The following is a 46963-nucleotide window of genomic DNA, read 5'->3' on the forward strand; positions in this document are numbered from 1 at the left end:
TGAAAAGATCAAACGCATGCAACGCGTGGCCACCCGGTATGACAAAACCGATGTTTCATTCATGGCTTTTGTCCTTCTTGCCATCTGCACTTTATCCCTCAGAAACCAATTTTAAAACACGCCCTAAGAGTTAAGAGTTAAGAGTTAAGCGTTACGGGTTATGACTTATTACATCTCATAACTTCTAACTCATAACCTCCACCCCTCAGCCTCCCTTCACCCAACGCTCCATCCACTTCAGCGTCTTCTCCCACATCTCCGGCAGATACACGTGACCGACGCCGGGGTAGATGCTGTTCTCGAAGCTCGGCTTCGCTTCATCGCCGTGCAGCGCATAGATTTGCTCCACGATCTGCCCGAGGTGCTTCACCCCGTCGATGGGTGAGCCACCATCTTGATCGCCGGTCATGAAGAGCATCGGGCGTGGCGCGGCAAGGGCGATCACGGCCTCGGTGTCGAAGTGTTTGAGCATGCCGGGCACGAAGTAGTAAATGCCGTGCGCTTTGAGCATCCCGGCGCGGATGAGCTCCTCATAGTGCGTCATGCACGCGACGCACACGGCGGCACGCGGACGATCATCCAGCGCCATGATCCACCAGCTCCGCGTGGAGCCCATGCTGATGCCGGTGACGCCGATGCGCTGCGCATCCACCTCCGGACGCGAGCAGAGGTAATCGAGCGCGGTGAGGTCATCCCGAATGATCATGCCCCAGAGCGTGCGGCCGGCCCAGAGGTGGAACTTCGCGGCCGTCATCTCCCCTGCCCCGCCTTTTTGTTGCGGACCATCCGGCCCCTTGCCGTTGCGCTCGCCAAAACACGACGCGTCGATGCCGAGCACAACGTAACCCGCCTCCGCCAGCGCCGGACCTGCGGCCACCGGCGTCGCGTTTGTCTGCAACAGCTCGCTTTTGCCGATGTCATACTGCCCGCCATGCCAGTGACAGTAGAGGATCGCCGGTGCCTTGCTCTGCGGTGTCGCTGACTTCGGCAGAAACAGGTAGCCCTTCACGATTTCGCCCGCGCCATTGTCGAACTGCAGGGTTTCCTGCGTGTAAGAGCCTTTGTCCTCCTTGGCGATGATTTGAAAAGCCGAAACCGGCGGACGCGGCGGCAGATCGCCGAGCAGTTCGTTCAGTTGCGTGCGAATTGCAGCGCGCTGCTTTTGCCACGCGGCCAGATCGGTGGGAACCTTCAGCGGCGGGGCGATTTTGAGATGGGAGAGCCAGTTTTCGGCCTGGGGTTCGGCGGCGTGCATGGAAGTGAGCAGGAGGGTGAGCCCAAGTGCGGTCGTGCGCATGCGCCGGTTTTACCAGAACGCGAATTTGGACGCAACATGGATGCTGGCGCGCCGTTCTCACCGCCCCATGAAACACTCTAGCCTTTTTCTTCTCGCCTTCGGTCTCGCAGTCGCCGTTCAGGCTGATGACAAGCCGCTCCTGGCCATCCCCGGCAAGGTCATTTATGAAAACAACCTCGGCGACGGTGCCACGGCTCCGTGGAAGGCTGCCAAAGGTGAATGGAAGGCCGCTGATGGCGTCTTGCGCGGCTCCGAACTCGAAGCAGACAAGCACGGCGCGGTGCTGCGCCTGCCGAACAAGCTGAAGGATTTCGTCATCGAGTATGAGTTCAAGTTTGCCGGCGCACGAAGCACGAGCCTTTCCATCAACGCCATCAAAGACCACATGGCGCGGATCATGATCACGCCAAAATCCGTCGCCATCCAGAAGGACGACAACGATCATGAAGGCCCGGACAAGGCTGTCGTCTTCGCCCGTTTCCCCACCGAACTTTCGGATGGCTGGCACAAGGTGCGCATCGAGATGGTCGGCGACAATATGCTCGGAAAGGTTGATGACCTCGTCGCCTGGGGGGCGGATGCTTTGTTCCTGCAAGACAAGGCATCCCCCGGCTTCACCGTCGGCGGCCAGTCGGTCGAGTTTCGCAATTTTGCCATGCACGAAGCCACACTGAATCCCGCCTGGGATGAGGTGAAGGCCACCCTGCCGAAGCCGGGCGAGAAAGTCGCTCCCGCCGCCACACCGAAGGGGAAAGGCGCGGCGAAGAAGAAGGCGGCGACGGCGAAATGAGGAATGAAAAGTCCGCAGGCTTCAGACTTGGACATTGATTCGTCATTCGGAATTCTGATTTCGTCATTCTTTGACTCCTTCGTATCACTTCGCTAAAAGAAGCCATGTCCTTCCCCATTCGTTCCCCCCGTGACATGGTCGGTGGCGTTTACGTCTTCGGCCGCATCCTCGACAAGATCCGTGTTTTCGCCAAGGAAGGCAAGCTGCCGGATGGCTACCACCTCGGCTACCTCGCCGGGAGCCGCACCTTCGACGAACGGGTGTGCAAATTCCTCGGCGTGGACTTTAACGCGCTGACGAAACGCACGCTCGAAGGCGGCACGGACGAGGAAATCTTCGAGTGGTGCTGTCAGAACGGTCACCGGCCATCTCCCGAGCAGATTGAAATCTGGAACGGCTTCATGTCGAAACGCGGCTGGCGCGACGCAGCCTCGAAAGGTCTCGTGGAACAGCGTGCGGAAGCCGGTCTGGGGCATCGCGAAGACATCTTGACCTTCTTCGACCTGATGGATGCCGAAGAAGGCCGCGCAGCCTGATCAAAAGCCGCGCGGGGCCATCGAGTAGAGGCCCATCGTGACATCGTAGGCATCCAGCAAGGCCATGCGTTTCAGTTCATGGCCCGCGCCCCAGGAGTCGGTGAATAGAACTTGGTTTTTGGCGAGGTTGTAGCCGATGATCATGCGCATGTGGCCGCCGCGGGTCTGGCGTGAGAGCGGCGGGTCCTCCGGTTTTTCGCCGAGGATGAGGCCCCAGAGCAGCGGGACGCCTTTTTCGACGTTTTCTTTGATGAGGGAAAGGAACTCCTTGTCGGAAACACGGCGCTTGCCGTTGCCGGAGTAATACAGCTCAGGATTGATCAGCGGCTTGAAGGTGACTTTGAACGCGCCGTCGATCTTCGCGAGGCTCTTCTGCATCGTCATCATGTTCGCGCCGCTTTCGGCATCGACGTTGACGAGCTTGGCCATCTCATGCTGGTCGCAGGGAATGCGCATGTATTCGAAAAGGCGCTGGCAGCTCGCCGCCACACAGTAACCCTTCTGGCCCTGATCCACCATCGGCACGCCGGAGATGTAGACATCACCCTCGGGAGTTTTCGTGACGCGCTTGAGCAATTCCATGCGCTGCACGCCCACGGCGAGCTTCCCCATGCTCCAGTCAGCCTGGTTCGGAGCGGCGAGTTTCAAGCGCAGGAACTCGGGCTTCGTCGCCCTGCCAGGCGTGTTGTACTCGTTGTGCTCGAGCAGCGCGATACCCGTGGGGGAGTTCCACATCCAGCTCGTCACCGGCAGCGCGGCATTGGCCGACATGATCTGCCGCTTCGGCGCCACCTTCATCACCTGGCCGAGGTTTTGGCCGATCGTTTTGAACATGCGGTCAAATTCCGCGACCTCGATGTCGCCCGAGTCACCACGATTGTAGAACGAGATCGTGGCACGCGCCGCCTTGCCATTCACAAACTCCAAAACAGCCTCTTCGACCTTCACCGAGCCGCCAAACATCGTCAAATTCGTCTCAACGTTACTGAACATGTGGCGCGAGAACCGGGCGCGATCCTTCGTGCTGCTCACCCACTCAAACTGCGGTGCCTTCTGCTGCTTTTCCTGGTCTTCGAGCTTCAGCACATAGTTTTTCTCAAAGTCCTCCGAAGACCACTTCCACAGCTCGCCGAAGTTCAGCAGCGCGTCGAGATTGGCGGATAGCTCGGGAAGCCTCCGCTCCTGGGCGATGATGGTAGAAACAGCAAGCAGGGCGGCCAAAGGCAAAACAATGTGACGCATGGTAGCTTTTTAACTGGACGCGACCATTGAAGTCAAACCTTTCACCGTGAAAGCCCATGCTCTCATTTTGCTCGTGATTTTCACAAAACAGGCATTCAAAGCAATGATTCCAAGAATGGATGGGATGATTGGCGGCGGTTCCAATTTGGCCTCAACGCTCAACACTGAGTCCGGTCCAACACACCTGCCCTCCGTATTTCGCGCTCACCTAACCCCATTATTCTCATGAGAACCTGCGCCTCCTGCCATCACGCCTCTCCTGACCAAGCATCGTTCTGTCCCGCATGCGGCACGGTTTTCGCGAAACCAGCCGGACCCAAACAGGAGTCCACTTTCCTGAAATGGCTGCGCAAGCTCGGCATCTATCGTTCCGGCGCGACCGCCGCCGTCTATCACAATGCCATCGAGCGTCCGGCAGAGTTCCAGATGGAGGGAGTCTTTGATGCTTCGAAAGACTTGGTGACCAAGGAGGACTTTCAAAAGTCACCACCGCCTTTGCCGGACAAGAGACCGTGAATGCAACCCGCTTGGGCAGCACCTGAACGATCACTTCGTCGCTACCGCCGCAGGAGCGGGAGCCAGAACCTTTTGCAGCGGCTTGGGATACACACCCAGGACAATGATGATGACCGCAAGGACTCCGGCGACAGCTTTAGTGGCGGCTGAGAAGGTCAGCGCGGGAGTGTCGGCACCTTCGGTGGTGTACATCGCGAGGATGGTCTTGAAGTAGTAGTAGAAGCCGGCGGCAGCGGCGATGACTGCGCAGGTCAGGGCACCCCAGTAGCCGTGGTCGGCGAGGCCGAGGAAGACGAAGAGCTTACCGATGAATCCGGCGGTGAGCGGCAGACCAGCGAGCGAGGCGAAGGAGATGGTCATCAACAGCGCAAGCAGCGGATTGCGTTTGGCGAGGCCAGTGAAGTCCTTGATGTCCTCGCCAAGGCCGTTCGCGCGCATGAGACCGAGCCCGAGGAAGCCGAGGACGGTCATGGGCAGGTAGGTGGCAAGGTAGAAGGCGACGATGCCGCCGGAGGAGAGATCAAAACGGGCGCTTTCACGGCAGGCGAGCGCGAGAATGAGATAACCCGCGTGCGAAATGCTCGAATAGGCGAGCAGGCGCTTCACGCTGGTTTGGAACATGGCGGGCAGACTGCCTAGCAGCACAGTAAGAGCACCGGTGACGAGGAGAAGTGTCTGAACTTCCGTGGCGATGATGGAGCCATCTGACAGGAAGGCATCGAGAGTTCGCGTGAGGACAATAAAGCCGGCGGCTTTCGATCCGACGGAGAGGAAGGCGGTGACGGGAGTTGGCGCGCCTTGATAAACATCAGGCACCCACATGTGAAAAGGAGCGGCGGCGACTTTGAAGCCGAGGCCGGCGAGAATCATCGCCGCGCCGAACAAGGCGGCGGTTTTGCTGGTGGCGGGGTTGGCAAGCGCCTTGGCGATGGCATCGAAGCTCATCGAGCCTGTGGCTCCGTAAACCCATGCGATGCCATAGACGAGCACACCGGTGGAGAGAGCGCCGAGGATGAGGTATTTGACGCCTGCTTCGAGGCTGAAGGCGCTTTTGCGGGCAAAGGCGACGAGCACGTAGAAGCTGACGGTGACGAGCTCGAGCGCAACGAAGACGGTGACAAGGTCGCGGGCGGAGGCCATCCACATCATGCCGGCGCAGACGATGAGCGGCAGGCTGAACATCTCGGCGAGTTTTCCATCGAGCGTGAAGCGCGTGAGGTAGGGCGAGCAGACGAGAGTAAGCCAGAGGACAAGCAGCGTGATGACAAGCGCAAAGCCCTTGTAGAAAAACGCGAGCGTGTCGAGCTGATGCCAGGGCTGCATGAAGCCGGGCAGGGTCATCCCGCAGAAAGGCAGAAGCACGAGCGCGAGCGCGGTGCCGGCGATGGCGGTCATGCCTAACGTGGTGCGGGAGATGTCGGGCTTGAAGGCCTCGATCATCAGCAGAACGAGTCCAAGGAGTGCGAGACCGGCTTCGAGAGTGAAAACGCTCATGGCAGTGGGCTTACAGCGCGGATTTCATGAGGTTGAGCAGCAGCCAGGGGCAGCAGCCGGTGACGAGCAGCGTGGTGGCGAGCAGGATGAACGGCACGCGCTGCGAGAAGGCGGGGTCGATCATGAACAGACCGGTGTTGGTGCCGCCATGGAAGATGCCACGGTATGCACGCAACATGTAAACAGCGCTCATCACCACGCCCCAGAGCGCGAGGATGACCGTCCAGTGCAGGTTAGTAAGCGTGCCTTTGAATCCAGCGAAGCTGCCCGCGAAAATCATGAGTTCACCGGCGAAGTTGGTCAGGCCCGGCAGGCCGATGCTAGCGAAGGTGCCAAAGGCGAAGAGGACGGTGAAGGCCGGCGCATGCGAGGCGAGGCCGCCGAGCTTGGCGTATTCGAGCGTGCCGAGCTGGTTGCGCATGCGGCCGCAGAGGCCGAAAAGCAGGGCGATGGACACACCGTGCGCGAACATGAGCAGCACCGCGCCTTTGAGAGCGATCTCGCTTCCTGCGGCGAACGCCAGGAAGATGTAGCCCATGTGCATGACGCTGGAGTTTGCCAGGGTTTCATCGAGACGGCTCGCATGGATGGTGACAAGCCCCATGACGAGGATGTTGCCGAGCAGCATGAGCAGGAGCGCGTTCTGCACCCACACGACCTGCGACCCTTGCGGCAACAGCGGCATGGCGATGCGCAAAAGGCCGTAGAGCCCAAATTTTTTCAGCACACCGGAATGTAGCATCGCCACCGGCGTTGGTGCCGTTGCATAAGCGGGCGCGGCCCAGCTATGAAACGGGAAAAGACTGACGAGCGTTCCGAAACCAAGCAGCAGGACGAAGAAGATCTGCCCCTGCTTTTCGACCGGCAGCGGGGTCAGCTTCGCCTGATTGCGCAGGGCCTCGAGGTCGAAGGTGAGTTTCGCGCCGCCGCTGAACTCGAGCACTGCCCAGGCAAGACCGGCCAGCAACACAAGACTGCCGGCGCCGAGATAAATCGTTGTCTTCCACGCCACGGCTTTTTTCTGCGCCGCATCGGCACGTCCGTGGAGCGCGATCATGAGGAAGGTCGGGATCAGCGCGAGCTCATGGAACGCGTAGATGAAGAAGACATCCGTGGTGAGGAAGGCACCGAGCGCTCCACTGCCGATGAGCAGCGAGGCGATGTAGAAGATGTTCGGCCTGTCCTCGATCTGCCACACAGCAGCCAGCATGACCAGCGCGGTAAGCAACGCGAGGATCAGCGAGACGCCATCCGCGCCGACGGCGAAGCTCATCGCGGGGTTTTCGAGAATAGGACGCGAGTTCGTGAAGGCGAGGCCGCTTTTGCCCGCGTAACGCGTCAACGCGACAAGAACGAGCACGAGATTGATGAACGTCGCCCCGAGGGAGGCGGCACGAGCAGGCGCACCGAACCAGACCGCCAGCGCGGCGATCAACGGGATTGCGATGATGATTTCAAGGATGCTCATTCAGTTGCTCCATCAATGACCCAGGCGGGGCAGCACAAAAACGACGAGATAGACCACGGCAATGACGCCGCCTCCCAGCAGGAAGGTGTAGCCTTGCAGGTGGCCGCCTTGCAGCATTCGGGTCGCGGCTCCGAGGCGAGCGATGATCGCCGCAGGCAGGCGTGCGATGATGCCATCGACAAAAATACGCTCCAAGGCAGTGACGACCCAAGCCAAGCGGTCCTGGCAGACACGGACGATGACTGCGTAGATCTCGTCGAAGTAGAACTTGTTGGCGAAGAGCTTGATGCTGACGGGATCGCTGTCCTTACCGCGGTAAAGACGGATCGCTGCTCCAGCGCCCAGGAGAAGGGCGATGATCGAAGCCACCAGCACTGTGTCATGGCCTTCGACATGCGGCGGCTTCATGGCCTGGAGCGGCGTGGAAAGGATGTCGAAGGCGGAGAAGATCGAAAAGACCGCCAGAACGGCGAGCGGCAGGATCATGACCATCGGCGCCTCGGTGGCATGATGCGCGGAGTCCGAGCGCGGCTTGCCGAGGAAGGCCACAATGAGCAGACGCGTCATGTAAAACGCGGTGAGCGCGGCGGTGGCGGCCCCGGCGTAGAAAAGCACCCTGCAGCCGCTGTCAAAGGCCGCGCCGAGAACGGCTTCCTTGCTCCAAAAGCCGCTCGTGATCCATGGAAAACCCATCAAGGCAGCGGTGCCGATGGCAAAAGTGTAGAAAGTGACGGGCATGTGCTTGCGCAGGCCGCCCATCTTCCAGATGTCCTGCTCGTGATGGCAGGCATAGATCACGGCGCCGGAGCCGAGGAAGAGCATCGCCTTGAAGAAGGCGTGTGTGTAGAGGTGGAACATCGCGGGATGGCCGGGGTCGGCGGCGTGCGCACCTTGGTGCCCGTGCTGCGCGGCCATCGCGACGGCACCTACGGCCATGACCATGTATCCTAGCTGCGAGAGCGTGGAGTAAGCGAGCACGCGCTTGATGTCGTTCTGCTGCGTGGCCATCAGCGCGGCCATCAGCGCGGTGAAACAGCCGATGCCGGCGATGATCTCAGCGGCCAGCGGCGACGCTGTGACGATGAAACTCATGCGCACCATCATGTACACACCGGCGGCGACCATCGTGGCAGCGTGGATGAGGGCGGAAACAGGCGTGGGGCCCTCCATCGCGTCCGGCAGCCACACATGCAGCGGGAACTGGGCGGATTTACCAACAGCGCCCATGAAGATGCACAGCGCCGCGGCGGTGATGAGGCCGGGATGCGCTTTTTGCGCGTCGAAGAGCGCGCCGCCCTGCACAAAGGCGGTTTCGAGATTGTCGAAGGCGACATCTCCATTGTTCAGGCCGAACAGGATCAAAATCCCGATCATGAAACCGAAGTCGCCGATGCGGTTCGTCAGAAACGCCTTCTTGCAGGCCTCGGCGGCGCTGGCCTTCTCATACCAGTGGCCGATGAGCAGGTAGGAGCTTAGACCGACGAGCTCCCAGAAGATGAACATCATGAAAAGGTTCCCGGCAAGCACGATGCCGGTCATCGAGAACATGAACAGCGACAGCGCGCCGAAAAAGCGCGGGCGGGCCTCGTCGTGCTTCATGTAGCCGAGCGAGAAGATGTGCACCAGCATGCCGATGAAGGTGACGATAAACATCATCCCCTGGCTCTGCTTGTCGCTCACGATGTCGATGCCGGCGCGAAGTCCTTCGACATCGATGAACGGCAGGAACATCTTTGTGCCCTCGTTATCCTCCGCCGCCAAAAAGGCGAGGCTGGCGAGGAAGGCGATGATGGAGGAGCCGACGGAGATCAGGACGGCCGCCCCTTTGAGCTGGCGGTGGCCCAGAAGGATGAGGAGCGCCGAGAAAAAGGGCAGCAGGAGCAGGATGCTGGCGTTCATGGCGGCGCGTTATCCTTGGAGTTTGGTGACGGACCCGGCATCGACACTCTGCTTTGAGCGGAAGAGCGCCACGATGATGGCGAGGCCCACGGCCACCTCGGCGGCGGCCACGGTGATGGTGAAGAACACGAGCGACTGCGCGGTGTAGTCCGGAAGTCCGTTGACGAGATGGAAACGCGAGAAGCCGACCAGCGCAAGGTTCGCGGCGCTAAGCATCATTTCCAGGCACATGTAAACAATGAGGATGTTGCGGCGGGCGATCACGCCAGCGAGGCCGAGCGCGAAGAGCATGCCGCTGACGATGAGGTAATGGCTCAGTGAGATCACGACGCGCCTCCTTTCTCACGCTTGCTCAGCACAACGACGCCGATGGTGCCGACGAGCAGCAGCAGGCCGACGACTTGGAGATGGAAACCGTATTGGTCGAAGAGTGTGAAGCCGATGAGCTTCACATCCGGCAGGGTGCCCTCCTGCAGATCCTTCGTGATGGTTGGCAGCGCGGCCTTGCCGAGCTTCGCGGAGGCGTCCGCAAGCGCGAGCGGTGTGTTTTGCGCGTTTTTCGACGCAATCCCTGTGCTGGTGACCACGGCAGCGATCTGGATAGCCAGCAAGACCGCCACCAGAACACCGGAGACAATGGGGGCGATGTTCAGCGACTTGCCTTCCTCCGCCTTGATGTCCAAAAGCATGATGATGAAGAGGAAGAGCACCATCACCGCGCCGGCATAGACAAGAATCTGGATGATGCCGATGAAATAGGCGTCGAGGCTCAGGAACAAGGCCGCGAGGCCGGTGAAGCTGGCCGCGAGGGACAGCGCGCAGGTCACCGGGTTGCGGCCCGTGACCACCAGGAAGCCAAAGCCCAAGGTGATCAATGCGAGCAAGTAAAACAGCAGCGGGGGCATCACTTCAATTCATTCCACTTGTTCACCAGCCCCACGCGCTGGCCGCCGATTTCATAAAGGCGCTTCTTGTTGTGGACCATCTCCTGGCGTGAGAGACCGGTGATGGCGTAGTCTTTGCGCAGGTAGATGGCCTGCTCGGGGCACACTTCCTCGCACATGCCGCAGTAAATGCAGCGGATCATGTCGATGTCGAACTCCTTGGGCCGCTTCTCGACCTTGGCCCACGGATCATCGCTGGGAATTTCTCCGGGGATGATCTTGATGGCCTTCGGCGGGCAGATGAACTCGCAGAGCTGGCAGCTCACACAACGCTCACGGCCATGCTCGTCGGTCACAAGGGCCGGGGCGCCGCGATAGTAATCCGGCAACTGCTCGTCCCACTTCTGCTCCGGGTATTCCATCGTGACCTTTGGCTTTTTACCGGCGATTTGCAGGAAGGTCCGGATGCCGTGACCGACTGTGATTTTGAGCCCTTTTATGAGCGTGGAAATGAACCAGCGTTCATGCCAGGCGAGCTTGGGGCGTTGTACGATGATGGTGGCCATTGCGCGGGAGCCGCAGAGAAAGGGGTGCCGCGATTATTCCGGGGGTCCCGCAGAGCGGCAACCGCTATTTGTGAAAAATTTCACAAGGCGAGGTCCGCCGCCCCCCAAAACCGCTGCAAAAATCTTCACGGCTCGACAGCCCCCTGCCAGAAATCACATTTCGCCTGTTATTTCGCGTCCTTGCTCTCTTTTTTCTTTGGAGCCGCCTTCTTCTTGGCTGGAGCCTTCTTCTTCTCGGTTTCCCCCTCGGGTTTTGCCTCCTCTTTCTTGTCCGGGAAGCCGGCTTTCGCATGCGCGACCATCTCGGCAAAGGTGGTATCGCCGACGCCCTCGACTTTCATCACACCGGTCACATCGGCGAAAGGGCGCGCCTTTTTGATCGCCGCCGCACGCGTCTCGCCGATGCCAGGGATGGCCAGCAGCGCCTTTTCGTCGCCTTCGTTCAGCAGATTGAGAAGTTTCGTGCGCTGGGCGGCGGTGAGCGTTTTGGCGATGGCCTCGACCTTGGCGGAGGCTTTGGTCTCCTCAGCGACAGGTGCCTTCTTGGGAGCGGCTTTCTTTTTGGCGGGCGCGTCAGCAGCATTCACAGCGAAGGCCAGCGCGAGGACGGACAGAAGTGTGATGAATGGTTTCATGGGTTAAGATTAATCAAAAGACGCGGCAAGGGTATTGCGGCGATGCGGGCAAAGGCGAGCACAAAGTGCGCGGGATTCAAACTTTTCTGAAAATGACCGCGCAAAGTCATCGACAAAGCTGCTCGTTCCCTGACAGACTTCACGTTTCGCCAACCATGAAATCCTTTTTTCTCATCGGCGTCCTGCTTGGGCACCTCGTCACTTTCACGTCCGCGCAAACCGCCCCGGCCACGCGCATCTGGACGAGCACGGACGGTCGCAAGATCGAGGCCGCGTTTGTGGCGCTGGAAGGCGACACGGTGAAAATCCGCATGGCGAATGGCAGCAACTTCGATGTGCCGCTTTCACGGCTTTCACTCGAAGACCAAGCCTTTGCCAAAAGCCAGACATCAACACCCGCCACAGCCCCTTCCGGCGCTGCCACCAACTCGCCAGGCACACCGGCCGCCAGCAAGACCTGGCCGCGCACGTTTTCCCTGCCGGACAGGCCGGAAGTGACGGTCGTGAAGGAGGATTCGGCCACGAACGAGTACGTTTACCGCTCGCCGCATTACGAGTTTCAGTGTGATTCCAAACTCGGCGCGAATGTGGTGCGCGAGTTCGGGCGCATCTTTGAATCCACCTGGATGCTGAACTGCATGCTGCCGCACGATTTGAAGCCACAGCCTGAAAAGCTCCGCGAGATTTTCCTGGCCCGCCTGTTCACCAACAAGGACGACTACATGAAGGAAGGCGGCATTGAGGGCTCCGCTGGCATTTACATGAGCGGCAAAAAAGCGCTCATGGTGCCGCTGCAAAGCCTCGGCGTGAAGATGGTCGGGAGCCGTGTTTCACTGGAAAACAACAGTGATGACGACATGGCGACGCTGATCCACGAGATCACCCATCAGATGATGAACCATTGGCTGGGCAAGCTACCGACGTGGTACATCGAAGGCGCCGCCGAATACGTCGAGATGCTGGAATACAAGCGAAACGGCGGCTTCAGCCTCATCGGCCTCCAGCGGCAGTTGAAAGGCTATGCCCAGCGCATGAACTGGGAAGGCGGCGGCAAAAGCTTCACCATGATCGACCTGGAGGAGCTCATGAACATCGACGGCCGGCGCTGGGCCGCGGCTTTGGGCAAAGGCGGCTCCGCCACCGAGAATTATGGGTCCGCCGGTCTGTTGACCTATTACTTCTACCACCTCGACGGCAACGGTGACGCGGCCAACATCATCGCCTACCTGCGTCAGGTCGAAAACGCGAAGACCAACGAGGAGGAGCAGGCCGCCGTCAAAGCCCACCTCCTGCGCGAACGCACCTATGCGCAGCTCGCGGATGAGGTGAAAAAGGCGCTGCGGAAGGAAGGGGTCGACATTTCCTACTTCCCGCCTGGCAAGAACGGCGCTGCCTCCTCCTCAAACTGACCGACCCTCCGCTTCCATTTGCCGCCTGGCCCATGGCTGAACGGATGAGAAATCAAGCCAGCATGAATTCTTATGGCGTTTCTAATTCATCTCGGCTAGAATAATTTCCTCATCAGGAAATGACCAGTTCAGATCGCATCCGCATCTTGATCGTCGAAAACGAGGGCCTCGTCGGCTGCGACATGGCCACGTCTCTCGGCAAGCTAGGTCATTTGGTCGTGGGCATCTGCGCCTCCGGGGAGGAAGCGTTGGAACGCTTTGATGAGCTGCGTCCTGACCTCGTGCTTCTGGATGTTCACCTCGCCGGCCAGCTTGATGGCATCGACACGGCCCGCGAACTCCAACGCCGCAGCCGCGTGGCGATCGTTTATGTCACCGGATGTGCCGACCTGGAGACCGTGGCTCGTGCGCGCCAGACGCATCCGCATGGCTATCTTTTGAAGCCCTTCAATCACGACGAGCTTCGTCTTGCCGTGGAAGTCGCAGCGCAGCGGCATCTGGAGGAAAATGAGCGCCAGCGCCGCGAGCACAGCTACTTCGAAGCCTTCCAAAGCCTCGCGGACGGCGTCATCGCGGCGGATCTCTCCGGTGGAATCGTGTTCATGAATCCCTCCGCCGCCCGTGCCACCGGCTGGAGCGCGCAGGATGCCGTGGGGCGCTCCTTGAACGAAATTTTCCGCATCTACCAAAGCACTGGTGAACCCGCCGAGATGCTCCCGGCCGAAGGTGCCGCCACCACAGAGCGCACTGTCTATCTCACCACCCGCTCCGGCGAACGCGTGCCAGTCCAAGACCGCGCCGCTCCTCTGCGGGACGCGCAGGGACAGCTCAGCGGCGTTATCATCCTTTTCCGCGCCGTTTCCGCCACTCCAGCACCCGCTGTGGATGCAAATCGCAGCTCGGCGCCGCTCGTCGATGTCGTCGAAAGCATCTCCGACCCGCTGCTGGCCCTCGACGCCCGCTGGCGTGTCACCTATGCGAACGCGAGCGCTCTGAAGCTCTTTGACCGCAACTCGCAGGGCATGCTCGGCCTCTCGCTGTGGGACATCCTGCCCGCCGCCACGCGGGAGCAGCACCACGAGGCCTTCGCGCGCGCCATGCTGCACCGTGAGACGGTGAACCGGGAGCTTTACCTCGACGAAAAGCAAATCTGGCTCGAACTGCGCGGCTATCCCTTCGCTGAAGGGCTTCTCCTGCTCGTGCAGGATGTCACCGCGCGCCGCGAGGAGGCTGAGCGCCGGAACCGCATCGACCGCCTCGAATCCCTCGGCCTGCTCGCCCGTGGATTCGCGCACGACTTCAACAACCTGCTCACCGTCCTGCTCGGCAACATCTCCCTCGCTGAGATGCGCCTGCGCAACGCCATCACGCTGCCGGAGCTGCACACCGCGAAGCAGGCCACCCTCCAGGCACAGAATCTCGTCCAGCAGCTCCTCACCTTCGCCCGCGGCGGCGCGCCGATCAAAACACCCGTCCGCCTCGGCGAACTTATTGACGTCTTCTTCACTCATCACACCCGAGCTAACCGTATCGAGTACCGCATCGAAGTGCAGCCCGGGCTGCCGCAGATCGCCATCGACACGGCCCAGGTCCGCCGCCTGCTGAGCAATCTCATCCGCAATGCCGAGCAGGCCCAGCCCGAGGGCGGCGAAATCATCATCCGCTGCTTCGCGCCCGACCATGCCGAGATGTTCCCCGGTGAAATGGTCACGGACACGAACTTCCAGCCCTCCGGCCTCGCCATTGAAGTCGAAGACAAAGGTGAAGGCATTGCCCCGGAGCACCTGCCGCACATCTTCGAGCCGTATTTCAGCACCCGGAAAGCCGACAACGCCACCGGCCTCGGCCTCACCGTCTGCGAATCCATTGCGAAGGCCCACGGCGGCTCCCTCACTGTGCGTTCGGAGCCGGGACGCGGCACCACCGTCCGCTTTTATCTCCCGCTCGACTCCGACGCCGAAGAGGCCGACGCCTTCGGCCTCAGCAAAGTGTTCGATGCCCCGCCAGACGCGGCGGCGGCCACGCCGCGCATCCTCGTCCTCGAAGACGACCCGCTCGTGCGCTCCCTCATCGTGCGCAATCTCACCAGCAACGGCTTTGAAGTCGCCGAGAGTGCCGAGGGCGGTGAAACCGTGCGTCTTTACCAGGACAGCCTGAACCAGGGCCGCTCCTTCGACCTCGTCATCCTCGACCTGAGCATCCCGAACGGCATGGGCGGCGTGCGCACCATGGAAAAACTCCGCGCCATCGACCCCGAGGTCTTCGCCATCGTCTCCAGCGGCTACTCGGACGATCCTGTGATGGCCAATCCCGCGTCCTACGGCTTCGCCGCCGTTTTGCCAAAGCCCTACGAGCCCGCCGACATGCTCCGCCTCGTGCGCAGCATCCTCGCCACCCGCGGCATCCGCCGCGCCTCCTGAACTCGCATGCGCGAACAGGACCTCCTCGACAAGCTGGGTAAAATCGAGCGCCTCTACGCCGGCGCCACCACTCCTGGCGAGAAAGAAGCCGCCGCCGATGCCATCGCTCGCATCAAACGCCGCATTGGTGAAACCGCGAAGGTGGACCGGCCCGTCGAATACAAGTTCACCCTCGTCGATGGCTGGTCGCGGAAGCTCTTCATCGCCCTGCTGCGACGTTATTCGCTCAAACCGTATCGCCGTGCCCGTCAGCGCCGCAACACCGTCATGGTCAAAGTGCCGCGCAGCTTTGTGGAGACGACACTCTGGCCGGAGTTTCTGGAGCTCAGCGAAGTTTTGCAGTCCTACCTCGACGAAGTCACCGAACGCGTCATTGCCCGCGCCATCCACGCGGATGAAGGCGACGAGGAAATTCTCGACGACGACCGGCTGGAGTAGCACCACCCCTGCCTAGTCCACCACCAGCTCCACCGGGCAATGATCGCTGCCATGCACGTCATCGCGGATGGTGCATGATTTCAGCGCGGGACGCAGTTTTTCAGACGCGAGCCAGTAGTCGAGACGCCAGCCGATGTTCTTCGCCCGCGCGTCCGGTGTGCGCTGCGTCCACCAAGTGTAACGGCCTGGATTCGGGTCAAACTGGCGGAAAACATCGAGAAAGCCCGCGTCGAGGTGTTTTGTGAAGCTCGCACGCTCCTCGTCGCTAAAGCCGGGATTCATGCGGTTCGACTTCGGATTCGCCAGATCGATCTCTTGATGCGCGCAATTCAGATCCCCGCACGCGATGACCGGTTTTTTCTTCTCCAGCTTCTTCAAATGCGCGCGGTAGGCGTCGTCCCAGCGCAGCCGGTAGTCCAGACGCGCGAGCTCCGCCTGCGAGTTCGGCGTGTAAACATTCACCACGAAGAAATCCGGGAACTCCGCCGTGATGAGACGGCCCTCGCGGTCATGCTCGTCCACACCGAGGCCAAGCGTTGTCGTTTTGAACGGCACGCGGCTGAGGATCAGCGTGCCCGAGTAGCCTTTCTTCTCAGCGCTGTTCCAGACAGAGCTGTAACCGCCGAACCACGCCAGGTCCACCTGCTCCTGCTGCGCCTTCGTTTCCTGAAGGCAGATCACGTCGGCATCGCACGACGTCATGTATTCGCGCAGGCCTTTGTTCAGTGATGCGCGGATGCCGTTGACGTTCCAGGAGGTGAGCTTCATGCGGGGCGAGTGTTACGCGGAAAGCAGTTTTGATTCAACTGCGCAGAACTTGTGCATCAGACGCCAAGATGCGTGGATCAATGCCCGCGTGTGTGTGCTTTAAATCACGCATGGACCAAAAACCACACTCCCCGAAACGGTGGTTGCTCGCGCTGGGCGTCAGCGCGCTCGCAACCGTGTCATTTTCCACGGCAAACGCAGGAACCGCCGCAGCGCCGAAAAATCCGGTCGTCGATGCCGCCGACTGGAAGGCGAACACCATCGCGCCGGTCACCAATCCGATCTTTTTTGAGGATCCGGTGATCCGCTCCGAAATCCGCCCGATTTTTGTCTATCACACGATCGACAACAATTTCATCACCGGCGGCGGACATGCCACGCTTTACGCGCTCCAGCTCCGCTACGCCCTTACGGACCGCTTCGCTCTCATTGCCACGCAGGACGGTCACTTTGACATCGATTCTCCTGGACTCGATGTGGACGGCTGGATGGACCTCGCCGCGGGTTTCAAATACGCGCTCATCGACGACGCGGCGCACCAGTTCATCCTCACACCGGGCCTCACCTTCCACATCCCCACCGGCGACCGTGAGGTCTTCCAGGGCCGTGGCGGCGGCGAGTTCAATCCGTTCGTCTCCTTCTCGAAAGGCTACGGTGATTTCCACATCACCGGAAATCTCGGCCTGCGCATCCCCGTCACCAGCAACGAGCAGAACCTCATGGCTCATTACAGCCTCATGCTCGACTACTACACCTGCCGCTGGTTCATCCCGTTCGTCAGCGCGAACTTCTGGACCAATCTCAACGACGGTAACAACATCGGTCTGCGCAGCAATGGCTACGATGTCATCAACTTCGGCGCCAACAACGTCAACGGCGTCACACAGGGCACCTTGGGCTTCGGTTTCCGCAGCCGTGTGGTAAGCAATGTCGATCTCGGCTTCGCTTATGAGATCGCCGTCGCCCGCCCCTACGGTCTGACAAACAACCGCCTGACCGTGGACATGTGCATCCGCTTCTGATTTTGGGTTATTGTTGAGTCGGGTGTGAAACGCACGGGGGCGAAAGTCTCCGTGCGTTTCTGTTGCCGGGAAAGCCGGGCACCTTCATCATGGCAGCCCTGACCAACATGAAACGCACCGCCCCCTTCCACGCCGCCGGCGCACTCGCGCTCCTCCTCGCCTTGAGCTCCTGCGGCAAGCAGGAACAGCCTGCGGCGTCAAAGCCTGCCGAAACCGCGCCCGTGGCGGAAAAACCCGCCGCGCCTGCTCCCGCGCCGGCACCGGCGGCCCCCGCAAAAATGGAGGAGCCAAAAATCGCCGCCGAACCTGTCGATCTGAACGGCTTTGGCAGCGACGAGCCGGCAGAGCGCGCCGATGAGCCGACACGCGGCGTCATCATCGTGGAGCCGAAGGACATCAAACACTCCAACCAGCAGCATTGGGACCAGTACGACTGCACCAGCTTCACCGCCAAGCGCTGGGGCCGCTACGAGGTGCGTGTCACCTACACGCTGCGCAACGCGACCATGGGCACGCAGTTCCGCTTCGCCCAGCAGCCGCTGAAAAAGACCCTCATCGCCACCAGCCAGCCGAAACGCGCCGTCTATGGCACGGTTTATATGGAAAAAAACACCATTTATCCCTTCTCGCTTTTCGCCGCGGCCACCGGGACTGAGCCGGGCTTCCAAATCCATCAGGTGGCCTTCGTTCCCGCCCCTGAAGGCCCTGCTCCAGAGCAGGCCGCCGACGGCAGCATCACCCTCGAAGCAGGAAGCGCCACCACCTGGTCTGAAAACATGCGCTACGAGCCGAAACCTGAGAAAAACTGCCTCGGCTTCTGGACCAGCGAAGATGACTTCGCTGAATGGCACTTCGATGTCGTGAAACCCGGCCGCTACAAGGTTACTGTCGTCCACGGCTGCGGTACCGGCAACGAAGGCAGCGAGGTCGCCGTCAAAGTCGCCGGCCAGGAGCTGAAGTTCACCGTGAAGGACACCGGCGGTTTCCAGAAATGGTCGGACGCGCAGGTCGGCGAGATCGAGATCAAGGCCGCCGGCAAGCAGCAGCTTGTCATCGACCCCGTGACGAAGGCCAAGAGCGCCGTGCTTGATGTCCACAAAGTTCTGCTCACGCCCGTGAGTTGAGTTTGCGCAGCGATTCAGAGCTGGAAGCCAGAACCGCGTGGTCGAAACCCTCCGCGCCCTCGTAGAGGGCAAAAATGAGCGCTTCGGAAAGAAGTGTGACGATCACGGCAGGTATTCCAGCCGGTCGGGCACGCTGTTGTTGTTGCTGTCAAATGGCAGCGGGTCGTCGAGGTCGTTTCGTCCGTCCTCGTCGTGATCATTGTCGGCTTGCAGCCAGGAATCGTCCTCATTGAGCCACTCACCCCGTTCACGCAGCATCTTCCAGAGCTGGATGACCGCGTCGGCACGCGTCAGAGGACGATTCGCGACATCCTTGGCATTCAGACCCGGATTTGCCGGCAGTTTCAGCGCCGATGCCCAGCGGTGCAGCGTGCCCCAGTTCGCAGTGTTTTCGGGATTAAAGGTTTTTTCCGACGTCGCGATGCCCCAGTCGCAAATCGACTCGATGGCGGCGCGATCCGCGTCATCCGGGCCGACATCGGTGAAGCGCGGCATCAGGTTCATCGTCCACTGAAGCGCGTTCGCCTGCGCGCGGACGAGGCGTGCGAGCACGCGTGCCAGTTCGCGGCTTCAAAGTGCGGCGCGTCGGCGGGAAGATCCTGCCACGGCCACAACAGCACGCCCGGACCGCCGCAACCGCGCACGAGCTTGAGTTGAATCTCGCGCCAGTGCTTCTGCGAAGCAGCCGCCGCACGCGGCTGAAGGCCATCGCGCAGGCAGACCCACGCCAGCGTGGCGCTCGCCTGGCCGACATGCATCATCTGGCCGTGCAATCGCAGCGCGCTCTGCACCACGCTGCTGACGCCGATGTTCTTCGAGCAGCCGAGCAGTCCGTTGATTTGCACGGGAACGAGGCCGCGCAGCGGAAACATCGCGCGATCGGTATCGGTGTGCCAGCCGCGCGATGGCGTTTGCACATACAGCCACGGACCATTGCGATCTTCGGTGATGAACCGACGGCGCGTGGGATGGAAGTCGATGTTGAACTGAAAACCGAACACGCCATCCGTCACCATAACCTTCGCCCACTTCGGTTCGCGGGTTTCGGCACGAATGTCCTGCTCCCGGAGCATGTAGAGTGCCTCCAGGCGCAGGCCTTCGCGCACATACGGCTTCGGCGGCAGCAGATCCGGGGTGCCAAACTCCGTCGTGAGCTTCATGTAGCGGAACGTCTGCGGAAAATCACCCACACGATCATGCACCGCCGTTTGCAGATGATAAAGCATGCCCAGCGTGTGCTGCTTCGCGTCGTCGAAGATGATCTGCCTCTGCGCCGGCGTGAGATCGACGATGTTTTTCTTCGAAGCGCCCGCTTCCGTCTTCTCCAGCGCATCCACGACGCGCTGTGGCAACTGGCACAGCGGATAATCCTGCACCGGCCAATTCAAAAACGTCGCTTCCGTGCCGGGATCTAGGTTGTTGTGCCAGCGATCCACCAGACGACGATGTGTGTAAACACTCCAGCCCGACATGCTGTAGATCCCCGCGCTCATGTCGCTGTCCACCCACGGTGGTGTTTTGTCGAGCTGGGCAAACGAGCGTGGATCGTAGCTGGCGGGCTTTGGAATGATGCTGCTCTTTCCGGCCTCACGCAGCACGACACACCACGACAGCGGATTCATCTCCTGCTGCCCGGCATCGTCATAAGCCTCCGGTGCGCTCGCCTCGCCGAAGCGCGATTTCAAATCGGCGCCCGCGCCATACTTTGCCCCGCTGAACCGGATCACATCACCCCAGTCGGAGGAATCGAGCGTGAGCTTCGCGCGCACGGTGAGATCAGGCTTGGAGGCCTTTTGAAAAATGACCGCCGACACCGCACCTTTTTCCACCTGCACCTTCACCGGCTGCCAGCCTCGCTCGATGCGCAGCACGCCCGAATCGACATGCGGCCTCACAAGATCCTCGAAAATCCGTGCCGCAGCCGCCGGTTCGATCGTCTCCGTGCCGCAAAACGCATTTCCCGGCGTCGCCATGCCATAGATCTGCGAATTGTGCGCGCGAATGCGTTCGATCACCTCGCTGTAGAGCCCGCTGCGCGGAAAATTCACACGCCGACCATTCACCGAGGTCCATTCATCCGGACAACCGACCCCTTCCGCGCTGAACTGCCCGCCTAGCCACTCGATGTCATTCACCAGCACGATCTTCCTCACTCCAAGCCGCGCCGCCTGAACCGCCGCCGCACAGCCGGATTCATTACCGCCGACAATGAGGAGATCGGCGTCGATGACTTCGCCGCTCGCAGGCACGATGAAGACTGCGAATAGAATGAGGACGATCCGCTTCATGAAGATGATGCTACGATAGCGTCCACCGCTCTTTTGCGGCCATCACACCCCAGCCACCCGCACCGTCGCGTAGCTCTTCTTGCCTTTGCGCAGGATGCAGAGCTTGCCGTCGAGGAAGTTTTCGGCGGTGAGCGTGGGAGCGACACCAGCGGCGACCTGGACGTTGTTGATGTAGAAGCCGCCGCCTTTGAGAAGACGGCCTGCATCACCTTTCGAGGTGGCAAGGCCGAGCGTGACGAGGAGATCGGGCACGGATGGAATGTTCGCGAGATCGACTTCGGTTGTCGGTGCAGACGCTGTGGCTTCGATGAGCGTGTTCACATCTGCGGTGGCGAGATCAGCGCCGCCGAAGAGGGCGTTGGAGGCATCGATGACTTTTTGCAGCTCTTCTTCGCCGTGAACCAGACGCGTGACCTCGGCGGCGAGGCGTTTGTGGCCACTGCGCTGTCCGGGATTGGAGTTGTGCTCGGCCTCGATGGCTTCGATCTCTTCGTGGGACAGCAACGTGAACTGGCGCAGGAAGCGCGGCACGTCGGGGTCTTCGGAGTTCACCCAAAACTGGTAGAAGGCATACGGGCTGGTCTTTTTCGGGTCCATCCAGATGGCACCGGCCTCGGACTTGCCGAATTTTTTACCGGAACTCGTCGTGATCAGCGGGAAGGTGACAACATGCGTGTGCTGGCCGCGCAGTTTGCGCACGAGGTCGATGCCGGCGGTCATGTTTCCCCACTGGTCGCTGCCGCCGATCTGCACGGTGCAGCCGTGGCGCTCGTTGAGCACAACAAAGTCATACGACTGCAGGATCATGTAAGTGAACTCGGTGAACGAGATGCCGCTCTCCAGACGCGCGGCCACGGATTCCTTCGCGATCATCCACGCGATGGTGAAGTGCTTGCCCACGTCTCGCAGCAGCTCGACGGCGCTGAGCTTGCAGATCCAGTCAGCGTTGTTCTCGATGATGGTCTTGTCGGGAATGAGGATGTTCCTGATCTGCACCTCGATGCGCTTCACGAATTCTGCGACGGTCTCGGGTGTGTTCAGTGTGCGCTCGTTGGCCTTGCCGCTCGGGTCGCCGATCAAGCCGGTGCCGCCGCCGACGATAGCGATGGCCTTGTGCCCATGCTCCTGCACACGGCGGAGCGCCATGAGGGGAAGCAGGTTGCCGATGTGCAGGCTGTCCGCGGTCGGGTCAAAGCCGCAATAGAAGGTTTGTTGCGTCTTGAGGGCTTCTTTGAGAGCTTCAAGGTCGCTGCACTGCTTCAGCAGTCCGCGCCATTCGAGGTCGGCGATCAGGTCGGTGGGCATGATGGGGAAAAATGACGAATTCAGAATGAGGAATGACGAATGAAGCCCGAATGAGGAATGAGCGATTGTTTTGATTCGTCCTTCGCCATTCTGGTTTCGTCATTACGCCTTTATGGCGTTGATCCGGCTTCACCGCGCAGGAGCTGCGAGCCGTTGAAGCGCTCGTTGGGTTTGAAGAGCCAGCCCGGACTTTCGTTGTGGATCTCCCAGCGGCGCAGTTCGAACTCAGGCAGCACCATGTTGCTGTTCGGATCAAACACCTTGCGGCCGGTGTAGCGGCCCCAGATGCGGTATTCGGTGTTGTGGTCGTCGCCGTAGGCGTAGCCGCCGTCGCCAGGCTGCTCCGGCAGGCGGTTCGGGATTTTTTGATAGCGCTCGTTCATGATGACGAGCCGAGCCGACTCCCAAGGCTGCCCGGGACTGCGCAAGTAGCCCCAGAAGTGCGTGTGATCGATGAAGAAGCGGCGGCCGATGTAGTAGTCGCCATGCGGTTCCATCGCGATCTGCCGCCGGCGGGCCTCCACCGCCAGGGATTGCTGCGGGGTGAGGCCGGTGGTTTCACAGCCGGTCAAGAACAGGCTGATGAGGCAGGACAGGACGGAAATGACGAGTCGGGCGGACATGGCGGCGCGCATTGTGCCCCGTGGGGACGCAGCCGCAATGGGAAAGGCGCAACTGCCTGAAAGTCACGCGTGCCCGCCTTCGTGAACGAGGCATGAAACACCTCCTCCTGCTCCTCATCGCCCTCTGCACGGTGCTCCACGCGGCCGAACGTCCGAATGTCGTCGTGATCCTGAGCGATGACTACGGCTGGGGCAGCGTCGGCTGCTACGGCGCGAACCCGGAGCTGGTGAGCACGCCGAACCTCGACCGCCTCGCGAAAGAGGGCCGTCGCTTCACGGATGCGAACACAACGTCATCGGTGTGCTCGCCCACGCGTTACTCGATGATGACGGGGCGCTACTGCTGGCGCACCTCGCTCATCAGCGAGGTTTTGAGCACCGTGGCGCCGCTGCACATCGAGACAACTCGGCTGACGATGGCCTCGATGCTCAAATCGCAGGGCTACAACTGCGCGGCGGTCGGCAAGTGGCATCTCGGCTACGGCACCGCAGAGCGTTGCGATTACACGAAAGAGTTGAAGCCTGGACCGCTCGAAATCGGCTTCGATTACCACTTTGGCGTGCCGAGCAATCATGGCGACATGGCCGGTGTGTATGTCGAAAACCACTGGGTGCTCGGTTTGAACAAGGAAAGCCCGTCACAGCCGAGTCCGCCGTATGTCACGATGGGTCAGCAGAAGGGCAAACCGACCAAAACGCTCGATTTGAACGCGCCGAAGCGTGTCGATGAAAACGTGATGGAGACGCTCACGGACAAGATCGTGAACTGGATCGGCCAGCAGAGCGCCGAGAAGCCTTTCTTCGTCTATTTCACGCCCGTGGCCGTGCACAACCCAATCACTCCGTCGAAGGCGACGGCGGGCAAAAGCAAAGGCGGGCCGTTTTGCGACTTCATCAGCGATCTCGACCTCAGCGTGGGCCGCGTGCTCGATGTGCTGGAGCAAAAAGGCTTCGCCAAGGACACGCTGGTCATCTTCACGAGCGACAACGGCGGCGTGAACAAGCCGGAGAATGCCAACCTCGTGCAAACCGATGCGCAGAAGGCCGGCTTGAAGCCCGTCGGCCCCTTCCGCGGTGGCAAACACGATGTGTGGGAAGGCGGCTTCCGTGTGCCTTACCTCGTGCGCTGGCCCGGTCATGTGCCTGCGGGCACGGTGTGCGATGAAACGATCAGCATCGTCGATACGCTGGCGAGCGTGGCCAAAATCACCGGCTATGACTTGCCCAAGGTCAGCGAAGGCGCGGAGGACAGCCACGACATCTCGAAAGCGTGGCTAGGCGAAAAGTATGAAGGCTCGCTGCGGCCGGATGTCATCGTCCACAGCGCCGATGGGGTGTTTGCGATCCGCAAAGCCGGCCAGAAATGGATCGAGGGCGTTCCGGCGGATGACGTGAAGCCTGCGGCGAAGAAAGCGCATGCCTCACAGCATCAGCGCATGCTCTATGACCTGAAAAACGACCTCGCGGAGGAGAAGGAAATCTCCGCGGCGCATCCGGAGGTGGTCAAAGAACTCGAAGCGCTGCTCAATCGCTATCGCGATGGTGGCTACAGCCGCGAACTGCCTCCCGCAGGCTTGAAGCCGAAGGCCGAGTTTGAGCCGCTGCCGCCGCTGAAGAATGCGGAGGCGGTCGATTTGAAAACATTCAAATCCTCCCAAGGTAAGGAAGCATGGACAGCCCGTGATGACGCCATGTTTGGCAGGGCAGGCGCGAAGGGCAGCGCGCTTACCGGACCGTTCACGATACAGGACGGTGTTCTGGAGTTCGAAATCCGTCTAGGCGAGGCGGATCGTCACTCGCTGCGGATTCACACGGCCGACAATGCGCACAGCTTCCGCGTCGTGCTTTCCAAGGCCTTCATCGACATCGCCAAAAACCCTGGGAAAGGCGAATCCTCTGACCAGACGGTGCCCTTGGGCAAAAGCCGCGTGAAATTCAAATCCGGCGAGTGGCAGACGCTACGCCTGACCTTCCAGGGAGACGAACTCACGGCCCAGTTCGCCGGAACGACCACCAAGTCGAAGCACGCGGTTTTTGCCGAAACAAAGACCCAGCTAAACTTCATCGCCTTCGATGGCGAGGTGGGCGTGCGGAAGGTCATCACGGGCAACCGGCCGTAAAAACGGTCAATAAAGCAGGAAGCCGATCTCGCTGTCGGTGAACTGCGAGGAGTCCTCCACCGCGAGAAGTGCCTCGGTCTGGTAGGCGGTCTCCCACGGTGTCTCGGCGGCGGGCAGCAACGGCAGTTCCTCCACCGGCACGACCGCTTTCCCCACGATCTGCGACGTGGTTTCCGGCTGCGTTTGCAGCACGGCCACGGTCAGGGCGATGGCGGCGGTCACACCGGCGGCAAAGGCCCACTTTCCAGCGGGATTCATCGCTTCCGTCCACCAGGCGCGGACAGCAGCCAGCCAGCCATGATCCTGCGGAGTCTGACGGGCGGCGCGGACGACGTTTTGCGTGAAATTGGAACGCACCTCAATCTTGCGGGCCTGGGCCAGCAGCTTCGTGAGAGGATCTTGGGGCGAGAACGGTTCCATGATGTCAAAAAAACCGCCTCAGCGGCCTGAAGTTGCAAAATTTCTCAGCCTGGCGGCCATTCGAGGCTGCGCCCGGCCAGGAGGTGAACATGCAAGTGCGGCACGGACTCGCCCGCGTCCCTGCCGTGGTTGATCACGAGCCGGAAACCCTTGCTGCGGTCCGTGACGCCGAGCTTTTCGGCGATTTTGCCCGCCGCGAGCAGCAATGCGCCCAGCGTCGCCTGATCTTCAGCCCCCGCCTCGCCCACACGCGGGATGAGCTTCTTGGGAACGATCAAAACATGCGTTGGCGCCTGCGGATTGATGTCGTTGAACGCAGCCACCAGATCGTCCTCGTAAACAAGCGGAGCCGGGATTTCGCGATCGATGATTTTTTGGAAAATGGTCTTCTCAGACATGGCGGATTAACGGAAAAGCTCGGGCTGACGCCCGTCGCGTGGACGACGTTCGCCGAGACTCTTGATCTCGTCGATGAACTCGCCCACGTCCTCAAACTGGCGATAAACGGAGGCGTAGCGCACATAGGCCACATGGTCGATGGCCTCCAGGCGGCGCATGACTTTCGCGCCGATCACGGTGGAGGGGATTTCGCGGTAGCCTTCCTCTTCCAGCTCATTGGCGATGTCATCCACGAGCTGTTCGAGCTGCTCCATCTTCACCGGGCGCTTCTCGCAGGACTTGCGCACACCTCCCAGGAGCTTGTCGCGGTTGAAGTTCTCGCGGGCACCGTTGCGCTTCACCACCCGCAGCTCCTCGCGCTCGACGATCTCATAGGTGGTGAAACGAAAGTCGCACTTCATGCACTCCCGGCGGCGTCGGATGGCATGACCTTCCCTCGCCTCGCGGGAGTCGATCACTTTGTCCTGGGAACTGCCGCATTTGGGGCAACGCATGGTCTTTGGGGAGCGGAATGTGCTTTCTCGCAGGCGCTTAGGCAAGTTCCTTCGTCGTTCGGCTCGTCCTTCGCAGCACTGGCAAAGAAGGAGCTTTGCGCGCCCATTTTCGCGTTTATCGTTACAACGCATGTCCCGCATCATCCTCGGCGTCACCGGTTCCATCGCAGCCTACAAGGCGGCGGACCTCGCCAGCCAGCTCACCAAGGCCGGCCATCGCGTGACATGCGTGCTGACGAAGTCCGCGCTCGAATTCGTCACGCCGCTCACTTTGAGCACGTTGTCGAAGAGTCCTGTCATCACCGATCTCTTCGCGGAAAAAGAAGGCTGGCAGCCCGGTCACATCCAGCTCGCCGACGAGGCCGACCTGCTCCTCATCGCTCCCGCCAGCGCGAACGTGCTCGCCTCCATGGCCCACGGCTTCGCCAACGACGCCCTCACGGCCATCGCGCTCGCCACCCGTGCGCCCATCTTGATTGCTCCGGCCATGAACGGCAAAATGTGGCAGCATCCTGCCACGCTGAAGAACGTCGAGACCCTGCGCGGCTACGGTGCCCGATTCGTCGAGCCCGCCGAAGGCCTGCTCGCCTGCGGCTACGAAGGAGTGGGACGACTGGCGGAGCTTGAGACGATCTTAATGGCCGTCGAGACCGTGCTCAGCGCGAAGAAGTGACGCGCTTCAGCCATTCTCGCGCCTTTTCACGCGCCGGGCTTGGCCGCAACGTCCAGGCGTCGTTGTGATTGCGGAAGCCGGTACTTAGGAAGGTAAGATCGGCATTCGGGAGCAGTGGGCGGAGGTATTGCTCGGTTTGTTGGGCGTTCGAACCCTCGCCGCAGATGAATTGCGGGCGGTTGCCGAGGCGTTGAAGGCGGGTGAGTGCGGATTCACGATCGGAGTCGGGGTAGGGCCACTTGTGCACGCCGTCGTAATGACTGTAGGCAAAGAAGGCGCACCAGAGCTTCGCGGTTTCGTCGTCGTGGAGGCCGAGGTAGTTGCACGCGATGGCACCACGCGAAAAGCCGGCGAGCACGAGCTTGGATTCATCGCCGCTGAAGTCGTGGCAGATGTTCTTCACGGTCTCGCGGAGGTGTTTGAGAGTAGGCTGAGGATCGTAAGCGGGTTTGTCTCCCCACCATGTGATGGCGATTTGATCGCCTTTGGCATTTAAATAGGGCACGCAGAGCCAAATGAAGCCTTTTCCGCCGGAGAGGCCGTAGCCGAGGTTGCTGCCTTCGGGCAAGCCGGTGCTCACATCGCCGAACTTGTTCGTGTAGCGGCCGTTTCCGGCGAGTTCGACGATCACTGGCCATTTGGTGTTGGCTTTCCAATCCGTGGGCAGGTAGAGCACATTGATGCCGAGGCGGACGCGTTTGCCTGCGGCGGGCTTGTCCTCGCTCAAGGCGGGCACTTCGAGATCGGGCGGCACGCTGCGGATGTCCGGAAGCTCGTCGGCGATCAGCAGCGAGGGAAGGAGGAGGGCGACGAGCAGTGTTTTCATTTCAAAGGCACGCTCCAAAGATGGCCGCCGGAGGTGATGAAGAGTGTTTTGCCGTCTTTGCCGCCAAAAGCGCAGTTGCAGCACTCGTCGGGCGCGGTGGGGATGAAGTCGATGAGCCTGCCGGAGGACGAAAGAATGTAGCAGCCGGCCTTGAAGTGGTTCGTTTCGTATTCCGTGGCCTTGTTCGTGCCTGCGGCGATGTAGATGCGTCCTGCGGCATCCATCTTCATGCCATCGGGGCCTCGGCCATCCTTCCAGTCGAAGATGACTTTCCGTGTGCCGGGCTTCACATCGCCATTCTTATCCAGTGCGTAGCGCAGCAGCTTTCGTGAGCCGCCGTGGGTGTTGTTATTGTTGTCGGCGATGTATAGAAAACTGTCGTCTGGTGAGATGAGGATGCCGTTGGGACGCTCCGCACCTTCACAGAGGATGCGGGTGACTTGGCCCGGCGATTCAATGCGATAGACGCCTTCGACTGGAGTGAACTTCCGCTGAACTATTTCACCTTTGTCATAATACTCGCTCAACTCATTGTCTGTCGGACGAAGCTCCACAATCTCCATGCCCTCCCTCGATCCATAGCGCGGATCGGTGAAGTAGATGCGACCCTTGGAGTCCATGCTGAGATCGTTGGGCGTGTTGAAGCGCTTCCCACGGAAGCGATCTGCCAGCACGGTGATGCTGCCGTCTTTTTCCGTGCGGGTGACGCGGCGCAGGCCGGACTCGCAGGCGACGAGGCGGCCTTCGCGATCAAAGAGCAGGCCGTTGGAGGCGTTGTGGCGGAAGACGGTCGTTTTGCCATCCGGGCCCAGACGGTTGATGTGCTTGCCATCGGTGAAGTAGAGCGAGCCATCTTTCCAAGCCGGTCCTTCGCCCGCGCCGATGGGTCCGTGGTCTTTCGGCACCGCACCGGGCACGATGGGTGAGCGCAGAGACGAGCAGGAGGCCAAAACGAGAATGACGGCGATGCCGGAGAGTGAGCGGAGGTGCATGAAGCGCATGAATACGACGTGGGATGGAAAATTTCAGCGACACATCGAACCCGCCGCGTTTTCTTGCCGCACATGCGCCTGAAACTCCTGTTTTCGATCTCCTGGCTTTGTGCCGTCACGCTGCACGCTCAAACGAGCGTGCCACCCCCAGCGCGGGAGCTGCGCGGGTCGTGGATCGCAACAGTGCGGAACATCAACTGGCCTTCGGAGCCAGGGCTGCCGGTGGTGAAGCAGAAGCAGCAGTTACTCACGCTGATCGAATCCGCAGCGAATGTGGGACTGAACGCGCTCATCTTCCAAGTCCGCCCGGCGGGCGATGCGATGTATGCCTCGGAGATTGAGCCGTGGTCGCCGTTTTTGACCGGGGAGATGGGCAAATCGCCGGGCTGGGACCCGCTAGAGTTCGTGGTGACGGAGGCGCATAAGCGCGGGATGGAGCTGCATGCGTGGTTCAACCCCTACCGGGCGCTGGCGGGTGAAAAGCACGCGCCGAGCGCCACGCACATGCGCCGGGCGCACCCGGAGTGGACGATGAAATACAGCATCGACTGGTGGATGAACCCCGGCGTGCCGGAAGTGAGGCAGCAGGCCGTGGCGGTGATGCTGGACGTGACGCGGCGCTACGACGTGGATGGCATTCACATCGACGATTACTTTTATCCGTATCCGATCACCGACTCAGCGAAGAAGAAGATCGAGTTTCCCGACAGCGGCACTTATGCGCGCTACAAGACCGCCGGTGGCACGCTGGAACTCACGGCTTGGCGCAGGCAAAACGTGGATCAGACCGTGCAGGCCACCTACGAGGGCATCAAGGCGATCAAACGGCATGTGAAGTTCGGCATCAGCCCGTTTGGTCTGTGGCGGCCGAATCATCCCGAAGGCACGGGCGGCGGACTCGATCCGTATGAGGATCTGGGCGCGGACTCGAAGAAGTGGCTGCAGCAGGGCTGGGTGGATTACTTCACGCCGCAGCTCTACTGGACGATCGACCGTCCGAAGCTCGGCTTCATCACCTACTACGACTGGTGGCTGGAGCAGAACACGCAGGGCCGCCACATCTGGCCGGGGATGTACACCTCGAAAATCGGCGATGACCGCAATGCGGGCGAGATTCTGCGTCAGATGAGTGTTTTGCGCGAGCGCGGCCTGAAAATGACGCCGGGGCACTTCCATTGGAATTTCGACTCGCTGCACAAAAACCTCGGCAAGATCGGGACTTACACGAAGGAGCGTGCTTACACGACGCATGCGATCCCGCCCGCATCGCCATGGCTGAGTCAATCGACGCTGCCGGCCCCCGTCGTTGGCAAAATCACGCCGGGAGGCAAGCTGACCGTGGCCTGGCAGCACAGCGATGTGCGCTGGATGTCGCAGACACGCTGGTGGGTGATGCAGGCGCAGATCAACGGCAAGTGGATCACAGTGGAGACTTATTTCAAAGACCAGCTCAGCGACGAATGGCCTGACAACGCCACCGCCGTCGCGATTCGGGCCGCAGGGTTCAGCTGGGAGGTCGGCGAGGCGGGTGTGGTGGTGAGGTAATCACCTTCTTGTCACAGCTCACAAAGGACCGCATGTTGCCGCCATGAGACCGAGGACGTTTGAAATCCGTGGATGGCCCGCCGTGCTGATGCTGGGCGTGTTTGCGGTCGTGGCCGTCGGGATCATCGCGCTGCTGGTCATGGTCGGCGCGGCGGTGGCTGTCGCAGGACTGGCGATTTCGGCCGTCGCGGCGTTGTATTACGCGGTGAGGCGCAAACTGACGCAAAGCACCAAGAGGGGGGACTGGAGCGTCGAGAACCCGGCTTCAGAGCAGACTTCGCTGGTCGTGCGGGAGATTGAAGTCGAGGTGCTGCCGCAGAAGGAGCGCTGATGCCGCCTCACGCGCAATACTCGCGAAACAAACCGCCCATCATGCAGCCGAGCTGGTTTCCTGGCGCGAAGTGGCCGCGGGTGTAGAGGACGATCGCGTAGGGTGTGCCGCGGTGGTAGAAGAACAGCGATTCATGGTCCCACTCGCCGTAGTTGCCGGTCTTGCCGCCGATGTAGGTGATGCTGGCGGGCATGACCCAGCGGCCTAGGCCGTATTGATCACGACGCATCGCCTCGAGCAGCAGCTCGCAGCCGTAGTCGAGCCGGTAGTTCACGCAGCGCTCGTAAAATTCGGCGTAGAAGCGCGGTGACTGCCAGTTGTTGATGATCTCGACATTGGGGAGGTTGTATTTCCATTCGAAGGCGCGCTCATCCGCCTGATTCACGCGGGCGAGGAGCTGGAACCATGAGGCGTTGATGCTCTGGTCACAGGCATGGACGATGTGCTGGAATTCATCGCGCGTGAGATTGCCGCGACGTTTTTCGAGCAGGACGGCGGCGACGGCGGGTTTCGGCATGGAGCCGCCGACGAAGAGCTTGTCGGCCTGGAATTCGGCGAGGTAGCGGCCGGTGGCGAGGTTTTTCACGGCGTAACCGATGCGGGGATCACGTTTGTGCGTGCGATAGACGTATTCCATGCCGGAGGTGAAAGGTCTGCCGTGCGCGGAATGAGAGCGGAAGCGCAAACGTGCCCCGGAGGCAAGGAAGCGGTTGTGATATTCCCACTGCGCGCGCGTTTTGCGCGCGGACCAGCCGAGCGCCGCCGTGGGCGATGCCACACAGCTGGCGAGCAGCGCGGGCAATGCCGCCAAACCCCGTCGCAACCAGGCGCGGCGCGTCTCCGCAGGCGATGTGGGAACTTGTTCGGGCATCGGCGGAAAAATTGTCCGCCCTGGTCTGCCGCCGCCAGAGGGAATGTGTGAGAAGTTTGTGCCACCGGGTCAAAAAAGAAGGGACGCCTCGCGGCGTCCCTTCGTGGGTGATCGTGATGTGTGGCAGATCGCGGAATTACTGGCCGCCGGGGCGCCATTCTTCGGTGGCGAACTTGAAAGCCTGCTCCAGGCCGACGAGGTCGGTGCTGGGGCGCAGGGCTTCGAACGCGGCGCTTTCCTTCTGGATGTCGGCCTCACTGTAGTTCATGGCCTTGATGGAGAGGCCGATGCGGCGCTCCACCTTGTCCACCTTGATGACACGGGCTTCGACTTCGTCGCCCACGTTGAGCTTGTCCTTGACCTTCTCGATGCGGTCCTCGCTGATCTGCGAGATGTGCACGAGACCGTCGATGTCGTCTTCGAGCTCCACGAAGGCACCAAAGCTGGCGATCTTCGCGACGCGGCCCTTGACGATGTCGCCCACCTTGAAGCGGGTGTCGATGATGGACCACGGGTCGGTGTCGAGCTGCTTCATGCCGAGGCTGATGCGCTGGTTGGCCTTGTCGATGCCGAGAACGACGGCGTCCACTTCCTGGCCCTTCTTGAGCAGTTCGGACGGATGGTTGATCTTGCGTGTCCAGCTGAGGTCGGAGACGTGGATCATGCCGTCGATGCCTTCCTCCAGCTCCACGAAAGCGCCGTAAGCGGTGAGGTTGCGGACCGGACGCTTGAGCTGCGTGCCGATCGGATAACGGGTGTCGATATCGTCCCAAGGATTGGCTTCGAGCTGGCGGACGCCAAGGCTGATCTTGCGCTCCTCCTTGTTGATGCCAAGAACGACGGCGTTGATCTCCTGACCGACAGAGAGAACATCCGACGGACGGGCGATGCGCTTCGTCCAGGACAGTTCGGAGACGTGGATGAGGCCTTCGACGCCTTCCTCCACTTCCACGAAGGCACCATAAGCGACGAGCTTGGTGACCTTGCCGCGGACATTCTGGCCCACGGGGTAGCGACCTTCGATGTTTTCCCACGGGTTGTTCTGAAGCTGCTTGAGGCCGAGGGAGACACGCTCCTTCTCGCGATTGACCTCGAGGATCTGGACTTCGATCTTCTGACCGATGCCAAGCATCTCGGAAGGATGGTTGAGGCGGCCCCAGGACATGTCTGTGATGTGAAGGAGACCGTCCATGCCGTTGAGATCGACGAACGCACCGAAGTCGGTGATGTTCTTGACGATACCGATGACCTTGTCGCCCGGCGTGACGCCGTCGAGGAACTTCTGGCGCTGCTCGGCGCGCTCGGCCTCGATGACCTCGCGGCGGGAGAGGACGATGTTTTTGCGCTCGTCGTTGATCTTGACGATCTTGAACTCGAACACCTTGCCGACGTACTCGTTGAGATCCTTCGGCGGGATGATGTCGATCTGGCTGCCGGGAAGGAAGGCTTCGACGCCGACATTGACCATGAGGCCGCCTTTGACGACGCTCTTGACCTTGCCCTTGACGAGGCCGCCGTCCTTGAACACGGCGTAAATTTTCTCCCAGTTCTGACGATGGGCGGCCTTCTCCTTGGAGAGCACGACCATGCCTTCGTCGTTTTCGAGGCGTTCGAGGAGGACTTCGACCTCATCGCCGACCTGGATGTCTTCATCTTCGAACTCGTTGGCGGGGATGGCCCCTTCGGACTTGTAGCCGATATCGACGAGGATGACCTGCGGTTTGATTTCGAGGATCTTGCCTTTGACAATGGATCCTTCGGAGAGCTCGCGGAAAGAACCTGCGATCAGGTCGGCGAGCGTAGCGGTTGCGTTCATTTAACTTAACGGGTTGGGAGCGTTGGGTGGGAACCACTCATGCATCTCCGCTCCGGAGGCGCACGGTGGGCTTTCGTCCCGCAGCACCAAAGGGCGCCCGGACAAGAGGGCCGGGATAGTCGGGGAAGATCGGGGTTTGGCAAGGAAGAAGACGGGGAAAATGCCCCCCGGCAGCCCTTCCTCGGGGCGGCTGGAAGTTCCTACTTTGCAAAGCGTGATCCCGGCCTCCATTCACCCGCATGCCTTCCTCTCCCATCCGTGTCACCATTTGGAACGAGTTCGTCCACGAGCGCCAAAACCCGGTGGTGGCCTCGATTTACCCAAAGGGCATCCACGGGCTGCTGGCGGAGGTTTTGGGGAAACACGACGATTTCACCATCCGCACGGCGACGCTCGATGAGCCGGAGCAGGGCGTGTCGCAGGCCGTTCTCGATGAAACGGACGTTTTGCTGTGGTGGGGGCATGCGGCGCACGATCAGGTGCTGGATGCAACGGTGACTCGCGTGCAGCAGCGTGTGCTGGCGGGCATGGGGCTGATCGTTTTGCACTCCGGGCACTGGTCGAAGCTCTTCAAGCGGCTCATGGGCACGAGCTGCGCGCTGTGCTGGCGTGAGGCGGGCGAGCGCGAGCGTGTGTGGGTGGTGAATCCGGGCCATCCCATCGCGGCTGGGCTGGGTGACTGCATCGAAATCGAGCAATCGGAGATGTATGGCGAGCCTTTCGGCATCCCGGAGCCGGACGAGCTGATCTTTGTGTCCTGGTTCCAAGGCGGCGAGGTCTTCCGCAGCGGCGCGACGTGGACACGCGGCAGCGGCCGCATCTTCTACTTCAGCCCAGGGCATGAGGTGTATCCCATCTACCATCATCCCGAAGTGCAGCGCGTGATCGCCAATGGCATCCGCTGGGCGCGGCCGCTGGGCCGGCCGGCGAACACGCCACGCCCCGTGCCGGTGGAGCAGGCGCGCGAGAAGATCAGCGTCCGCGGCGGGACGGTGCACGATGCGGAGGGGAAACTGGCCGGCCAGTGAGCTGGAGCGCGAAGCAAAGTGGCCGTCACGCTCCGCGTGACGAGCTGGGCGTGTCGCCGGCGAGGTAAACTCGGCGTTATGCGAGGCTTTGTTCTGCTGGCGAGGGCGCTGTGCTCATCTCGCGGAGCGAGATGGCTACTGTCTGGTGATGTTTGCCCGTCCTCCACGCAGGACGTATTTTTGAATCTTCCCGGTCGCTGTCTTCGGCAGTTCGGTGATGAACTCGAAACCGTGCGGCACCTTGAAGTGGGCAAGGTGCTCACGGCAGAAAAGCCGCAGCGCTTCCGGCGTGGACTCGGCACCGGGCTTCAGGACGACGAAGGCCTGCGGCGTTTCGCCCCATTTTTCGTGCGGCAGGCCGACGACGGCGGCTTCCTGCACGGCGGGGTGGCGCAGCAGCACGCCTTCGACCTCGACGGAGGAGATGTTTTCGCCGCCACTGATGATGATGTCCTTCCAACGGTCACGGATCTCGATGTAGCCGTCCGGATGCACCACGGCGGCGTCGCCGCTGTGGAACCAGCCATCGCGGATGGCCTTCGCCGTGGCGGCGGGGTCGTTGTAGTAGCCTTTCATCACCGCATTCCCACGGATGACGATCTCTCCCATCGTCGCGCCGTCCTGCGCGACCTCGCGGCCCTCATCATCGACGACGCGCACCTCGGCGTTCCCGAGATATTCGACGCCCTGGCGTGCTTTGATCACGGCACGCACCGCAGGATTCAAGGACGCATGCTCAGGTCGCACCTCGCTGATGGTCACGATGGGTGAAACCTCCGTCAGGCCGTAAACATGCGTGATTTCCCAGCCGAGCTCGCCTTCCACGCGCTCGATCGTGGCCGCGGCGGGCGGGGCGCCGGCGGTGAAGACACGCACGCCGCGCGGGGTGCCCTGGCGCACATCTGCAGGCGCGTTGGCGATGCTGATGAGCACGGTGGGCGCGGCGCAGAGTAGCGAGACGCCTTCGCGCTTGATGGTGTCAAAGATGAGCCGGGGATCGGCCTTCGGAATGCAGACGTGGCGGCCGCCGACGGCGGTGATCGTCCAAACGAAGCACCAGCCGTTCGCGTGAAACATGGGCAGCACCCACAGATAACGATCCGCCGCCGTGATGCGCGTGTGCATGAGATGGCCCATGATGTTCAGCGCGGTGTTGCGATGCGTGACCATCACGCCCTTCGGGTTCGCCGTGGTGCCGCTGGTGTAGTTCAGCGCGATCATTTCCGTCTCGACGACCTCCGCCGGAGTGAATTCGGTCGTCGCAGCCGCCAGCAGGGCCTCGTAGCCGCTCCAACCGGCCTTTTCGCCCGACAAGGCGATGAAATGCTCCACGCCCGGCACCTGGTCGCGGATCGAATCCACCGCATCGAGGTAATCCGCATGCACGCACACGACCTTCGCGCCGCTGTGCTTCAGGATGTAGGCAAAGTCGGCCGCAGTGAGGCGAAAATTGATCGGCACGATCACCGCCCCGATCTGCGGCACCGCGTAAAACGCCTCCAGATGCGCATGCGTGTTCGGCGCGATGGTCGCGACACGTTCACCGGCCTTCACGCCGAGTTTTTGCAACGCCGACGACCAGCGGTCGCAGCGCTCGAAGAACTCGCGATACGTCAGCCGCACACGGCCATCCACCACAGCCTCGCGGTCGGCATAAAGTCGGCGGGCACGGCGGGCGAAGTCGAGAGGCGAAAGCGGCGTTTCCATGGCAGGGAGACGCGGAGGCTAGCCGATGGGCGTGGTGAAAAGCGAGAGAAAAGCTGCGGAACAGGCCAGTGTGCTTTGGCTTAACTTCAAAGCTGAAGCAACCGCTGGAATTTGCAGCGATGGTCATTTACTGTGGGACGAACATCGCCGAAGAGATAGTCATTCGCAAACTTCAGAATGGAATGTCGTCATCCTCTGAAATGGTTTTGCGTCTCCGCTTTGGTTTCGGTTCAGGTGGAGAAGCGTTGATGACACCTGAAAAGTCGATAGCGAGCGGGCCCCTCACTCGAGCAATAAATGTTGCTAAAAGTTCGGCTGCCTGACGAAGTTCAACTGCAATATCCAAGAGGTCATCCAGAGAGGTGTCCTCCCACTGATAGACGAGGCCTTTCTTTAGTTTCGCTGAGATCTTGTAACGAATTTGGACGGCAGTGAGGTCATCGCTGGTCTGGAGGTAAGCAGAGTGGATTGCGCGGTTTCGGCGTTGTTCGGCAGCGGCTGCCTGAGCTATAATTTCGTTCAGTCCTTCGAGGAGGCTGGGCTTCCGTGTGCGTTGTCTGAACAACGCGTCAACCAGTGTCAGGAGCTTTGAGAACGATAGATGCGCCGTGACAGCCTGGCCAATTCGCTGATCCTTCCCCATCAGGCCCCAGGCGAATACCGACATGTAGAACTCCAGGCGCTGGAAATGGCGGGTGATTAGCCCCAGCGCATAATCGGAGTTCATTGTTATTGCCGACATATCACGGGAATTGGCCTAACTAGTTGATGAGAGACAAATCAGGCGAGTAAGTAAACCGCGTTATAACCGACAATTTTGTCGATTGCCAACGGGGTTTCGGCTTCATGGATGTCGATTTTGACGCGTAGGTGCATCATATCCAACAGAACTGTCGGTTTGCACTCACATGCGCGTCATCATCGACTGTGGAATATGACCGGGAAAACGTCCCGTGGTTGTCTCCAACCATCCCAACAAAAAGCCACGGAACTGACAAAGCAGTTCCGTGGCTGAACCTGGATTCAGGTTTTGGGGGGAAGGATCAGGCGGCGCGGCCTTCGATGCTGGCCACCATCTTGCGGATGTGCGGGGCCTTGTAGGCGCGTGGCTTCAGGATGGCGAGGCTCTTCTCAAACGAGCCCCAGCAGATGACCTGGATGGTCACGCGGCGGGTGCCCCAGCGGTTCATGGCGCCGAAGGACGGCTTGTAGAGGTCGATCGTCTTCGTGCCAACGAGCGCGGAGCCGTAGTCGTCCACGACGTAGAGCGAGGGATCGCCCTGGATCTGGAAGACGGTGCCGACGGGGTAGATGGACCAGTCGGCGGCGGCGCTGCGGATCTGGCCGTGACGGAGCGGGGTGCCCACGGCGGTGCGGGCTCCGTACTCGATGTGATCGCTCTCGTCGTGGGTGTAGGCGGTGGTTTTGACGCCGACGATGACCTGGCCTGGAGTGCCGGCAGGCGTTGTGGCTTGGGGTTGGGGGTCAGCCGCCGAAGCGGTGATGGCGCACAAGGCTGCGAGGCACAGAAGGATGGATCGGTTCAATCAATGGTTGGGGTTGTTGGGTCGCGCCTCTCCGGATGGGGGGCCCGGGCGAGGGGGCGCGCATCCTGTCGAGTTCGCCGGGGCTGTCAAACCGGGGGTTTGTAGGCCAAACGACCTCAAAAACACGCCTCACTGGGCTCCCAGGGCTGAATTCTGCGCCATCGGGGCACTTTGGCGGCCAAACTCAACGAAGTACGTCCCCCAACCTGACCCCGGCGTCCGCACCCTGGAGTGACACAGGTGGGCCAGAAAAAAGTGCGGTGAATGCCTCGAAACGGAGGTCTTTCAGGCGGCCTGAAGCTGAAAAAAGGCGCCTGCGCTACTGGATCGGCGAGAAATCCGTCGCCTTCATATAAACGCTCTTCACGCCCTCGGCCTGCGGCTGGATGGTCAGGGGACCGCCGTTGGCCTCCTCGCTGGCGGCTTTGGCTTTGATCCATTCTGGATCGGCCCGGAAGGCCGTGAAGGAGGCGAGGCCCGCCTCCTTGCTGGCGTGGGAGAGGATGTAGATGAGCTTCGTGCCCGCTCCCTTGTTCGCATCCACCGGCACCCAGTAGGCGAGGTGGCTCATGCCGTGCTTGCTGAACAACTTCATCGTATGATCGCGAAAACGGGCGTGCAGCGCGTCGAGTTTCCCCTCCGGCGTGGTGTAGGTGCGCATCTCAAACACACGCGGCTTGTCCCCCTTCGCGATGGCGAGCGGCGGGGAGTAATCCGTGGTCGTCATGAAGATGGACTCGATTTTGGCGACGATCTTGCCGTTCGCCTCGCTGGCCTTCGCGGCGGCCTGCCATTCGGGATCAGCGCCGAAGGCCTTGAAGCTCGCCTTCGCGGCGTCGCGGCTTTTGTGTTCGAGGATGTAGATCAGCGTGGTCTTGGAGCCGTTTTCCTCATCCACCGGCACCCAGTACCCGACGTTCTTCATGCCGTGCTTTTCAAACAGCTTGCAGGTGTGGTCGCGGAAGCGGGCCAGCAGCGCGTCGAGCTTCCCCTCTTGGCAGGTGTAGATGCGCAGTTCATACACTGGCGAATCCGCAGCGTGAACCAGGGAGGAGAACAGACCGCAGACGGCAAGGGCGAGAAAAGTGAGGCGCTTCATGGTGGCGTGAACAAACGCCGGCACGATGACGGCTTTTCACCTGGCCTGAGAATTGACTCCACGGTCTGAACCTAGCCCGAAAAATACGATTTTGGCCCTACTCCGGCTTCCTCCGGCATTCGTCATTGATTCCCGTCTTCCTGCGCCCATAGATGGCGGCTCCAAATCCCCCCTTTCCCATGCCCAAATTCATCGAAATGCCCAAACTCAGCGACACCATGACCGAGGGAACCCTCGCCAAATGGACGGTCAAAGAGGGGGACAAGATCGCCGTCGGCAAGGCCATCGCGGACATCGAGACCGACAAGGCCACCATGGAATACGCCAGCCCCTTTGAAGGCGTGCTGCACAAGGTCATCGTCCAGGCTGGCCAAAAAGTGCCCCTGAACGCCCCCCTCGCCGTCATGCTGGATGAGGACGAGGTCGCACCCGAGAACTTGGATGAGTTGATTGCCAATGCCCAGGCTCTTGCAGCTCCCACCCCGGCCGCAGAGAAAAAACCCGCCGCCAGCGCCTCGAAGGCCGCCTCGGCCGGTCCGCGCCTCCCGCAGGCTCCGCAGCACAAAACCCGCGCCGCCGCCGGTGGTGCCGCGCTGCGTGTGAAAGCCTCTCCTTTGGCCAAAAAGATCGCCGCCGAGCGCGGAGTCGATCTGAATGCCCTCATCGGCACCGGCCCTGGCGGACGTGTCGTTCGTGCTGATGTCGAAAACGCCCCTGCGGGCGGTGCTGGAGCCCGTGTGGCCGCTACCCCGGCCATCCGCCCCACCTTTGGCCCCGAGGACGAACGCGTCGCCACCTCCACGATGCGCAACATCATCGCCGAGCGCCTGCTGGCCTCGAAGACGCAGATCCCGCACTTCTACCTCCAGATGGAAGTCGATGCCGGACCGCTCATGGAATTCCGCGCCCATCTGAACGCCACCAGCGAAAAGACCGGCGGCAACAAATACACCGTCAACGACTTCATCCTGAAGTCCGTCATCCGCGCCGCCCAGGCCCAGCCTGCGATCAATGCCGCGTGGGATGGCGATGCCATCGTGAAATTCAAATCCGTCGGCCTCAGTGTCGCCATCGCCATCGATGACGGCCTCGTCACGCCGGTCATCAAGCAGGCGGAAAAGAAAACGCTGCTCGAAATCAGCCAGAGCGTCAAAGACCTCGCCGGCAAGGCCAAGAACAAGAAGCTCAGCCCCGATGACTTCGCCGGCGGCACGATCACCGTCTCGAACCTCGGTGCGTATGGCATCGACCAGTTCGCCGCCATCATCAATCCGCCGCAGGCCGCCATCGTGGCCATCGGCAGTATCCGCAACGTGCCCGTCGTGAACGACAAAGGTCAGATCGTGGCCGGTCAGCGCATGTGGGTCGGCCTCAGCGGCGACCACCGCGTCGTCGATGGTGCCGTCGCCGCCACCTTCCTCGCGGAAATGCGCAAGCTGCTCGAGAATCCGGCGCTAATGCTGGTGTGACTACCGGTTCGGCCCCTCAGGCAACACCAGAACCACCGCGAGCCCGCCACCTTCTCGATTCCGTACCGTCACGGTACCGCCGCAAGCTTCGATGCAGCGTTTGGTGATGGCGAGGCCGAGGCCGCTGCCGCCGGTGGTGCGGCCGCGGGCGGCTTCGGGACGGTAGAAGGGTTCAAAGAGACGTGAAAGGGCTTCTTCGGGCACTCCGGGGCCGCGGTCGGCGATTTCGATGATGACGCGGCCATTTTCGGCTTTGGCGGTGATTTCGAGGTCTTTGGCGTAGCGGATGGCGTTGCGCACGACGTTGCCGATGCCGCGATCGAGGGCGTTTCGGAGGCTGTGGAGCTTGATGTCGCCGATTTCGAGTTTGATGCCGTTTTCGGGGGCTTCGCGGGCGAGGATGTTTTGGAGCAATTCGCGCAAATCGATGTCTTCGGGCGTTTCGCGGTCGGGGATGGTTTCGGCCTTCGAGAAGGCGAGAACCTCTTCGACGAGTTTGGCCATGTGCTGGAGTTCGCGGTCGAGTTTTTGCAGGTAGGTGGTTTGATCGGGCGTGCTGCGCTGCTCCACCACGCCGAGGGCCATCTGCATTCTCGCGATGGGGCTGCAAAGCTCGTGCGCGACATCGGCGGTGATGCGTTTTTGCTCGCGCATGTAGTCGCCGAGCTGCGCGGCCATGGTGTTCACGGAGGTGGAGAGCTCGCCAAGCTCATCGCTGCGTTGTTTTTCGATGCGCTCGTCGAATTTGCCATGCGCGATGCGGCCGGCGGCATGGTTGAGCGTGCCGATGAAGCCGGTGATGCCGCGCACGAAGGGCATCCAGAGCAGCGCCGAAAGCACGAGCGCCGCGGCGGCGAGTGCGAGCCAGGGCCAGAGATCCAAGAAGAGGCCGCCGCCGCTGATGGTGTCTGAAACCATGACCAGCGTGAGCGCCGTGCCGCCTTGCGGAACGAGGTCGAGATGCACGCCGGCCCAGTAACGAGCAGGTTGACCAGCACGCAGCATGAAGCGCGGCTTCGGCGGTGCATCGGCGGGGCGTTTGGAGACGGGGCCGGGCTGGCGGCGGTTGAGTTGCTCGCCCGGCGGACGGCGGTCGATGAGCCTGGGCATGACCTCGGCGGGCGGGGTGATGTTTTTGCCAAAGACCTGCTGACCCTGGTTGTTGAAGAGGCCGAAGGTGACGCCGTGTTTTTGATCATAGTCGCTCAAACGCGCGGGCCATTCGCTTTCAGCGAGACGAGAAAATTCGAAGGTGATGGTCTCGCCGATGGCGGAGATGCGATCACCTGGTTCGCCGGAGAGCATCCAGTCGAGACCGAGGCGGAACTGTGCTTTGAGGAAGAAAAAGAAGAGCAACGCCAGCACGGCGAGGTTCAGGGCGAACCACGATAGGATCTTGCCGTAAAGCGGTAGGCGCACGCGGCTCATCGGGAGGGAGTCACGAGTTGATAGCCATAACCACGCACGGTTTTGATGAAGCGCGGCTCCTTCGGATCATCGCCGAGTTTTTTGCGGAGCGTGGAGATGTGCATGTCGATGGCGCGGTCAAAGACATCCCACTCGCGGTCGGCGACCTCTTCGATGAGCTGCTCGCGAGTTTTGACTCGGCCATGGGCCTTCGCGAGGGACAAAAGAAGACCGAACTCCGCTGGCGTGAGCTGCACGGGCTGGTCGCCGAGGATGACATCGTGCGTTTCGGGATTGATGCGCAGCTCGCCGATGACGAGTTCTTTGACGGGGGCTTGCGGAGCTGTCTCAGCGATCCAGCCGGTGCGGCGAAGCAAGGCGCGGAGGCGGGCGAGCAACTCGCGAGAGGAAAACGTCTTCGGCAGGTAGTCGTCGGCACCGAGTTCGAGGCCGACGATGCGGTCCACCTCCTCGCCGCGGCCGGTGAGCATCATGACGGGCACCTTCGATTTTGCACGGATGCGGCGGAGCACCTCAAAGCCATCGCAGCCGGGCATCATCACATCGAGGATGATCGCGGCCCAGGCCTCGGAGGTGGCGCGTTCGGCTCCGCGCTCACCATCGTGCTCCATTTCGACCTCGAAACCCATGGGCTTCAAGTAATCGGCCACGAGCTGGCAGAGCTCGGTGTCGTCGTCGATGATGAGGAGTCGCATGGCGGAGTGTGATGCAGACCGTCCTGTCTGCACGGCTCTTTACACAATCCCGACAAAAACGCCGATCAAAATCGCGCCGCTTCGCGCCGTAGTGTGCGCATGTTTCGATTTGGCCTTTTCCTGCTTCCCATCATCGTCTCCGCCGCCGAGCTCATGGTGGGGCCTGCTGGCTTCAAGACGATTGGCGAGGGAGTCGCGGCACTCAAACCAGGCGACACGCTCACGATCATGCCCGGCGAATATCAAGAGCATGTCGCGGCAACGCTCGCGGGCACGGCGGAGGCGCCGATCACGATTCGGGCGTGGCGGGCGGGGAGTGTGGTGTTGCGTGGGGATGTGGATTTGAGCGGATTCAAGCCTGCGCCGGGGCTGCGGCATGTTTTTGTGACTGAAATGAAGCAGAAGGCGGAGTCGGTGTTTGAGCGCAGCACGCTTCGCACGCTGGAGCCGAAGATGAACGCGGCGGAGGTGGAGACTTCGTTGATGAGCTGCTTTCAGGATGAGGAGCGCGGCCTGCTGTATGTTCACACGTCCGATTCGCTGCCGCCGGAGTGTCATGCGATGGGGGCGTCGGTCACGAATGCGAATGGACTGCTGCTCACGAGTGCAAAGCATGTGATCATCGACGGGCTGGCCTTCACGGGCTTCAGCCATCGCGATTACGATGCGCAGCATGGATCGCGCACGCGCTGGGGGCTGATGTTGAAGGACGCGGAGCACTGCACAGTGCGGCGCTGCGTGTCGTATCTGAACAGCGGCGGCCTACACCTGCTCGGCGGCGGCAGCGGATGCGTGGTGGAGGACTGCGAGGCCTTCGGCAACTGGTCGCGGCATGTCGATATCGGCAACAACATCGTCGGCTGGGGCGTGGCGGGCTGCACTTTTCGTCGTAATCAAGTCGAGGGACACATGCCGGATGCCAGCACGAGCCGGAATGACATCACGTTTTACAGCGGCGGCCTCGGATGTGTGATGGAGGACAATCTCGCGATCAACGCGAGTGTGATGATCAAAGGCGAGCTGAAGGATGCCGTGCAGCGCGGCAATGTGGGCATCGGGCGGAAGTTTTACCGTCCGCCGGGCGCGGAGAACATCGAACTGCCCGCAGGCCCCACCGCGGCGGACGCGGCGAAGTATGCGGACGTGCTGAACCATGACTACCGCACGGAGAATGTCTCATTTGTGTCGCCCAATGGCGATGACGCGAATCCAGGCACGAAAGCGAAGCCGTGGAAGACGCTTCAGCGGGCCGCGCAGGCCACAGGCACGGTTTATCTCATGGGCGGCGAGTATGACGAAGTGCTCGCTCCGGCTGCGAAGGCGGATTTTCGTCGTCACGGGCATGATCGCGTCGTGCTGCGTCGAGTCGAGTTGAGCGGCAAAAGCGAGGTGAAGCTGCATGGACTGCAAATTCGTGAACCGATGGTCGTTTCGGGCTGCGAGAGGCTCAAATTGGAGTTTTGCGTGCTCGGCGGCCTGCGTGTCGAAAACTCGCCCGCGCTGCATTTTGCACACAACTGGCTTCGCGGCCCGCTGGAGGTCGAAAGGTCGCCTGGAGGCAGTTTTGTGTCGAACGTCCTTCAGCAGCGCCGCATGGATGCGATGTCGCAAACCGGCCTGTGGACGCATTCAAACGTCGAAACGGCACCGGAAAGCGATGTGCTGGCCGATGATTCGCCTTTGATCGGTCGTGGACTGCACGGCTCGACCATCGGGCCGTTTTTGCGGCTCCAAGTGACGCGACCGCTGCCCATCGATCCGGTCGTGGTGCATGATGTGACCGACACGACGGCCACGATCGAGTGGAGCACGCCCACGCAGGCCGCGGAGACGATGCTGGAGTGGGGCGGGGCAAAAATCGAGACACCTCGCGGCAGCACGCACAGCGTCAGCATGGCCGGGTTGAAGCAGGGCACGGCTTACGAGTTCCGCGTCACCTCGCGGCGAAAGGATGAGCAGCGCGTGTTTGCCACGCACCAGCCTCCGCCGACGACGAGCGCCGGCGATTATCCGCCGCAAAGCGTCACCACCGCTGCGAAACGAGCCGCCGCACGCACGCTGCGAGTGCCAGAGGAGTTTCTCACGATCCAGGCGGCGGCCGATGCCGCGCTAGCGGGCGACACGGTCGTCATTCGCGGCGGTGTGTATGAGGAAACGGTGCGTTTGCGAAGCAGCGGTGACGAGGGCGCGCCCATCACCTTCACCGCCGCGCCCGGCGAGCAGGTGTGGATGGATGGCAGCCAGCGCTTCCGCGCGAATGCCTTCATCATTCCGCACAAGCATCACATCATCCTCGATGGCCTGCGCTTTCGTCATTTCCGCTTCGCGCCGGAGCTGGGGTCCATCGTGCAGTTCACCGGCGGCTCGCGACACATTGTGCGGCGCTGTTTTCACGATGGACGCGAGCTTGAGGGCTATGTAGGCACGCTCATCAGCGCCACGCGCACGACGGACATGCTCGTGGAAAACTGCGTCTTCATCGGCGGCATGAACGAGGGACTCTCCGCCGCGAACTGCCCGGACTTCACCGTGCGGCACTGCGTGTTCTTCAACAACTCGCTGCGCTGCCTCACCGTGCACATGGAAAAGCCGGACACGCTCTTCCACGCGCATCACAACCTCTTCATCGACAGCATCCCCTCGAAGGTGAAGAACGCGCTGCTCCGCGTGTGGCACGCCGACGCGCTCCGCGCCGATCACAATGTCTATTTCACCCGCATCCCCGGCGAGGAGCGTCACCTCGTCGAGACCGCGCACATCCACGGCCAGCAAGTCGGCCACGCAGACCCCGCGACCTATCGCGGCGAGAATCTCGTGCTCGCCGACGTGCGTGCGAAGCTCTCGCAGGACTCCAACAGCCGCACCGGCAATCCCGGCCTGCCCGCCGTCGCCCAGCTCGTTCCGCGCAACGACGGCGAAAACCCCGCCTGGCGCCAAATCGAGAGCGAATGGCGCAAACTCGAGCTGCACCGCGATGGCGACACCTTTGCCCCGCTCGATTTCAAAGACTTCATCCCTGCCGCTGACAATCCGCTGAGCAAGGCGAGCGACGGCAAGCCGGTGGGCTTGGAGATTCAGAAGTAGGCAATAGAATGGGGGCAGGAGAATTTGAGAATCAGAAACTCAGATCAGAAAATTCTACTGCCCCCATTCTATTGCCTGTAAGTCTGGTGGTGAAAGCCGTGCAAACATCTCCTGCGGCAAGATGAAGGCATGACTCTCGCGTATTGATTTTCTCTTCGTGCTCATGACCTTCACTCCCTCGTTCATCTTCGCGCTGCTCTTGGTTTCATTCGCGGCGGTCCAAGCTGATCCGGTCAGCGTCACCGACCGCAGCGTCGTCTTCAAACACACGCACACCGATGCCAAGGCATCGGACAACTCCTCCGGCTACAACCTCGGGCCGAGTGTCGCGGTGCTGCCGGATGGGCGGGTGATGGTGGTTTGGTTCTCCGCGCCGAGCGAAGGGGCCGCGTCGCAGCGGATCATGCAGGCGTTTTCATCGGATCAAGGCCGCACCTGGGGCGTGGCGAGCGTGTTGCAGGACTTTGAGGGCCGGCCTGACTTCGATCCGGTGTTGCTGGTGGCAGGCAAGGAGACGTTTTTGTTCTTCTCGTCGTTCGATCCGCAGCTCGACATCTATGTGCGCCGCAGTCATGACTCGGGCGTGAGCTGGTCAGAGCCGCAGAAGCTGAATCAACCGAACCACACCACGCGCTCCAACGGCATCCAGCTCACCACCGGCGAGTTGCTCGTGCCGCTGCATCTGCGCGGCACTAAGGCCGGCGGCGTCATGAAATCGAGCGATGGCGGCACCACCTGGAAGCGCTTTGGCCAGGTCGCGAATCCCGAAGGCCAGGGCGGCGAGCCCACCATCGCCGAGATGCCATCGGGAGCCGTTCACATGCTTTTGCGCACCAAAGACGGCCAGCTCTGGCGCTCCATCAGCCGCGACAAAGGCGAAACGTGGAGCGCCGCGGAGAAGACCGGCCTCACCGCCACCTCCAGCGCCTCTCATCTGCTCTGCACACGCTCCGGCACGCTCATCGTCACGCACAATCCCGGCCCCGTGCCCCTGCGCTTCCCCCTGCACCTGCGCCTCTCACGAGACGAAGGCATCACCTGGAGCGCCCCCATCCTGCTGGCCGACCGCCCCACCAAAACACCCGGCTGGTCGATCTGCTACCCCACCCTCACCGAACTGCCCGATGGCACAGTCCTCGCCATCTGGTCCCAAGTGAAAAGCACCTCCACCGATCTGTATGGCGACATCCATTCCGCGCGGCTGAAGCTATAGGTGGATGGCACTTTGCAAGGGAGACGAAGCAAGCCTGCTCGGGAAGCATCTTGACGCACTACAGACAGAGCCGAATAATTTTCTCCAATGACCAAGACGCAGATACAACGACCCGATACGTCGGTGCCTCCAAATGGCACTGGGCCATCGCGTGCCGAAGAGATGAAGTGGAAGCCGCCGTCCTCCAGCAACGTCGGCTGGAAAGGCTTGAGCGCGGTTCAGCTTCGCGATGCTGCCTTTGCCGACCCCGATCCGCGCTTTCGGCGTGACGGAGTTCGCAACAGCGAACGTGAAGGATTTCGACGGGTTTGGGTTCAAGAAGGTGTGGAATCCCCTTCCGACCACATGAGTCATTCCATCTAGGGCGTGTTTTAAAATTGTACAGATAGAGCAACTGGTGTAGCGAGAAGAATGGAATTACATCCAAGCTATCAGTTGGCGGTGCCCAAGCTGGCCCGTGTTATAAGAGCCATAGATTCCTA

At 61.2% G+C, this 46963-nt stretch carries 43 protein-coding genes; 16 read left to right on the forward strand and 27 right to left on the reverse strand.

The window, feature by feature from the left end:
- Positions 1–205 precede the first annotated feature (205 nt).
- Positions 206–1297: an alpha/beta hydrolase family protein gene (locus tag ACILSE_RS20270; protein WP_395719261.1), complete on the reverse strand. Its 1092-nt coding sequence runs from the start codon at positions 1295–1297 to the stop codon at positions 206–208.
- Between the two features lie 67 nt (positions 1298–1364).
- On the opposite strand from ACILSE_RS20270, the gene ACILSE_RS20275 reads away from it, so the two are divergent.
- Positions 1365–2087 carry a hypothetical protein gene (locus ACILSE_RS20275; protein ID WP_395719262.1) on the forward strand — a complete coding sequence of 241 codons (723 nt, stop codon included), beginning with the start codon at positions 1365–1367 and terminating at the stop codon, positions 2085–2087.
- Between the two features lie 104 nt (positions 2088–2191).
- Positions 2192–2623, forward strand: a complete 432-nt coding sequence (locus ACILSE_RS20280) for a DUF5069 domain-containing protein (protein ID WP_395719263.1) — start codon at positions 2192–2194, stop codon at positions 2621–2623.
- Here ACILSE_RS20280 and ACILSE_RS20285 read toward each other — a convergent pair whose 3' ends face one another.
- Entirely contained in the window at positions 2624–3865 is a 1242-nt protein-coding gene (locus ACILSE_RS20285) for a C39 family peptidase (protein WP_395719264.1), read from the reverse strand.
- A 225-nt stretch (positions 3866–4090) separates the two neighbouring features.
- Here ACILSE_RS20285 and ACILSE_RS20290 point away from each other — a divergent pair, with 225 nt between their 5' ends.
- Positions 4091–4381 carry a hypothetical protein gene (locus ACILSE_RS20290; RefSeq protein ID WP_395719265.1) on the forward strand — a complete coding sequence of 97 codons (291 nt, stop codon included), beginning with the start codon at positions 4091–4093 and terminating at the stop codon, positions 4379–4381.
- Between the two features lie 30 nt (positions 4382–4411).
- Here ACILSE_RS20290 and ACILSE_RS20295 read toward each other — a convergent pair whose 3' ends face one another.
- The 7 genes from ACILSE_RS20295 to ACILSE_RS20325 all read right to left on the reverse strand — a co-directional run bounded on the left by ACILSE_RS20295 (position 4412) and on the right by ACILSE_RS20325 (position 11327).
- Entirely contained in the window at positions 4412–5875 is a 1464-nt protein-coding gene (locus tag ACILSE_RS20295) for an NADH-quinone oxidoreductase subunit N (RefSeq protein ID WP_395719266.1), read from the reverse strand.
- Positions 5876–5885: 10 nt separating this feature from the next.
- Positions 5886–7343 carry a NuoM family protein gene (locus ACILSE_RS20300; protein WP_395719267.1) on the reverse strand — a complete coding sequence of 486 codons (1458 nt, stop codon included), beginning with the start codon at positions 7341–7343 and terminating at the stop codon, positions 5886–5888.
- A 12-nt stretch (positions 7344–7355) separates the two neighbouring features.
- Complete coding sequence (nuoL, locus tag ACILSE_RS20305) at positions 7356–9242, reverse strand: NADH-quinone oxidoreductase subunit L (protein WP_395719268.1); 1887 nt, start codon at positions 9240–9242, stop codon at positions 7356–7358.
- A 9-nt stretch (positions 9243–9251) separates the two neighbouring features.
- A complete protein-coding gene (gene nuoK / locus ACILSE_RS20310) occupies positions 9252–9569 on the reverse strand; it encodes an NADH-quinone oxidoreductase subunit NuoK (protein ID WP_395719269.1) in 318 nt (105 codons plus the stop codon).
- Positions 9566–10147 (reverse strand): NADH-quinone oxidoreductase subunit J, encoded by a 582-nt coding sequence (locus ACILSE_RS20315; protein ID WP_395719270.1) that lies wholly within the window; start codon positions 10145–10147, stop codon positions 9566–9568. Before ACILSE_RS20315 ends, nuoK begins: the two co-directional genes overlap by 4 nt.
- Positions 10147–10692, reverse strand: coding sequence for a NuoI/complex I 23 kDa subunit family protein (locus ACILSE_RS20320; protein ID WP_395719271.1), 546 nt, complete (start codon positions 10690–10692; stop codon positions 10147–10149). Before ACILSE_RS20320 ends, ACILSE_RS20315 begins: the two co-directional genes overlap by 1 nt.
- Before the next feature lie 167 nt (positions 10693–10859).
- Positions 10860–11327 carry a hypothetical protein gene (locus tag ACILSE_RS20325; protein ID WP_395719272.1) on the reverse strand — a complete coding sequence of 156 codons (468 nt, stop codon included), beginning with the start codon at positions 11325–11327 and terminating at the stop codon, positions 10860–10862.
- 155 nt (positions 11328–11482) lie between these two features.
- On the opposite strand from ACILSE_RS20325, the gene ACILSE_RS20330 reads away from it, so the two are divergent.
- From ACILSE_RS20330 to ACILSE_RS20340, 3 genes are all read left to right on the forward strand, one after another.
- Entirely contained in the window at positions 11483–12736 is a 1254-nt protein-coding gene (locus ACILSE_RS20330; RefSeq protein WP_395719273.1) for an SHD1 domain-containing protein, read from the forward strand.
- Positions 12737–12855: 119 nt separating this feature from the next.
- The gene (locus ACILSE_RS20335) at positions 12856–15156 is read left to right on the forward strand and encodes a response regulator (protein WP_395719274.1); all 2301 of its coding nucleotides are present in this window, start codon (positions 12856–12858) and stop codon (positions 15154–15156) included.
- Between the two features lie 6 nt (positions 15157–15162).
- On the forward strand, positions 15163–15594 hold the full coding sequence (locus ACILSE_RS20340; protein WP_395719275.1) for a hypothetical protein: 432 nt from the start codon (positions 15163–15165) through the stop codon (positions 15592–15594).
- A gap of 12 nt (positions 15595–15606) precedes the next feature.
- On the opposite strand, the gene ACILSE_RS20345 is transcribed toward ACILSE_RS20340, so the two are convergent.
- Entirely contained in the window at positions 15607–16362 is a 756-nt protein-coding gene (locus tag ACILSE_RS20345) for an exodeoxyribonuclease III (protein ID WP_395719276.1), read from the reverse strand.
- Positions 16363–16472: 110 nt separating this feature from the next.
- On the opposite strand from ACILSE_RS20345, the gene ACILSE_RS20350 reads away from it, so the two are divergent.
- Complete coding sequence (locus ACILSE_RS20350; RefSeq protein ID WP_395719277.1) at positions 16473–17384, forward strand: hypothetical protein; 912 nt, start codon at positions 16473–16475, stop codon at positions 17382–17384.
- Between the two features lie 89 nt (positions 17385–17473).
- Positions 17474–18508 carry a DUF5077 domain-containing protein gene (locus ACILSE_RS20355; protein WP_395719278.1) on the forward strand — a complete coding sequence of 345 codons (1035 nt, stop codon included), beginning with the start codon at positions 17474–17476 and terminating at the stop codon, positions 18506–18508.
- Between the two features lie 102 nt (positions 18509–18610).
- On the opposite strand, the gene ACILSE_RS20360 is transcribed toward ACILSE_RS20355, so the two are convergent.
- The 4 genes from ACILSE_RS20360 to ACILSE_RS20375 all read right to left on the reverse strand — a co-directional run bounded on the left by ACILSE_RS20360 (position 18611) and on the right by ACILSE_RS20375 (position 22724).
- Positions 18611–19060, reverse strand: a complete 450-nt coding sequence (locus ACILSE_RS20360; RefSeq protein ID WP_395719279.1) for a hypothetical protein — start codon at positions 19058–19060, stop codon at positions 18611–18613.
- Complete coding sequence (locus tag ACILSE_RS20365; RefSeq protein ID WP_395719280.1) at positions 19009–20796, reverse strand: FAD-dependent oxidoreductase; 1788 nt, start codon at positions 20794–20796, stop codon at positions 19009–19011. The genes ACILSE_RS20360 and ACILSE_RS20365 overlap by 52 nt, the downstream gene beginning before the upstream one ends.
- 42 nt (positions 20797–20838) lie before the next feature.
- Entirely contained in the window at positions 20839–22101 is a 1263-nt protein-coding gene (tyrS, locus tag ACILSE_RS20370) for a tyrosine--tRNA ligase (RefSeq protein WP_395719281.1), read from the reverse strand.
- A 110-nt stretch (positions 22102–22211) separates the two neighbouring features.
- Positions 22212–22724 (reverse strand): hypothetical protein, encoded by a 513-nt coding sequence (locus tag ACILSE_RS20375; protein WP_395719282.1) that lies wholly within the window; start codon positions 22722–22724, stop codon positions 22212–22214.
- Between the two features lie 92 nt (positions 22725–22816).
- On the opposite strand from ACILSE_RS20375, the gene ACILSE_RS20380 reads away from it, so the two are divergent.
- Positions 22817–24844, forward strand: a complete 2028-nt coding sequence (locus tag ACILSE_RS20380) for an arylsulfatase (protein ID WP_395719283.1) — start codon at positions 22817–22819, stop codon at positions 24842–24844.
- A 6-nt stretch (positions 24845–24850) separates the two neighbouring features.
- Here the strand turns inward: ACILSE_RS20380 and ACILSE_RS20385 are convergent, their stop codons facing one another.
- Genes ACILSE_RS20385 through nrdR form a run of 3 tightly spaced genes read right to left on the reverse strand, consistent with a single transcriptional unit; the run spans position 24851 to position 26157 of the window.
- Positions 24851–25264, reverse strand: coding sequence for a hypothetical protein (locus ACILSE_RS20385; RefSeq protein WP_395719284.1), 414 nt, complete (start codon positions 25262–25264; stop codon positions 24851–24853).
- A gap of 44 nt (positions 25265–25308) precedes the next feature.
- A complete protein-coding gene (locus ACILSE_RS20390; protein WP_395719285.1) occupies positions 25309–25662 on the reverse strand; it encodes a histidine triad nucleotide-binding protein in 354 nt (117 codons plus the stop codon).
- 6 nt (positions 25663–25668) lie between these two features.
- Positions 25669–26157, reverse strand: a complete 489-nt coding sequence (nrdR, locus tag ACILSE_RS20395; protein WP_395719286.1) for a transcriptional regulator NrdR — start codon at positions 26155–26157, stop codon at positions 25669–25671.
- Positions 26158–26287: 130 nt separating this feature from the next.
- On the opposite strand from nrdR, the gene ACILSE_RS20400 reads away from it, so the two are divergent.
- Positions 26288–26830 (forward strand): flavoprotein, encoded by a 543-nt coding sequence (locus ACILSE_RS20400; RefSeq protein WP_395719287.1) that lies wholly within the window; start codon positions 26288–26290, stop codon positions 26828–26830.
- Here ACILSE_RS20400 and ACILSE_RS20405 read toward each other — a convergent pair.
- A complete protein-coding gene (locus tag ACILSE_RS20405) occupies positions 26814–27656 on the reverse strand; it encodes a hypothetical protein (protein WP_395719288.1) in 843 nt (280 codons plus the stop codon). The two genes, ACILSE_RS20400 and ACILSE_RS20405, sit on opposite strands and share 17 nt — an antisense overlap.
- Positions 27653–28648: an SMP-30/gluconolactonase/LRE family protein gene (locus ACILSE_RS20410; protein WP_395719289.1), complete on the reverse strand. Its 996-nt coding sequence runs from the start codon at positions 28646–28648 to the stop codon at positions 27653–27655. The genes ACILSE_RS20405 and ACILSE_RS20410 overlap by 4 nt, the downstream gene beginning before the upstream one ends.
- A 72-nt stretch (positions 28649–28720) precedes the next feature.
- Here ACILSE_RS20410 and ACILSE_RS20415 point away from each other — a divergent pair, with 72 nt between their 5' ends.
- Positions 28721–30193, forward strand: coding sequence for a glycoside hydrolase family 10 protein (locus tag ACILSE_RS20415; protein WP_395719290.1), 1473 nt, complete (start codon positions 28721–28723; stop codon positions 30191–30193).
- Positions 30194–30236: 43 nt separating this feature from the next.
- Entirely contained in the window at positions 30237–30524 is a 288-nt protein-coding gene (locus ACILSE_RS20420) for a hypothetical protein (protein ID WP_395719291.1), read from the forward strand.
- Positions 30525–30531: 7 nt separating this feature from the next.
- Here the strand turns inward: ACILSE_RS20420 and ACILSE_RS20425 are convergent, their stop codons facing one another.
- The gene (locus ACILSE_RS20425) at positions 30532–31395 is read right to left on the reverse strand and encodes a hypothetical protein (protein ID WP_395719292.1); all 864 of its coding nucleotides are present in this window, start codon (positions 31393–31395) and stop codon (positions 30532–30534) included.
- Between the two features lie 136 nt (positions 31396–31531).
- A complete protein-coding gene (locus ACILSE_RS20430; protein WP_395719293.1) occupies positions 31532–33211 on the reverse strand; it encodes a 30S ribosomal protein S1 in 1680 nt (559 codons plus the stop codon).
- A gap of 239 nt (positions 33212–33450) precedes the next feature.
- Between ACILSE_RS20430 and ACILSE_RS20435 the strand changes: the two genes are divergently transcribed.
- The gene (locus tag ACILSE_RS20435; RefSeq protein ID WP_395719294.1) at positions 33451–34239 is read left to right on the forward strand and encodes a ThuA domain-containing protein; all 789 of its coding nucleotides are present in this window, start codon (positions 33451–33453) and stop codon (positions 34237–34239) included.
- 135 nt (positions 34240–34374) lie between these two features.
- Here ACILSE_RS20435 and ACILSE_RS20440 read toward each other — a convergent pair whose 3' ends face one another.
- The 4 genes from ACILSE_RS20440 to ACILSE_RS20455 form a co-directional block, all read right to left on the reverse strand.
- Positions 34375–35946, reverse strand: coding sequence for a long-chain-fatty-acid--CoA ligase (locus ACILSE_RS20440; RefSeq protein WP_395719295.1), 1572 nt, complete (start codon positions 35944–35946; stop codon positions 34375–34377).
- A gap of 172 nt (positions 35947–36118) precedes the next feature.
- Positions 36119–36673, reverse strand: coding sequence for a hypothetical protein (locus ACILSE_RS20445; RefSeq protein ID WP_395719296.1), 555 nt, complete (start codon positions 36671–36673; stop codon positions 36119–36121).
- A gap of 316 nt (positions 36674–36989) precedes the next feature.
- Complete coding sequence (locus tag ACILSE_RS20450) at positions 36990–37493, reverse strand: 3D domain-containing protein (RefSeq protein ID WP_395719297.1); 504 nt, start codon at positions 37491–37493, stop codon at positions 36990–36992.
- Between the two features lie 319 nt (positions 37494–37812).
- On the reverse strand, positions 37813–38592 hold the full coding sequence (locus tag ACILSE_RS20455; RefSeq protein WP_395719298.1) for an NIPSNAP family protein: 780 nt from the start codon (positions 38590–38592) through the stop codon (positions 37813–37815).
- A 179-nt stretch (positions 38593–38771) separates the two neighbouring features.
- On the opposite strand from ACILSE_RS20455, the gene ACILSE_RS20460 reads away from it, so the two are divergent.
- Positions 38772–40061: a dihydrolipoamide acetyltransferase family protein gene (locus tag ACILSE_RS20460; protein ID WP_395719299.1), complete on the forward strand. Its 1290-nt coding sequence runs from the start codon at positions 38772–38774 to the stop codon at positions 40059–40061.
- On the opposite strand, the gene ACILSE_RS20465 is transcribed toward ACILSE_RS20460, so the two are convergent.
- Both ACILSE_RS20465 and ACILSE_RS20470 read right to left on the reverse strand, forming a co-directional pair.
- A complete protein-coding gene (locus ACILSE_RS20465) occupies positions 40062–41489 on the reverse strand; it encodes an ATP-binding protein (RefSeq protein ID WP_395719300.1) in 1428 nt (475 codons plus the stop codon).
- Positions 41486–42184: a response regulator transcription factor gene (locus ACILSE_RS20470; protein WP_395719301.1), complete on the reverse strand. Its 699-nt coding sequence runs from the start codon at positions 42182–42184 to the stop codon at positions 41486–41488. Before ACILSE_RS20470 ends, ACILSE_RS20465 begins: the two co-directional genes overlap by 4 nt.
- 99 nt (positions 42185–42283) lie before the next feature.
- Between ACILSE_RS20470 and ACILSE_RS20475 the strand changes: the two genes are divergently transcribed.
- On the forward strand, positions 42284–45268 hold the full coding sequence (locus ACILSE_RS20475) for a hypothetical protein (RefSeq protein WP_395719302.1): 2985 nt from the start codon (positions 42284–42286) through the stop codon (positions 45266–45268).
- Positions 45269–45431: 163 nt separating this feature from the next.
- Positions 45432–46481, forward strand: coding sequence for a sialidase family protein (locus tag ACILSE_RS20480; protein ID WP_395719303.1), 1050 nt, complete (start codon positions 45432–45434; stop codon positions 46479–46481).
- Positions 46482–46963: the final 482 nt, after the last annotated feature.

It is taken from the genome of Prosthecobacter sp. (assembly GCF_044236155.1).
In the GTDB taxonomy this organism is placed as follows: Bacteria; Verrucomicrobiota; Verrucomicrobiia; order Verrucomicrobiales; family Verrucomicrobiaceae; genus Prosthecobacter.

Excerpts from the sequence above, each read along its gene's own strand:
- ACILSE_RS20270 (WP_395719261.1), bottom strand. The coding sequence starts at position 1,297 with ATGCGCACGACCGCACTTGGGCTCACCCTCCTGCTCACTTCCATGCAC.
- ACILSE_RS20275 (WP_395719262.1), top strand. The coding sequence starts at position 1,365 with ATGAAACACTCTAGCCTTTTTCTTCTCGCCTTCGGTCTCGCAGTCGCC.
- ACILSE_RS20280 (WP_395719263.1), top strand. The coding sequence starts at position 2,192 with ATGTCCTTCCCCATTCGTTCCCCCCGTGACATGGTCGGTGGCGTTTAC.
- ACILSE_RS20285 (WP_395719264.1), bottom strand. The coding sequence starts at position 3,865 with ATGCGTCACATTGTTTTGCCTTTGGCCGCCCTGCTTGCTGTTTCTACC.
- ACILSE_RS20290 (WP_395719265.1), top strand. The coding sequence starts at position 4,091 with ATGAGAACCTGCGCCTCCTGCCATCACGCCTCTCCTGACCAAGCATCG.
- ACILSE_RS20295 (WP_395719266.1), bottom strand. The coding sequence starts at position 5,875 with ATGAGCGTTTTCACTCTCGAAGCCGGTCTCGCACTCCTTGGACTCGTT.
- ACILSE_RS20300 (WP_395719267.1), bottom strand. The coding sequence starts at position 7,343 with ATGAGCATCCTTGAAATCATCATCGCAATCCCGTTGATCGCCGCGCTG.
- nuoL (WP_395719268.1), bottom strand. The coding sequence starts at position 9,242 with ATGAACGCCAGCATCCTGCTCCTGCTGCCCTTTTTCTCGGCGCTCCTC.
- ACILSE_RS20315 (WP_395719270.1), bottom strand. The coding sequence starts at position 10,147 with ATGCCCCCGCTGCTGTTTTACTTGCTCGCATTGATCACCTTGGGCTTT.
- ACILSE_RS20320 (WP_395719271.1), bottom strand. The coding sequence starts at position 10,692 with ATGGCCACCATCATCGTACAACGCCCCAAGCTCGCCTGGCATGAACGC.
- ACILSE_RS20325 (WP_395719272.1), bottom strand. The coding sequence starts at position 11,327 with ATGAAACCATTCATCACACTTCTGTCCGTCCTCGCGCTGGCCTTCGCT.
- ACILSE_RS20330 (WP_395719273.1), top strand. The coding sequence starts at position 11,483 with ATGAAATCCTTTTTTCTCATCGGCGTCCTGCTTGGGCACCTCGTCACT.
- ACILSE_RS20335 (WP_395719274.1), top strand. The coding sequence starts at position 12,856 with ATGACCAGTTCAGATCGCATCCGCATCTTGATCGTCGAAAACGAGGGC.
- ACILSE_RS20340 (WP_395719275.1), top strand. The coding sequence starts at position 15,163 with ATGCGCGAACAGGACCTCCTCGACAAGCTGGGTAAAATCGAGCGCCTC.
- ACILSE_RS20345 (WP_395719276.1), bottom strand. The coding sequence starts at position 16,362 with ATGAAGCTCACCTCCTGGAACGTCAACGGCATCCGCGCATCACTGAAC.
- ACILSE_RS20350 (WP_395719277.1), top strand. The coding sequence starts at position 16,473 with ATGGACCAAAAACCACACTCCCCGAAACGGTGGTTGCTCGCGCTGGGC.
- ACILSE_RS20355 (WP_395719278.1), top strand. The coding sequence starts at position 17,474 with ATGGCAGCCCTGACCAACATGAAACGCACCGCCCCCTTCCACGCCGCC.
- ACILSE_RS20365 (WP_395719280.1), bottom strand. The coding sequence starts at position 20,796 with ATGAAGCGGATCGTCCTCATTCTATTCGCAGTCTTCATCGTGCCTGCG.
- tyrS (WP_395719281.1), bottom strand. The coding sequence starts at position 22,101 with ATGCCCACCGACCTGATCGCCGACCTCGAATGGCGCGGACTGCTGAAG.
- ACILSE_RS20375 (WP_395719282.1), bottom strand. The coding sequence starts at position 22,724 with ATGTCCGCCCGACTCGTCATTTCCGTCCTGTCCTGCCTCATCAGCCTG.
- ACILSE_RS20380 (WP_395719283.1), top strand. The coding sequence starts at position 22,817 with ATGAAACACCTCCTCCTGCTCCTCATCGCCCTCTGCACGGTGCTCCAC.
- ACILSE_RS20385 (WP_395719284.1), bottom strand. The coding sequence starts at position 25,264 with ATGGAACCGTTCTCGCCCCAAGATCCTCTCACGAAGCTGCTGGCCCAG.
- ACILSE_RS20390 (WP_395719285.1), bottom strand. The coding sequence starts at position 25,662 with ATGTCTGAGAAGACCATTTTCCAAAAAATCATCGATCGCGAAATCCCG.
- nrdR (WP_395719286.1), bottom strand. The coding sequence starts at position 26,157 with ATGCGTTGCCCCAAATGCGGCAGTTCCCAGGACAAAGTGATCGACTCC.
- ACILSE_RS20400 (WP_395719287.1), top strand. The coding sequence starts at position 26,288 with ATGTCCCGCATCATCCTCGGCGTCACCGGTTCCATCGCAGCCTACAAG.
- ACILSE_RS20405 (WP_395719288.1), bottom strand. The coding sequence starts at position 27,656 with ATGAAAACACTGCTCGTCGCCCTCCTCCTTCCCTCGCTGCTGATCGCC.
- ACILSE_RS20410 (WP_395719289.1), bottom strand. The coding sequence starts at position 28,648 with ATGCACCTCCGCTCACTCTCCGGCATCGCCGTCATTCTCGTTTTGGCC.
- ACILSE_RS20415 (WP_395719290.1), top strand. The coding sequence starts at position 28,721 with ATGCGCCTGAAACTCCTGTTTTCGATCTCCTGGCTTTGTGCCGTCACG.
- ACILSE_RS20420 (WP_395719291.1), top strand. The coding sequence starts at position 30,237 with ATGAGACCGAGGACGTTTGAAATCCGTGGATGGCCCGCCGTGCTGATG.
- ACILSE_RS20425 (WP_395719292.1), bottom strand. The coding sequence starts at position 31,395 with ATGCCCGAACAAGTTCCCACATCGCCTGCGGAGACGCGCCGCGCCTGG.
- ACILSE_RS20430 (WP_395719293.1), bottom strand. The coding sequence starts at position 33,211 with ATGAACGCAACCGCTACGCTCGCCGACCTGATCGCAGGTTCTTTCCGC.
- ACILSE_RS20435 (WP_395719294.1), top strand. The coding sequence starts at position 33,451 with ATGCCTTCCTCTCCCATCCGTGTCACCATTTGGAACGAGTTCGTCCAC.
- ACILSE_RS20440 (WP_395719295.1), bottom strand. The coding sequence starts at position 35,946 with ATGGAAACGCCGCTTTCGCCTCTCGACTTCGCCCGCCGTGCCCGCCGA.
- ACILSE_RS20445 (WP_395719296.1), bottom strand. The coding sequence starts at position 36,673 with ATGAACTCCGATTATGCGCTGGGGCTAATCACCCGCCATTTCCAGCGC.
- ACILSE_RS20455 (WP_395719298.1), bottom strand. The coding sequence starts at position 38,592 with ATGAAGCGCCTCACTTTTCTCGCCCTTGCCGTCTGCGGTCTGTTCTCC.
- ACILSE_RS20460 (WP_395719299.1), top strand. The coding sequence starts at position 38,772 with ATGCCCAAATTCATCGAAATGCCCAAACTCAGCGACACCATGACCGAG.
- ACILSE_RS20465 (WP_395719300.1), bottom strand. The coding sequence starts at position 41,489 with ATGAGCCGCGTGCGCCTACCGCTTTACGGCAAGATCCTATCGTGGTTC.
- ACILSE_RS20470 (WP_395719301.1), bottom strand. The coding sequence starts at position 42,184 with ATGCGACTCCTCATCATCGACGACGACACCGAGCTCTGCCAGCTCGTG.
- ACILSE_RS20475 (WP_395719302.1), top strand. The coding sequence starts at position 42,284 with ATGTTTCGATTTGGCCTTTTCCTGCTTCCCATCATCGTCTCCGCCGCC.
- ACILSE_RS20480 (WP_395719303.1), top strand. The coding sequence starts at position 45,432 with ATGACCTTCACTCCCTCGTTCATCTTCGCGCTGCTCTTGGTTTCATTC.